Here is a 43,162-nt window from a genome sequence, read left to right on the forward strand (position 1 = left end):
CCTCGGCGGAGGCCCGGGCCCACACCCGCGTCGCCACCCGCGTCGCCACCCGCGTCGCCACCCGCGTCGCCACCCGCGTCGCCACCCGCGTCGCCACCGCGCGTCTCACTTGGCGTCCGAGTACCGCTCCACCGTCGCCGTCGTGAACGGGAACCGCACCGGCGTGTGCCCGAACGCGATCCGGCCCGCCTCGTCGCCCGCCGCCCGGATCGCCTCCGTCACCGCCCCGGCCTCCTCCGCCGGGCAGTGCACGATCACCTCGTCGTGCTGGAAGAAGACCAGCTCCGCCCGCATGCCGGCGGTGGCGCGGCGCAGCGCCGCCAGCATCAGCAGGGCCCAGTCGGCGGCGCTGCCCTGGACGACGAAGTTACGGGTGAAGCGGCCGCGGGCGCGGGCGTCGGTCGACGCGTACCCCGGCACGTACCCGTCGGTCCCTTCCGCCCCCTCGGGGCCGTCCCCCCGGCCCTGCGGCAGGCCCGCCTCCCCGTCCTCGTCCGCGCCCGCGGCCCGCGGGCTGGTGCGGCCGAGCCAGGTGCGGACGAGCCGGCCCTCCTCGCCGGCCCGGGCCGCGTCGTCCACATAGGCCACCGCGCGCGGGAAACGGCGGCGCAGGGCGGCCAGGTTCTTCAGGCCGTCGCCGCTGGTCTGCCCGTAGATCGCGCCGAGCAGCGCCAGCTTGGCGTGGTCGCGGTCGCCGGAGAAGGCGCGGTCGGACAGCCGGGTGTAGAGGTCGTCGGGGTGCCCGGCGACCTCCATCAGGCCCGGGTCGCGGGAGATCGCGGCCAGCACCCTCGGCTCCATCTGGTCGGCGTCCGCGACGACGAGCCGCCAGCCCTCGTCGGCGACCACGGCCTGCCGGATGACCTTGGGGATCTGCAGCGCCCCGCCGCCGTTGGTGGTCCAGCGGCCGCTGACCGTGCCGCCCGGCAGGTACTCGGGCCGGAAGCGCCCGTCCCGGACCCACTCGGCCAGCCAGGACCAGCCGTGCGCGGTCCAGATCCGGTACAGCTTCTTGTACGCGAGGAGCGGGGCGACCGCCGGATGGTCGACCTTCTCCATCTCCCAGCGCCGGGTGGACCGCACCCGGATCCCCGCCTGCGCGAAGGCCCGTACGACGTCGGCGGGCAGGTCCGGGCGGACCCGGCGGCCGAAGCCGGCCGACACCTCGTCCGCCAGCTCCGCGAGCCGGCGCGGCTCGCCGCCGCCCGCGTACCGCTCGCCGAGGAGGCCGTGCAGCACCTCCCGGTGCACGTCGGCCCGCCACGGCAGGCCGGCGCGGTACATCTCGGCGGCGACCAGCATGCCCGCCGACTCGGCGGCCGTGAGCAGCCGTATCCGGCCCGGGTGCGCGGTCCGGTCGTGGCGGCGCTGCTGCTCCGCGTACACCTCCAGGAGCGCCTCGAAGGGCAGCGGGGCGGCCGCCGCCGGCTCGAAGAGCGAGTCCTGCGCCGCGGGGCCGCCGGCGGGGCGCGGCGGCGGGTCGGGCGGCACCGGCGCGTTCCGCAGGCGGGCCCAGGCCGCGGCGGCCGAACGGGGCTCGCCGAGCCGCCCCTCGTGGCCGAGCAGCAGCTGCTCGGCGTCCTCGACGTCGTAACACCGCTCGACCCGCACGCCCGCGGCGAGCAGCCGCGGATACACCTCCCCCGTGCTCCGCCACACCCAGCGCCCGACCTGCGGCCGCGCCCGCACCGCCGCCACCAGGTCCGGCTCGCGCCGCACCGCCCCGGCGGGCAGCCCGTCGCCCCCGAGCGGCACGAGCAGCGCCCCGTCCCCCTCCGGCTCGGGCGCCACTGCCCACTTCTCGTTCACAGGTGCGAGTCTGGCACCCGCCACTGACAATCCGCCGGTGTGCCCCGCTCAGGGGCTTATGCCGCCTTGTGGAAGAGGGCGGCCGCCTCGCCGCGGGAGGCGACGCCCAGCTTGGTGAGGATCTTGGCCACGTGGAACTTCACCGTGGACTCGCTGATGTGCAGCTCCTGCGCGATCTGCCGGTTGCGGTGGCCGAGGGCCAGCTGGGTCAGGACCTGGACCTCGCGCTCACCGAGGTCGCGCAGCGGGTTCAGGGTGGTGGCGGCCGGGGCGTCCGGCAGGGCGAGCGGGACGGTGGCGGTGATCGTGGTGCCCCAGTTGGGGACCGCGTCGAGGTCCAGGCGGCCGCCGAGCACCTCCAGGCGGTCGGAGATGCTGCCCGCGCCGAGCGGGCAGACGTCGAGCAGCCCGGGGCCGTCGTCGCGGACCGTGGCCCGGATCTCGTGCTCGGTCAGCGTCCAGCCGACGTGGACCCGGCTGACCGCGTCCTGGTCCAGGACGACCAGGAGCAGCGCGCGGACCACGGCCCGCACGCCGTGCGCCACGTCGGCCGGGAGGCTGCGGGTGGCGTCCGGGCCCTCGGGCGGGCCGAGTTCGAGCCGTACCGGGGTGTGCCGGAGCATCGGACGCAGAGCGTCCGCGAGCCTCGCGAACGCCTCGAAGGCGGGCTCCTCGGCGATCGTCCGGTCCCGCCGCGCCTCGGCCCGCAGCTCGATCAGCGCCGACACCGCGAGGTCGGTCGCGGTCGCCCGGGCCGCCGCGTCGTCCAGGGCCCGGCTGCGCAGCACCCCGAGCACCCCGGACAGGGCCGCCGCGTGCGCGGTGGTCAGCTCGGCGATCACCCGCGCCCGGGTGTCGGCCGCCGCCCGCGAACGGGCCAGCGCGCCCGGCATCGCCTCGCTCGCGAACCGGTCGAAGTGGCTCGTCACCAGGTCCCACAGGTGCTGGGCCAGGGCGAGTTCGGCCTCGCCGGCCGGGGCGGCGCCCTCGTCCCGTACGAGCACCAGGACCGAGCCGCGGGGCGTGGCGTCGCTCCGCACCGCCACCACCTCCCGCTCCGCCCCGCCGACGCTCGCGCGCCCCTGCCACGGCCGGCCCGCGATGCCCGCGGCGAACAGCGGCGCCAACTCGGCCGCCGTGACCGGCACGTCGGGGTCGCCGGTGTGCTTGAACGGGGAGTGCGCGCAGTGTGTGGACAGTTCGGCCGCCGACCGGTGCGGGATCAGCGGGGCGAGCACCTCGGACAGCCGCGGCAGGATCGCGCCCAGCGGCTGCCGGATGACGTCGTGGGCGGCCAACAGGGCGCCTGTCGCGGTGAGTTCCATGAGAACAAGGGTAGGGGCGCGGGTTGGCGAACGGCTGTCCTTTCGGCCAGGTGCGACTGGCCGTTCGGATGGCGGGAACACGGGGGCGTCCGGCGGAAGCTGATCACATCGAAACGACGGACGAACGGACGAGGGGCCGACGAGGCCGACGCGTCCGATGCGTCCGGTGACTCTCTGGGGGAGCGGAATCATGGAAGCGATCGTGTACGAGGAGTTCGGCGGCGCCGACGTGCTGCGCCACGAGACCGGGGTGGCCGTGCCGGAGCCCGGTCCGGGCGAGGTGCGGGTGAAGGTGGCGGCCGTCGGCGTCAACCCGGTGGACTGGAAGCGGCGTTACGGCTGGGTGGAGCAGTTCTTCCCGACCACCTTCCCGGCCGTCCCGGGCCTGGAGTTCGCGGGCACCGTGGACGCGCTCGGCGAGGGCGTGACCGGACTCGCCGTCGGCGACGAGGTGTTCGGCTGGACGAAGACCGGCGCCTACGCCGAGTACGCCATCGCCGACAACGTCGTCCCCAAGCCCGCCGAGCTCTCCTGGGAGACGGCCGCGAGCATCCCGGTCGCCGGCGAGACCGCCCAGCGCGTCCTCGACCTGCTCGGCGTCCGGGCCGGCGAGACCCTGCTCCTGCACGGCGCCGCGGGCGCGGTCGGCGCGGTGGCGGCGCAGCTGGCGGTCGCGGCCGGGCTGACCGTGATCGGCACGGCCTCGGAGCGCAACCACGACTTCCTGCGCGACCTCGGCGTGACCCCGGTGACGTACGGCGACGGGCTCGCCGACCGGGTCCGCGCGGCCGCCCCGCAGGGCGTCGACGCGGTCTTCGACGCGGCCGGCCACGACACCCTGCCGGTCTCCATCGAGCTGCTCGGCGGCGAGAAGTCCCGCATCGTCACCATCGCCGCCCAGGACGCCGCCGAGCACGGCATCGTCTTCTCCGGCATGACCGCCGACCCGGCCGCCGTCCGCGGCTGGCTGACCGACCAGGCCCGCCTGGTCGTCGAGGGCCGGCTCCGCCTGGACGTCGCGGAGGTGTTCCCGCTGAAGGAGGCCGCGCGGGCCCAGGAGCTGAGCGAGACGGGTCACGTGCGGGGGAAGCTGCTCCTGGTGCCGTGAGGCACCCCGTGAAGGTGCGGCGGAGGAGGGTCCGGGTGCTGCCGGTACGGGGGTCCGGCGGGCCCGGCCGCCTTCGCGGTGTGGCGGGCGGCCCGCGGGGTTAGCCTCGCGGGGTGACCGAGAGCCCCGCCGTTCCCTCCGCTCCCTCCTCGTCGTCCGCCGACCGCATCAAGATCTGGTTCCGTTTCGTGCCCCGTGAGGGCTGGCTGCCACAGGACACCGAGGGGATGTGGGCCGAGCCGGTGGGCACGGACACCGCCCGGGTGGTCAACGTGCCGTTCCTGCAGGACGGGGTGGCCGAGGGGGACGTCGTGCGGTACCGGACGGACGAGGAGGGGCTGCACTGGGCCACCGGCCGGGTGGCCGCCTCCGGGAACGTCACGGTCCGCGTCCTGCCCGAGAGGTCCGGCCCGCTCGGCCCGAGCGCCCGCGCGGTGCACGAACGGCTGAGGCCGTTCGGGCTCGGCGGCGAGTCGTTCAGCAAGGAGTTCCCGCTGGTCGCCCTGACCGTGCCGGTCGACGCCCCGATGGCGGAGATCAAGGCGCTCCTCGAACGCGGCACGGCGGACGGCTGGTGGCACTGGGAGACCGGCTGCGGGTCGGACGCCTGGAACGCCGCCTGAGCCCGGCGGTTGCTCCTCGGGACTCCGGAACCGCTCCTCAGAACCAGCCCGCCTTCACCACGGTGTGGCCCGCGGCCGCGGCGCGCTCGTAGAAGCGGCGCAGGCTCTGGTGGTGGCTGCGGAAGATGTCGTGGACCTCGGCGAGATCCCAGCCGGGGCCGAAGGAGGCCCGGACGCGCTCGCCCTCGCGGGACCAGAAGTCGTCCCAGGCGAGGCCGGTGAGGAAGGCGGCCGCGCCGGCGACCTCGGACGGCGGCATCAGCATCAGCGGCGGGTGCGGGGCCACGTCGGTGGGCGTCGCGGCGGGCGGGCCGCCGCCGAAGACGGGCAGGAAGGCGTCGGGGTGGCCGGTCCGCTCGTACAGCTCGTGGAGCCTGCCGAAGTCCTTCTCGATCGCGTCGGCGACGCCGGCGGCGTACTCGGCCTCGATGGCCTCCCACGCCCGGCCCATGAAGTCGACGAGCCACGGATAGTCGTCCCGTATCTCCGTCTCCGCCGCCGCGCGGAAATGCAGGTGCATGCGAGAAGCCCCTCGTCCGGCGGCCCGCCGCTCGGGCCGTACGGGCACGCACGGTAGCGGCACCCTCGGACAACGGGCGGGACGGGACGTGAACCCGGCTCCGACCCCGGTCCACGTCCCGTCCCGATGTACCAGCCTCACCCCTGAACGGGCCGGCCGCACGCGGAGTGGGAGGCCCGGCCGCTGACCAGGTCGTTCACCAGGCGGCTCACGAGGTCGTTCCAGGAGGTCGCTCACCAGGTCGCTCACGAGTTCGGTATCCACAGGCTGTGGACGGCGGGCTGTGGAAAGCCGCGCGCCGGAGGCGCCGCGGACGGGCAGCACGGATTCCCCCTGGGTGGATGCGAGTGAGCGGCGAGGTGCCTGCGACCATCGTGTACGGCGGCACGTCCACCCGACGGCCCCGGCCCAGAGCACCTGACCGAGGAACCCGGCATGAGCGGCACGAGCACGATCGAGAACGCCTTCAAGGCGCTGTACGGGGACGACGAGCACGCCGTCGACACGGCCGCCTCGCTGCTCGCCGCCGACCGCGGCGCGGACGCCGAACTGGCCCGGCGCGGCGAGGAGTTCCTCCGCACCCTCTGGTCCCGGGGCTGGCAGCCGGCCGACGTCGTACGGATGGCCCGCCGCGAACTCGCCGACGAGCACGTACGGGTCCTCGTCGGCCTCGTGCGCGCCGAGACAGCCCGCTACGAGCGCCTGCCGCACCGCTGGCAGGCACAGCTCGACGCCCTCGACCCGCTCGACGACGCCCCCGCCCGGCCGGCGCCGGACCGCTTCTCGTACGCGACCGCCGTCCTCGAGCTGTACCGGCTGCTCGTCCGGCTGCCGCGCCTCGACGCCGTCGGGCCGGCGCCGGGGGAGGCGCTGCCGCCCGCCGTCGCCGGTGAGCCCAAGCTCCTGACCAGGATCAGGGCGCTGCTGGCGAAGGCGGAGGCGACGACGTACGCCGAGGAGGCCGAGGCGCTGACCGCGAAGGCGCAGGAGCTGATGGCCCGGCACAGCCTGGACGAGGCGACGCTGGCGGCGGGCGCGCCGTCGCCGGAGACGCCGGGGGCCGTACGGATCGGGGTGGACCCGCCGTACGAGCAGGCCAAGGCGATCCTCCTCGACGCGGTGGCGACGGCGAACCACTGCCGGGCCGTGTGGAACGAGTCCTTCGGCTTCTCGACCGTCGTCGGCTTCGAGGCCGACCTCGAACCGGTCGAGCTGCTCTACACCTCGCTCCTCGTCCAGGGCACCGCGGCGATGACCCGCGCCGAGGCCGAGCAGCGGGCGGGCGGCCGCAAGCGCACCAAGTCCTTCCGGCAGTCCTTCCTCCTCGCCTACGCCAACCGGCTCGGCGCCCGCCTCGCCGCCACGAGCCGCCGGGTCGCCGCCGAGGCCCCGACCCTCCTCCCGGCCCTCGCCTCCCGCGAGGTCGCGGTGACCGCCCGGACCGACGAGCTCTTCCCGGAGACCCGGACCAGCCGGGTGCGGGCCGCCTGGGACGAGGCGGGCTGGACACACGGCACGTCGGCGGCGGACCGGGCAGGGCTGCGGGCGCCGGGCAGCCAGGGCGAGATCCGCGGATAGATCCCGCCGAGATCCCACCCCAGGGCGGAATGCCGGTTTCGCCCCGCATCGCGGCTACGCTCACCCCCATGAGCTGGCTCCGGGCGTTGAAGGAGACCGCCCGCTCGGGGCTCCGGGTCGAGCGGCAGCGGCTGGAGCCCGCCGTCGCGGCGCGCGGCGCGCTCGGGCTCGCGCTCGTCGTCGGCGTCTCGCTCGCCCGGTTCGGGCCGGCGGTGGCCGTGTCGTCCGCGTTCGGGGCGTACCAGGCGGCGATCGCGACCTTCCAGCGGTCCTACCGGCCGCGCCCCACCCTCGCGACGGCGTCCGGCGCGAGCCTCGCGGTCTCCACCTTCCTGGGCTACCTGACCGGCGCCCACATCGTCGCCTTCCTGATCCTCCTGGGGCTGTGGACGTTCCTCGCGGGGCTCGCCTGGGCCGTGGGGCCGACCGTCGGCATCATCGCCTCGTCGAACGTGGCGATGATGCTGGTGACGGTCACGCTCCCGACCTCGGTCGCCGCGGCCGCCGGTCACGCCGCGATGATCGCGGTGGGCGGCCTCGTGCAGGCCGCGCTGATCGTCGCGCTGCCGATCCGCCGCTGGGGCGCCCAGCGGGACGCGCTCGCCGACGCGCTCGCGGCCGAGGCGGACTACGCACGGCGGCTGCGCCACGACCCGACCTGCGCCTTCGACCCCGTACCGCTGATGACGGCCCGCAGCGCCGCCGCCGTCACCGCCCGCCAGGCCCGCCGCCGCCCCGCCGAGCTGCACGGCGCGCGCGGGCTCGCCGAGCGGATCCGCCCGGTGCTCGCCTCGCTCGCCGACCCGGCCGTCGGCGCGCCCGCCGAGGGACCGGAACGGGACCGGGTCCGGGAGCTGCTCGCCGCGGCCGGAGAGATCCTGGACGCCACCGCGCACGCCATCCGGCACGGCGAACCGGTCGAGCTGCCGCCCGCCGCCCTCGCCGCGCTCCGCACGCCCGACACCGGCGCGATCCTGTCCGGCGCCCCGCGCCGGGCCGCCGTCCGGCTCGCCGCGCTGCTCGAAGACGTCGTGGAGACGGCGGAGCCGCGCACCGAGACGGAGCTGGCGAAGGACCCGGCCGTGGCCGCCGCCCGCCGCCGCCCCGGCCTGCTCCGGCTCGTCCCGGTGGCGCTCGGCAAGATGCGGGCCGAGCTGCGCCACGAGTCGCCGGTCCTGCGCCACGCGATCCGGGTCACGGCGGTGACGACCGCCGGCTACGTCCTCGGCACCGCCCTCCCGCTCGGCCACGGCTACTGGGCGCCGATGGCCTCCGTGATGGTGATGCGCCCCGACTTCACGCAGACGTACGCCCGCTCCGTCGCCCGCTTCGGCGGCACACTCGTCGGCGTGGCCCTCGCGACGGGCGTCGTCCAGGCCGCGCACCCGGGCACGTACCTCTCCGCCGCGCTCGCCGTCGGGTGCGCCTTCGCCATGTACCTCCTCATGCGTACGGGCTACGCCGCCGGCCAGGTCTTCGTCGCCGCGTACGTCGTCTTCCTGCTCGGCATGGAGGGCGCGGGCGTCACCCAGACCGTCCGCGAACGCGTCCTCCTCACCCTCCTCGGCGGACTCCTCGCCATGCTGGCGTACGCGGTGTACCCGGCCTGGGAGACCCCGCGGCTGCGCGGCCGGCTCGCCGACTGGCTGAAGGCGGACGGACGGTACGCGGCCGCCGTCGTCGCCCACTACGCCGAACCGGCCGGTCCCGCCTCCCCCGAGGTCCGCGAGGCGCTGCTCGCCACCCGTACCGCCCGGATCGCCTGGCAGGACGGCGTGGCCCGGGCCACCCACGAGCCGGTACGCCACCGGGGCCTGTCCCGCGCGGCGGCGGACGACGCCGAGCACGCCCTGGCCCAGTTCAGCCGCGTCGCCATGCTCCTGGAGGCCCACCTCCCCGAACGCGGCGCCGAGCCCGTCCCGGCCGCCGCGGCCCTCGCGGAGGCGCTGCGCCGCGCGACCGAACGCGGCGCGAAGGCCGTACGGGAACGCAGGGCGCCGCGCTGGGACGAGCTGCGCGCGACGGTCGCGGCCTGGGCTCGGGGGGAGGGGGCGCCGGACCACTTCCTGCTGCGGAAGGGGGCGGTGCTGTTGCTCGACGCGCTCGACGGGCTGACGGAGGCACTCGCTCGCTGACGCCCGCCGACATTTCCCCGGGAGGCGTGTCATCCGGCCGGGCGGTGCCGGGAGTTGGAGGAGATGAGGGGCCCTCACCGGATTCCAGACCCCAGGAGCACTCGCATGAAGAAGCAACTCATGGCCGCCGCCCTGCTCGCGGCCGCCACGCTGACCGCCGCGCCCGCGGTCGCGGCCACCGCCCACGCCGGCCGCGCCACCACCGCCGCCCCCGCGGTCGCGGCCGTCCACGCCGTCCCCGCGGCCCGGTCCGTGGCCGCGGCGCCCGCCCCCTCCGTACACGTCGTCCGGTCCGGCGAGCGCGTCGACGCCGGCGGCGGCTGGACGGTGTGGCTGACGCCCGACGGCAAGCACTGGGCCGGCCCGGACGGCTTCGAGAACTTCCGCAGCGTCGTCGACGGCAACATCGACCCGTCCCAGCCCGGCGTCAGCCACCAGTCCGAGGGCGACGCCACCCGCGCCTTCCACTCCGGCCTCTACTACGGAACCAGGAAGGCCGGGAAGGTCGTCCTGACCGGTGCGGACGGCCGCAAGACCGCCGCGACCCTCCTCGAACTGCCGGGCCGCCCCGGCTGGGGCGTCTGGTACGTCACCCTGCCCGCCCACCGGGACGGCACGTCCGACGGCGTCGGCGTCGCGCTGTACGACCGCGACGGGCGTCTGCTGGCCGAGCTTCCGCCGTTCTGACGCACATGCACGCGACTCCGGGCGTACGCACGGCCCGGCACGGACAGGCAGGGCCCGGCACGGGGCGGGCCCTGCCCCTGTCCACCGGAACGAGCACGAGGTCCGTCACCGTGGCGCACGCACCCGCCTCCCATGACGGCGACGACGGCTTCGCCGAGTTCGCCGTCGCCGCCTGGCCGCGCCTGGTGCGCACGGCGCAGCTCCTGACGGGCGACTTCCACGAGGCCGAGGACCTGGTGCAGACGACCCTCGCCAAGGTGTACGGCCGCTGGCGGCGCGTCCCGCGCGCGGAGATCGACCTGTACGTGAAGCGCGCGCTGGTGAACAACAACCTCAGCCGGTTACGCCGCAAGCGGGTCGCGCACCTGCTGACCCCGGTCCTCCCGGAGCCGCTGCGGCACGCGTACGCGGGGCACGCCGACGCGGTGGAGCAACGCACCGCGCTGATGGGCGCGCTGGCGGACCTGCCGGCGCGGCAGCGGGCGGTGATGGTGCTGCGCTACTGGGAGGACCTGAGCGAGCAGGAGATCGCGACGGTCCTCGACTGCTCGATCGGTACGGTCAAGACGCATGCCCGGCGCGGCCTCGCGGCCCTGCGGAACCACCCGGGCCTCACCACTTCCATGAACCCCACACACCCCACCGGAGCGCGACGATGAAGGACGACGAGCTCCGGGACCTGTTCGCGCACGCCGTGCGGGACATCACCCCGGGTCCGGTGCCGCTGGCGGCCGTCCGGCGCCGGGGGCGGGCGCTGCGGCGCCGCCGGACGGTCACCGTCGCGGCGCTCACGGTGCTCGCGGTGTCGGGCGTGGCGACCGTGACGGCCCTGTCCCTGCCGGGTCCCGACCGCCCCGCCGAGCGCCGGGCGGCGGCGGCCTCGCCCGCCCCCGCCCCGGTCGCGGCCACTCCGGCCGCCACGCCCGTCCGGGTCGTACGGTCCGGGGAGCGCGTGGCCGCGGGCCGGGGCTGGACGGTGTGGCTGACGTCCGAGGGCAAGTTCTGGAAGGGGCCCGACGGACTCGAGAACTCCCGCAGCGTCACGGACGGCAACCTGGACACGGCCCACCCGGGAGTCTCGTACCAGTCGGAGGGCAACGCCTCCGGCGCCTTCCACTCCGGTCTGTACTACGGCACCCGCGACGCCGGCCGGGTCGAACTCCGCGGCCCGGACGGCCGCACGGCCACCGCGGCCCTCCTCGAACTGCCGGGCCGCCCGGGCTGGGGCGTCTGGTACGTCTACAGCGCCGTCACCGACCCGACCGTGGTCCTCTACGACCGGAAGGGCGCCCGCCTCGCCGACCTCCCCGGAACACCGACCGGCCGGTAACACGTTGAGTCGCGTAGTCGCTACGCCACCCCTCGTGCACGTGCATCTGCTCGTGCGTCTGCTCATGCAGAGGCATATGAACACAGCTATGATCCGAGGAAGTTGACACATGCACCAATGAACTCGGGGAGCTACCAGTGCACCACGCGCACCACGCGTACAACGGCATGGCGGCCACGGAGCTTCGTGGTGTCGTGTGGCAGAAGAGCCGGGCCAGCAACTCCCAGGGCGCCTGCGTGGAGTTCGCGAAGCTGCCGGGCGGAAACGTCGCCGTGCGCAACTCGCGCCACCCCGACGGCCCCGCGCTCGTCTACACGCCCGCCGAGATAGAGGCGATGCTCGCGGGCGTGAAGGCCGGGGAGTTCGACCACCTGGTGTGAGGGAGAACGTACGAGAGGGCCCCGGCGGCGTTCGCCACCGGGGCCCTCTCCGTATGTCCGTACGCCTGTGTGTCCGTACGCCGGTACGCCCGGGAGTGTCCGGGTGCTACTCCGGGCCCAGCCGGAACAGCGCCCACACCACCTTGCCGTGCAGTGTGCCCGCGAGCGGGTGCCAGCCCCAGCTGTCGCTGAACGACTCGACCAGGAACAGGCCGCGGCCCGACTCGGCCGCGAAGTCCTCGCCGCCCTCGCGGGCCTCGGGGCTCTCCCGGCTGGGGTCGCGCACGGCGCACACCAGGCGCGACGCCCAGCGCATGAGGTGCAGCCGCACGGGCGGGTTCAGGCCGTCTTCGGGCGCCGGCTCGGGGCCGGCCGGCACGGCGTGCCGCAGCGCGTTCGTGACCAGCTCGGACACCACCAGCGCCACGTCGTCGAAACGCTCGTCGAGGTCCCAGTTGCGGAGCGTCTGGCTGGTGAACTTCCGGGCGCCGCGCACCGCTTCGTAACGGGGCGGAAGTGCGCAGGAGGCCGAGTTGGAGACGGTCGCGGGATCGATCGGCGGAAGCCCCTGCCGTAACGGCTCGAGCATGGTCGATGTGTTCGTCCCCATGCGAGGCACTCCCGGGAATCGCGACGTGTGGTGCGACAACTGGTGCGACAACGGTGCGGCAACACGAGCGAGTACGCGGCTGCGCGGGCACCATGGTTCCGAATGCGCGGAAGGGATGCAAGGGCAGATGCACGTGCACGCGCCGGACCTGTCCTGCCACGTGCCGATTCTGTGCATAAGTCGTCCACCCCTTCTGCTGAAGCTGCCCGGAACCGGTCCCCTATCCGTAATCGAATGTGTACGCGCTGAAGCGTTTAGTGGCAGAATCCGGGGCTCAGCGGGGACTCGGCGCGGACTCGGCGGGGACTCCACGGGGGCTCGGCAGCGAGAAGAGCATCAGGGCAGCACCGTGAAGGGGAGGCTGGAGCCGTGACGGCAGGCGAATCGAGCGGGGCGAGCGGGAGCGTGGTGCGCCGCATCCTGCTGGGCTCCCAGTTGAGGCGACTGCGCGAGTCGCGCGGCATCACCCGGGAAGCCGCCGGCTATTCGATCCGGGCGTCCGAATCCAAGATCAGCCGTATGGAGTTGGGAAGGGTGAGCTTCAAGGCCAGGGACGTCGAGGATCTGCTCACGCTCTACGGAGTCACCGAGGAAAGCGAGCGCGGCGCGCTGCTCGGGCTGGCCCGCGAGGCCAACCTGGCCGGCTGGTGGCACAGCTACGGAGACGTCCTGCCCGGCTGGTTCCAGACCTACATCGGCCTGGAAGGCGCCGCCTCCCTCATCCGCATCTACGAAGTCCAGTTCGTCCACGGCCTGTTGCAGACCGAGGCGTACGCCCACGCCGTCGTCACCCGCGGCATGCCCGACGCCCCGCACGCCGAGATCGAGCGCCGGGTCGCGCTCCGCCTGGAGCGCCAGAAGGTCCTCGTCTCCGAGAACGCCCCCCACGTCCACGCCGTCCTCGACGAGGCCGCGCTGCGCCGCCCCTACGGCGACCGGGCCGTGATGCAGGGCCAGTTGCGGCACCTCATCGAGATCTCCGAGCACCCCAACGTCACCCTCCAGGTCATGCCCTTCAGCTTCGGCGGCCACGCGGGCGAGAGCGGCGCCTTCACGATGCTCAGCTTCCCCGAGTCCGATCTGTCCGACGTCGTCTACCTGGAGCAGCTGACCGGCGCCCTCTACCTCGACAAGCGCGAGGAGGTGGCCCAGTACGGCCGGGTCCTGGAGCGGCTCTCCGAGGACAGCCCCGATCCCGCGGAAAGCCGTGATCTTCTCCGGGGACTCCTCCAACTCTCCTGATACGTCAGTACGATGACGGCACATCAGTGAGACGGCTGTGACTGTGGCTGCGTAAGGCTGCGTGCGCTGCGCACCGCGGCGGAGCCGTCTCTTGCCGATTTGCCGACGCCCGCCACCGCGGGCGGGTAAGGGGTCTCGTTCCATGACGACGCCGACGTCCTACTTCACCGAACTGGCGCACCAGTACATCGACGGCGAGTGGAAGCCGGGCAGCGGCTCGTGGGACATCATCGACTTCAACCCGTACACCGGGGAGAAGCTGGCCGCGATCACCGTCGCCACCGCCGACGAGGTCGACCGCGCCTACCGGGCCGCAGAGCGCGCCCAGGCCGAGTGGGCCGAGACCAACCCGTACACCCGCCGGCTCGTCTTCGAGCGGGCGCTGCGGATCGTCGAGGACCGCGAGCAGGAGCTCGCCGAGGTCATCGTCGCCGAGCTGGGCGGCACCCGGCTCAAGGCGGGCTTCGAGCTGCACCTCGCGAAGGAGTTCCTGCGCGAGGCGATCCAGCTGGCGCTGCGCCCCGAGGGCCGCATCCTGCCCTCGCCGGTCGACGGCAAGGAGAACCGCGTCTACCGCCTGCCGGTCGGCGTCGTCGGCGTCATCTCGCCGTTCAACTTCCCCTTCCTCCTCTCCATCAAGTCGGTCGCCCCGGCGCTCGCCCTCGGCAACGCCGTCGTCCTCAAGCCGCACCAGAACACCCCGGTCTGCGGCGGCACCCTCGTCGCCAAGGTCCTGGAGGAGGCCGGGCTGCCGGCCGGGCTGCTCAACGTCGTCGTCACCGACATCGCCGAGATCGGCGACGCGCTGCTCACCCACCCGGTCCCGAAGGTCATCTCCTTCACCGGCTCCGACCGCACCGGCCGCCACGTCGCCACGGTCTGCGCCCAGAATTTCAAGCACGCCGTGCTCGAACTCGGCGGCAACAGCGCCCTGATCGTCCTCGACGACGCCGACGTCGACTACGCCGTCGACGCGGCCGTCTTCAGCCGCTTCGTGCACCAGGGGCAGGTCTGCATGGCCGCCAACCGGGTCCTGGTGGACCGCAGCGTCGCGGCGGAGTTCACCGAGAAGTTCGTCGCCAAGGTGAAGACCCTGCGGGTCGGCGACCCGGCCGACCCGGCCACCCACATCGGCCCGCTCATCAACCACCAGCAGGCCGAGGCGGTCGCCGCGGTCGTCGAGCAGACCGTCGCCGGCGGCGCGACCGCGCTGCTGCGCGGCTCGGTCGAGGGCAGCTTGGTCTCCCCGACCGTGCTCACCGACATCGCCGCCGACGCGCCCGTGCTCAACCAGGAGATCTTCGGCCCGGTGGCCCTGGTCATCCCGTTCGACGGCGAGGACGAGGCCGTACGGATCGCCAACGACACCCCGTACGGGCTCAGCGGCGCCGTCCACACCGGCGACATCGAGCGCGGCGTCCGGGTCGCCAAGCGCATCCACACCGGCATGATCCACATCAACGACGGCACCGTGCACGACGAGCCGATCGTGCCGTTCGGCGGCGAGAAGCGGTCGGGCATCGGGCGGCTGAACGGCGAGGCGATGATCGAGGCGTTCACGACGCAGAAGTGGATCTCGATCCAGCACGGCCGCAGCCGGTTCCCGTTCTAGTCATCCTGAGCCAACCTGAGCCAACCTGAGCCATCCGGAGCCACTAGGACAGCATCTGACCTAGTGGCTCCGTAAGTTGGTCGGTGTCGGGGGAGACCGACACCGACCTACGGAGGGTGGACAACATGGTGGCTCTTGTTCCCGCGGAGCAGCCCGGCGACGAGCGCGGCGCGTTCCTCAACTTCCTGCGGGCCCAGCGCGAGGCGATCGTCCGCGCGTCCCTCGGGCTCACCGAGGAGCAGGCGGCGAGCCGCCCCAGCGCCAGCGAGCTCAGCCTCTCCGGCCTGATCAAGCACGTCGCCGAGGCCGAGCTCAACTGGCTGCGGATGGCGCAGCAGCAGCCGAACGAGCTGCGCCGGGACGAGTCGACCTGGCACGAGAGCTTCAAGCTCGTCGGCGACGAGACCGTCGCGGGCACGGTGGCCTTCATGGCGGGCGTGGCGAAGGAGACGGAGGAGTTCGTCCGGACCGTGCCCAGCCTCGACGACACCTTCCCGCTGCCCGAGGCGCCCTGGTTCCCGAAGGACGGGCGCGTCTCGGTCCGCTGGATGCTGCTGCACCTGATCCAGGAGACGGGCCGGCACGCCGGGCACGCGGACATCATCCGGGAGTCCCTGGACGGCAAGGGCTCCTTCGAGCTCATCGAGCTGGAGAAGAAGTCCTCCTAGGCTCCTTCCTACACTCGGGGCATGTCAGCGATCCGACTCCTCGTCCTCGGCGCGGTCAAGCAGCACGGCCGCGCCCACGGCTACCAGGTGCGCAACGACCTGGAGTACTGGGGTGCGCACGAGTGGTCCCACGCCAAACCCGGCTCGATCTACCACGCGCTCAAACAGATGGCGAAGCAGGGACTGCTGCGCGCCTTCGAGAGCGCGCCGAGCACGGCCGGCGGGCCGCCGCGCGTCGAGTACGAGATCACGGACGCCGGCCGCGAGGAGTACCTGCGGCTGCTGCGCGTGGCCCTGTCCTCGTACGAGCAGGGGCTGGACGTGCGCGCGGCGGGCATCGGCTTCATGGTCGACCTGCCGCGCGCGGAGGTCGTGGAGCTGCTGCGGGCCCGGCTGCGCGCCCTGGACGAGTGGCAGGCGCGGGTCACCGACTACTACACCCCGGAGGGCGGGCCCGAGCAGCTCGGTCACATCGGCGAGCTCATGCGCCTCTGGGTGTTCTCGGCGGACGCGGGCCGGGCCTGGGCGTCCGGTCTGATCGAGCGGCTTGAGGCGGGGGCGTACGCGTTCGCCGGGGAGGGCGGGGAGCCGTTCGTCGGCGTCCTCGCGGACGGCCAGGAGAACCCGTACGCCTGACGCGTGCGTCCCTCAGTGGTGGAACGAGGTCGCGGCCGCCTTGTCGTGGGTGGACGGGTGGGACTGGCTCCTCAGTTCGGGGAGGAGCTGGTTCAGGTCCTCGACGAGAAGGCTCGCGAGGTCCTCGGAGAAGCCGTTGCGGCAGACCACGCGCAGCACCGACAGGTCCTCCCGGTTCTTCGGGAAGGTGTACGCGGGGACGAGCCAGCCGCGCTCGCGCAGCCGGCGCGAGACGTCGAACACGTCGAAGGCGGTCACGTCGGGCGCGGTGGTGAAGGCGAAGACGGGCAGCTGGTCGCCCCGGGTGAGGAGGCTGAAGTCGCCCATCGCCTCGATCTGTCCGGCCAGGCCGGTGGCCACGTCCCGGCTGGTCTGCTGGACCGTCCGGTAGCCGTCCCGGCCGAGCCGGAGGAACGTGTAGTACTGGGCGACGACCTGGGCGCCGGGGCGGGAGAAGTTGAGGGCGAAGGTGGGCATGTCGCCGCCGAGGTAGTTGACCCGGAAGACGAGTTCCTCGGGCAGTTCCTCGGCCGAGCGCCACAGCGCCCAGCCGACGCCCGGGTAGACCAGGCCGTACTTGTGGCCGGAGGTGTTGATCGAGGAGACGCGGGGGAGCCGGAAGTCCCACGTCACGTCCTCGTCGAGGAACGGGGCGACCATGCCGCCGGAGGCGCCGTCGACGTGGACAGGGATGTCGAGGCCGGTGCGTTCCTGGAGGTCGTCGAGGGCGGCGCAGATGTCCGCGACGGGTTCGTAGGAGCCGTCGAACGTGGAGCCGAGGACGGCGACGACGCCGATGGTGTTCTCGTCGCAGAGCGCGGCGGCGGAGGCGGCGTCCATGTGGAAGCGGTCGCCGTCCATGGGGACGAGGCGGGGCTCGACCTCCCAGAAGTTGCAGAACTTCTCCCAGCAGACCTGGACGTTGACGCCCGTCACCAGGTTGGGACGGGCGCCGGGGTAGCGGCCGGCGTTGCGTTTGGCCCAGCGGCGCTTGAGGGCCATGCCGGCGAGCATGCAGGCCTCGCTGGAGCCGGTGGTGGAGCAGCCGACGGCGGCCGCCGGGTCGGGCGCGTTCCACAGGTCGGCGAGCATGGCGACGCAGCGGCGCTCCAGTTCGGCGGTGCGCGGGTACTCGTCCTTGTCGATCATGTTCTTGTCGCGGCACTCGGCCATCAGGACCCCGGCCTGCGGCTCCATCCACGTGGTGACGAAGGTGGCCAGGTTGAGGCGGGAGTTGCCGTCGAGCATCAGCTCGTCGTGGACGATCTGGTAGGCGCTCATCGGCGGCAGCGGGCCGTCCGGCAGGCGGTGGCGCGGCGGAGCCTCGGTCATGCCGCCGACCGGGTTGGCATCGCCGTAGAAGGGGTTGAAGGAGATACGGCGGAGGTGTTCGGTCTTCGGTTCCTCGGGACCCTTGTGCAGTGCCACGGGGACTCCTATCGCAGGCTCGGGATGCGGTGGTCTCAGTGCAGGGCGTTGCCCTGCTGGTCGAGTTCGAACTCGGGGCGGCCGGTGATGACCAGCCAGGCGGGCAGGGAGGCGAGGACGAGCAGGGCGATCATCGGGGCCGAGGAGGCGAGCACGGCGGCGACGAAGAGGCTGATCCAGCCCTGGCGGGTGTGGGCGAGCAGGATGCCGAGCACCGCCGAGGTGACGGCGACCGTGGGGTGGATCTCGGGGACGAGCGCCTGGGCGAGGAGTCCGAAGGCGGTTCCGATGAAGACGGCGGGGAAGACCCGGCCGCCGACGAAGCCGCACGAGGCGGCGACGAGCAGCGCTGCCGACTTCACCAGGGCCAGCTTGGCCAGTTCGCCCGAGTCGTAGGAACCGATCGACTGGATGAGCTCCCTGGTCTCCGTCAGTCCCTTGAAGAGGGTCAGCTGTCCGCCGAGCGCGCCGAGCAGGCCGAGCACGAGGCCGCCGAGCGGCAGCATCAGCATGGGGTGCCTGAGGCGTTTGAAGGCCCGGTGGACGTGGGGGAAGGCATAGCCGGACAGCAGCCCGAAGGCGGCGGCGAGGGTGGCGATGACGAGGGCGGCGAGGAGGTCCTCGTAGCCGGGGTCGTCCAGCGCGGGCAGTCCCATGTCGAAACTGGGGTGGTCGGCCAGCTGGGTGGTCATGGCCCCGGCCCCGGCGGCGAGCAGCGCGGCGAACAGGCGGTCCCACAGCGCGCCGCCGCCCGGCTGGGGCGGCTGGCCCGGCCGGGACGGCCGGGTGGCCAGCGCCTCGGAAAGGACGAGCGCGGCGGCCACCGGGGTGCCGAACAGGGCGCCGAAGGTGCCGGCGGTGGCCAGGGAGACCCAGAAGATGCCCGGAACGGCCGGCTTGAGCGTCTTGCCCGCCCAGAAGGTGAGGGCGATGGCGGCGGCGATGGTCGGGTACTCCGGGCCGAGGCTGACGCCGCCGGCGAGGCCGAGAGTGGCGGCGAGCAGCAGACCGGGAACCACACCCGGGGGCACCGGCGGCCCGCCCAGCCCGCCCTCGGCCGGGTCGGGGCCCGCGTGCCCGTAGACCTTCCAGATCACGAGGCCGACCGCGATGCCGGTCGCGGTGAGCATGACGATGATCCAGAGCGAGGAGTACCGGCCGATGCCGAGCGCGTCCGGAAGGGTGTTCCAGAGCACGTGCTCGAGCTGGTTGGCGATCCCGCTGATCGCGAGGAACAGCAGGGCCGAGGCCACCCCGATCACGAGCGCGGGCAGGATCTGCGGCAGCAGGACCTGCAGCGGCGACTTGGGGGCCGAAGTCTCGGTGGTCACGAGCCTCACCATAAGTGGGCAAATGCCGCATGACATCCCGAGATTCGGAGCGGCCGGACAGCTCGGTCCGGCCCGGACTTGCACCTCACGTCGCGTCAGGACCCAGGCCGGAGAAGGAAGAGAGGGGAAGCCGGATGGGCTACTCCGTGGGACAGGTCGCCGGGTTCGCCGGGGTCACGGTGCGCGCACTGCACCACTACGACGCGATCGGGCTGCTCTCGCCGAGCGGCCGCAACGCGGCGGGCCACCGCCGCTACGACGACGCCGACCTCGACCGGCTCCAGCAGATCCTGTTCTACCGGGAGCTGGGCTTCCCCCTCGAAGAGGTCGCCGTCCTCCTCGACGACCCGGGCGCCGACCCGCAGGAGCACCTGCGGCGCCAGCACCGGCTGCTCACGGCGCGGATCGGGGAACTGCAGCGGATGGCGGCGGCCGTCGAACACGCCATGGAGGCGAGACGCATGGGCATCAACCTCACGCCCGAGGAGAAGTTCGAGGTGTTCGGCGACAAGGACCCCGAGCGGTACGCGGAGGAGTCCGAACGCCGCTGGGGCGGCACCCACACCCACGCGGCCACCCAGGCCCGCGTCGCCGCCTACACCAAGGACGACTGGCAGCGCATGAAGGACGAGATCGACGCCTGGGGCGCCGCCTACGGCGCCCTCATGGACAGCGGAGCGGCCCCGGACTCCACGGCCGCCATGGACCTCGCCGAGGCCCACCGCGCCCACATCACCCACTGGTTCTTCGACTGCCACCCGAAGATCCACCAGGGCCTCGCCGACAGCTACGTCTCCGACGCGAACTACCGCGCCTTCTACGACTCGCTCCACGAGGGCCTCGCCGAGCACCTGCACGCGGCGATCCACGCGAACGCCCGCCGCCTGTCGCCGGCGCCGGCAGACTCGCAGACCTCGTAAACGCTGTCAGGCGCGCGGCGCGACGACCACGGCCGTGCCGTACGCGCACACCTCGGTGCCCACGTCGGCCGCCTCCGTGACGTCGAATCTGAACATCAGGACCGCGTTCGCGCCGCGCGCCCGCGCCTGCTCCACCAGCCGGTCCATCGCCTGGTTACGGGTCTCCACCAGGGTCTTCGTCAGACCCTTCAGCTCCCCGCCCACCAGCGACTTCAGCCCGGCGCCGATCTGGCTGCCGATGTGCCGCGAGCGGACGGTCAGGCCGAAGACCTCGCCGATCACCTGCTTCACCTCGAAGCCCGGTACGTCGTTGGTCGTGACCACCAGCACATCCGACTGCCCCGTCTGGCCGCCGCCGTAATCCTCGATGCCCATGCGCATCCACCTCCTGCTTCCTGATGATCAGCTTCGCGCCGGCGGCGGCGGCGCGCATCCGGGACGGACCCGGACGGGCCCCTGAGAAGCCCGTGCCCCGACCCGTAGGGGCCCCGGGGCCCCGGTGGGGGGCGCATGGAACCCGGGGTGTTCACTCCACGTTGATAGCTTGGGGCGGCCGTCCCGTACGACAATCCCCTTGCACGCCCCCTCACCCCCACCGACCGCAGGAGCCCGGAACCCCGTGAACACGCTTGCCCTCGGACCGAGCTGGCTGGACCCGGACTACCTGATCCAGACCTTCGGCCTGATCGGTGTCCTCGTCATCGTCTTCGCCGAGTCCGGCCTGCTCATCGGCTTCTTCCTGCCCGGTGACTCGCTGCTCTTCACCACCGGCCTCCTCGTCACCACCAACAAGCTGGACTACCCGCTGTGGGCGGTGTGCGGGCTCGTGGTCCTGGCGGCCGTGCTCGGCGACCAGGTGGGGTACCTCTTCGGCCGCAAGGTCGGCCCGTCCCTCTTCAAGCGCCCCGACTCCAAGCTGTTCAAGCAGGAGAACGTGGAGAAGGCGCACGCCTTCTTCGAGAAGCACGGCCCCAAGTCGCTGATCCTGGCCCGCTTCGTGCCGATCGTCCGCACCTTCACGCCGATCATCGCCGGCGTCAGCCGGATGAACTACCGCTCCTTCATCACCTTCAACGTCATCGGCGGCCTCCTGTGGGGCGCCGGCGTGACGCTGCTCGGCTCCGCGCTCGGCAAGATCGAGTTCGTCCACAAGCACATCGAGCTGATCCTCGTCGCGATCGTGCTCATCTCCGTGATCCCGGTCGCCATCGAGCTGCTGCGCGCCCGCGCCCAGTCGAAGAAGAACCCCGACGGGACCGGCCATGGCGACCACGACGCCCCCGGCGCCCCGAACCCGGCCCAGTCCCGCGGCCGCCACGCCAAGCGCTGATGCCGGGCCCAGGCGTTGATGCCGGGCCCAGGCGCTGTCGCCGGGCCCAGGCCCTGACGCCCGGCCCAGGCCCCGCTAGAAGCCGCGCGTGCGCTTGGCGGCCCGACGGGCCGCCGCCGCGCGCGGCGCCTGCATGAAGAGGCGGGCGAGCTCGCCACCGAGGTTCACACCGATCGCGATCGCCAGCGCCAGCGCCGCCGCCTTCGCCAGCGAGGCGAAGCCCTGGTCCAGGTTGTGCTGCGCGATCGCGAGCACACCGAAATACGTCGCCGAACCGGGCAGCAGCGGACCGATCGCCGCCGTCACGTACGGCAGCGACGACGTGTGGTGGTAGCGCGCCGCCAGCTGCCCGAAGAGGCCCACCAGACCGGCCGCCACCGCCGTCGCCATCACCGCGGACCCGCCCGCCGTCACCGCGATCGACGCGAAGACCACCCACGCCACCCCGCCGTTCAGCGTCGCGAACAGCACCGTCGCCCGCGACTGCTGCAACAGCACCGCGAACGTCGCACACAGCACCATCGACGCGGCGATCTGCACCACCGGCCGCTCCACCGGCCGCAGCGCCCCCTCCGGGTTCAGCTCCGCCCCGAACTGCACCGCCAGGTACAGCACCGACAGCACGCCCACCACGATCGCCACGAAGAAGTAGCCGACCTCCAGCAGCCGGGCCGAGGCCGTGATGTAGAAGCCGGTCAGACCGTCCTGCACCGCCGCCACCAGCGCCCGCCCCGGGATCAGCGCGAACAGGCCACCGGTGATCACCGCCGACGGCCGCAGCTCGGTGTGCGCGACCGACAGCGCCACACCCACCGCCGCCGGCGGCATCGCCGCCACCAGGAACTGGTAGAACTCCGGCAGCCCGCGCCCCGCGAACAGCCACGCCAGCCGGTCGCCCAGCATCGCGCCGAGCGCCGCCACGAAGAACACCGTCGGCCCGCCGCCGAGCAGCACCGAGGCCGCGCCCGCGAGCACGCCCGCCGCCAGCGTCAGCGCCCAGCCCGGGTACGGGTGCCGGTTGCGGCGGATCTCCGCGAGCCTCCGGTACGCCTCCTCCGGCGACACCTCGTGGTCCGGGTCGTTGATGTCCGCGACCAGCTGGTACACCGCGGCCAGCCGCGTGTAGTCGGTGCCCCGGCGCCGTACCGTACGGTTCGCGGTCACCGGATCGTCCACCAGCGACGGCTGGTACGTGACCGACAACAGCGTGAAGGTCACCGTCGGCTCGCAGCGGTCGAGCCCGTACGAACGGCAGATCGCGAACATCGCCGCCTCGACGTCCTCCGCGCCCTCCCCGCCCGCGAGCAGCAGCTCGCCGATACGCAGCGTCAGGTCGAGCACGCGCGGCACCGGCGGGCCGGTCTCGCCCGCCCTGCGCGGCGCCTCCGGCACCGGCCGCTCGGCCAGCGGCAGCCGCAGCATGGTCCGCATCCGGTCCTGCCAGGGCGCGTCGTCCGGCAGCATGACCTGCGGTATCCCGTACGCCGGCGTGAAGGCCGGCGGCGAACTCTTCGCCGAGTACGTGGACGGCGGCGCGAAGGCGGAACCTTCCTGCTCCGCCGCGGGCTCGGCCGCCAGGCCGTCCGGCAACGCGAACTCGGAGGTCGGATGCTCCTCCTCCGGCGGCTCGGGCGGCGCCACCCCGGCCGGCGGCACGAACGCGCTGCGCGCCTCGTCCGACTGCGGCTTCCGGTCCTCCGGGGCCTCCTCGGGCCCGTTCGGCTGCGCCACCACTGTCCTCGCCCCTCGTCCTCGCTCGTCCCGAACCGAACAATCAAGCCAAGTATGAATGCGCGAAGGGCGGTGCACCTCGGTAGGTGCACCGCCCTTCACAGGCATTCACAGGCTCAACAGAGCGGGGACTCAGTGAGCGCCCTGCTCCTTGAAGCGCTGGTACGACTTCTCGATCTCGGCCTCGGCCTCGGCGCGGCCGACCCAGTCCGCACCCTCGACCGACTTGCCCGGCTCCAGGTCCTTGTAGACCTCGAAGAAGTGCTGGATCTCCAGGCGGTCGAACTCGGCCACGTGGTGGATGTCGCGCAGGTGCTCCATGCGCGGGTCCGTCGCCGGGACGCACAGCAGCTTGTCGTCGCCGCCGGCCTCGTCCGTCATGCGGAACATGCCGATGGCGCGGCACTTGATGAGGCAGCCCGGGAAGGTCGGCTCGTCAAGGATGACCAGCGCGTCCAGCGGGTCGCCGTCCTCGCCCAGGGTGTTCTCGACGTAGCCGTAGTCCGTCGGGTAGGCGGTCGACGTGAAGAGACGGCGGTCCAGGCGGATCCGACCGGTCTCGTGGTCGACCTCGTACTTGTTCCGCGACCCCTTGGGGATCTCGATGAGAACGTCGAACTCCACGGGTGGATCTCCTCCTGAATCAACACATGTCAATGCTCGCGACGACGCGCGGTGGTTAAGTGTCTCTCACGCACGCTCTTGATCGCGAAAGGGGCTGGTCATCACATGCCGGAGCCGAGAACCTGGCAGGTCGTGGCGGGCTCCGCCGTGCTCGGTCTGGCCCTGGCCGCCGGAGCGGTGGCCGTGGCCGGCCCGTGGGACTCCGGTCAGCGTAAGGCCGAGCGGGCCCGCGCGGTCACCGCCGACGCCCGAGGTGGCGCACATCACGCGGGCGCCCCCGGCGCCGCCGCCCCGCACCGCCCGGCCCCCGCCCCCAGCGCCCCCGGCGTCCTGCGCGCCCTGAGCCCCGCGGACACGGCCAGGACGACCACCCGCACGGGCGACGACCTCGCCGCCGTCCTCGTACCCCTGCTCGCCGACCCCGGCCTCGGCCCGCTGCGCACCGCCTCCGTCGTCGACACCGAGACCGGCCGCCAGCTCTACGGAGAAGGCGCCGGCACCCCGATGACGCCCGCCTCCGTCGTCAAGATCGCCACGACCGCCGCCGCGCTCTCCGCCCTCGGCCCCGACCACCGCATCACGACCCGCACGGTCGCCACCCCGGACGGCCGCACCGTCACCCTCGCCGGCGGCGGCGACCCCACCCTCGACAAGGCCCGCCTGAAGGCCCTCGCCGACGCCACCGCCCGCGCCCTCAAGGCCCGCGGCACCGGCACCGCCACCACACCCGTACGGCTGGCCTACGACACGAGCCTCTACCAGGGCCCCGCCCGCCACCCCATCGGCCCCAACGAGAACATCGCCCCGCTCAGCGCCCTGATGACCGACGAGGGCCGCCTCGACCACAGCCACAGCGGGCCCGCGCCGCGCACCGCCGACCCCGCCGGCGACACCGCCGCCGCCTTCGCCCGCCTGCTGAAGCAGGCCGGCGTCACCCTCCAGGGCGACCCCAGGCCCGGCAAGGCCCCCGGCGGCCCCCAGGCCGCACCCCTCGCCCGTACCGACTCCGCACCCCTCGCCGACCTCGTCGAACGCACCCTCACCCACAGCGACAACGACCTCGCCGAGGCCCTCGCCCACCAGACCGCCCTCGCCCACAAGCAGCCCGCCAGCCTCGACGGCGGGGAGAAGGCCGTCCACGACGAACTCGCCCGGCTCGGCCTCCCGCTCGCCGGCACCCGGTTCGCCGACGGCAGCGGCCTCGACCGGCGCGACCGGGTCTCCGCCGCCCTGCTCACCGGCATCCTCACCCGCGCGGCCGACCCCGCCCACCCCGAACTGCGCCCCGTCCTCACCGGACTGCCCGTCGGCGGCTTCAGCGGCACCCTCGCCGGCCGCTTCGCCGACGGCCCCGCCGCCGTCGGCGCCGGCCTGATCCGCGCCAAGACCGGCACCCTCACCGGCGTCAACACCCTCGCCGGCACCGTCGTCACCGCCGACGGCCGCCTCCTCGCCTTCGCCTTCCTCGCCGGCCGTACGAACTCCCCGGACGCCGCCCAGTCCGCCCTCGACCGGCTCGGCGCCGCCCTGGCCCCGCCCCGCTGAGCCCCCTACCCGTTCCGCCCGGAACACGCCCCGTGGCCGCCCCGAACCGGCCCCGAATTCCGCCCCGAACCACCCCCGAACCCGTCCCTGACCCGGGCGAATACTCGCCCGAACCCTCACCGAACGGGCGCCGAGAACGTACGGTTGACGCATGACGAGCATCGGTGGTGCAGGGACATCGGGGATGGTCGACTGGAATCTCGCCGTCGCGACGGCGACCCGGCTGGTCCGCCCGGGCCCGGAGGTGAGCCGGGAGGAAGCACGCGACGTCGTCGCCGAGCTCCGCAGACACGCCAAGGCCGCCGAGGAACACGTCCGCGCATACACCCGGATGATCCCCGAAGGCCATCACTCCGACGACACGCCCGTCCTCGTCGTCGACCGCGTCGGCTGGATCAAGGCCAACGTCGCCGGCTTCCGCGAACTCCTCACCCCGCTCCTCGACAAGATGAAGGAACGCCGCTCCGGCACCACCGGCGGCTCCATGCTCAACGCCGTCGGCGGCAAGGTCACCGGCGTCGAGCTCGGCATGCTGCTGTCCTTCCTGGCCTCCCGCATCCTCGGCCAGTACGAGACCTTCGCCCCCGCCACCCGCGAACTCCCCGCAGGCACCGCCGGCGGCGGCCGCCTCCTGCTCGTCGCCCCCAACATCGTCCACGTCGAACGCGAACTGGACGTCGACCCCCACGACTTCCGGCTCTGGGTCTGCCTCCACGAGGAGACCCACCGCACCCAGTTCACCGCCGTCCCCTGGCTCCGCGACCACCTCCAGGGCGAGATCCAGTCCTTCCTCGCCGCCACCGACATCGACCCCTCCACCGTCGTCGAACGGCTCCGCGAAGCAGCCCAGGCCCTCGCCGGCGGCAACCGCCCCGAAGGCGAACAGGGCGAACCCGGACCCAGCATCGTCGAACTCGTCCAGACCCCCGAACAGCGCGAGATCCTCGGCCGCCTCACCGCCGTCATGTCCCTCCTCGAAGGCCACGCCGACCACGTCATGGACGGCGTCGGACCCGACGTCGTGCCCTCCGTCGCCGAGATCCGCGAGAAGTTCCAGCAGCGCCGCGCCCGCGGCGCCTCCCGCCTCGACCTCGCCCTGCGCAGACTCCTCGGCCTCGACGCCAAGCTCCGCCAGTACCGCGACGGCGAACGCTTCGTCCGCGCCGTCGTCGACCAGGTCGGCATGGACGGCTTCAACCGCGTCTGGACCTCCCCCAACACCCTCCCCACCAAGGCCGAGATCGCCAAGCCGGCCGACTGGGTGGCGAGGGTGCACCGTAAGGCAGACTCATGAGACGGAAGCGTCGGAAGACGGAAGAACACCCCACCAATCACCCGTCCGAGGGACCGTAGACGGCGGGTGGGGCGTGCAATGCTCGGGTAACGGCCAGGTTCTGTCACCATCGACGCACTCTGAGTGACCGAACCCCCACTTCCGACCGTTAAGACTCCGACCGAGGCACCCCACTCTCTCCACGAAGGGCACCGGACATGGGTCCCCATCCTGCGGTCGCGGCGATACGCCTGGCGGTCCGCCGCGTACTCCACGACGTCCTCACCGCGCACACCCCCGAGCACTCCTCCCAGCACCCCGCCGAGCACCCCGCCGAACGCTCCCCCCAGCGCCCCGGCACACCCGCCGGCACCCAGCCCCTGGTGCTCGTCGCCTGCTCCGGCGGCGCCGACTCCATGGCACTCGCCTCCGCGCTCGCCTTCGAAGCCCGCAAGCTCCCCCTGCGCGCCGGCGGCATCACCGTCGACCACGGCCTCCAGCACGGCTCCGACCAGCGCGCCCGCGAAGTCGCCGACCGCATGACCGCCCTCGGCCTCGACCCCGTCGAAGCCGTCGCCGTCACCGTCGGCCGCGACGGCGGCCCCGAAGCCGCCGCCCGCGACGCCCGCTACGCCGCCCTCGACGCCGCCGCCGAACGCCACGGCGCCACCGCCGTCCTGCTCGGCCACACCCGCGACGACCAGGCCGAAACCGTCCTCCTCGGCCTCGCCCGCGGCTCCGGCATCCGCAGCCTCTCCGGCATGGCCGCCGTCTCCGGCACCGCCGGCCGCTACCGCCGCCCCTTCCTGGAGCTCGACCGGCAGACCGTACGCAAGGCCTGCATCGCCCAGGAACTCGCCGTCTGGGACGACCCCCACAACGCGGACCCCGCCTACACCCGCAGCCGGCTCCGCCACGAAGGCCTCCCCGCCCTCGAGAAAGCCCTCGGCAAGGGAGTCGTCGAAGCCCTCGCCCGAACGGCCCAGCTCTCCCGCGACGACGCCGACGCCCTCGACGCCTGGGCCGCCGACGCCGAGACCGACGTACGCGACGAAGCCGGCCGCCTCGAATGCGCCAAGCTCTTCGGCCTGCCCCCCGCCGTACGCCGCCGCGTCCTGCGCCGCGCCGTCATCGCCGAGGGCGCCCCGGCCGGCTCCCTCTTCGCCCGGCACATCGAAGAAATCGACCGGCTCGTCACCGGCTGGCGCGGCCAGGGAGCCATCAACCTGCCCGGACGCGTCGAGGCACTGCGGCAGGGTGGCAGACTGGTCATTCGGCAAGGCTGACCGCAAAGTCGCAAGCTGCAACGAAAGTGACCCGGGTGAACGAGAAGGACATGGGCACCGACCTCCAGTCGGTGCTCATCACCAAGGAAGAGATCGACGCGAAGCTCGCCGAGCTGGCCGCGAAGATCGACGCGGAGTACGCGGGCAAGGACCTGCTCATCGTGGGCGTCCTCAAGGGCGCCGTGATGGTGATGGCGGACCTGGCACGCGCCCTGTCCAACCCCGTCACCATGGACTGGATGGCCGTCTCCTCCTACGGCGCCGGCACCCAGTCCTCCGGCGTGGTCCGCATCCTCAAGGACCTCGACACCGACATCAAGGGCCGGCACGTCCTGATCGTCGAGGACATCATCGACTCGGGCCTGACCCTGTCCTGGCTCCTGTCCAACCTCGGCTCCCGCGAGCCGGCCTCCCTCGAGGTCGTCACCCTCCTGCGCAAGCCGGAGGCCGCCAAGGTCGCCATCGACGTCAAGTGGATCGGCTTCGACATCCCCAACGAGTTCGTCGTGGGATACGGCCTGGACTACGCCGAGAAGTACCGCAACCTCCCCTTCGTCGGCACCCTCGCCCCGCACGTCTACGGCGGCTGAGGACCCAACTCCCCCAGGGGAACCCGCGCCGCCCTCCCTCCGTTGAACCAAGCAGAAGCGAGGGAGGACGGCCGCGGGCGCCAATGCTGGGGTACCGTCCGAAGAACAGCTTTTTCACACCGCAGCTACTCACAGCAGCACTCACCTACGGGCAGGAGGGACGGGGCGGCAAGTGCGCCCCGTATGGATGGACGTGAAGCGATACTTCCGTGGGCCGGTCATGTGGATCGTGCTGGCCGTCCTCGCCGTGGTCGTGCTGATGCAGGTCGTCGGCTCGTCCGAGGGCTACAAGACGGTGGACACCGGCAAGGTCGTCCAGGCGATCGACAAGAACCAGGTCAAATCCGCACAGCTCACCACCGGTGACGAGCAGGTCGTCAAGATCACGCTTGTCGACGGCCAGAAGATCGACAAGAGCGGCAAGGTCCAGGCCAGCTACATCGGCACCCAGGGCGCCGACCTGGCCGACAAGCTGCAGGAGAAGTTCGAGGCGGGACAGATCGAGGGCGGCTACACCGTCTCCCCGACGAAGCAGTCCCCCTTCATCTCGGTCCTGCTCTCCCTGCTGCCCTTCGTCCTCATCGTGGTCGTCTTCCTCTTCCTGATGAACCAGATGCAGGGCGGCGGCTCCCGCGTCATGAACTTCGGGAAGTCCAAGGCCAAGCTCATCACCAAGGACACCCCCAAGACGACCTTCGCCGACGTCGCGGGCTCGGACGAGGCGGTCGAGGAACTCCACGAGATCAAGGAGTTCCTCCAGGAACCGGCCAAGTTCCAGGCCGTCGGCGCCAAGATCCCCAAGGGCGTGCTGCTCTACGGCCCGCCCGGAACCGGCAAGACCCTCCTCGCCCGCGCCGTCGCCGGCGAGGCCGGAGTGCCGTTCTACTCGATCTCCGGCTCCGACTTCGTCGAGATGTTCGTCGGCGTCGGCGCCAGCCGCGTCCGCGACCTCTTCGAGCAGGCCAAGGCCAACGCCCCCGCCATCGTCTTCGTCGACGAGATCGACGCGGTCGGCCGCCACCGCGGCGCCGGCCTCGGCGGCGGACACGACGAGCGCGAGCAGACCCTCAACCAGCTGCTCGTCGAGATGGACGGCTTCGACGTGAAGGGCGGCGTCATCCTGATCGCCGCCACCAACCGGCCCGACATCCTCGACCCGGCCCTCCTGCGCCCGGGCCGCTTCGACCGGCAGATCGCCGTCGACCGCCCGGACATGCAGGGCCGCCTGGAGATCCTCAAGGTCCACCAGAAGGGCAAGCCGGTCGCCCCGGACGTCGACCTCGGCGCCGTCGCCCGCCGCACCCCCGGCTTCACCGGTGCCGACCTCTCCAACGTCCTCAACGAGGCGGCGCTCCTCACCGCCCGCTCGGACAAGAAGCTGATCGACAACAAGGCGCTCGACGAGGCCATCGACCGCGTCGTCGCCGGTCCGCAGAAGCGGACCCGGATCATGTCGGACAAGGAAAAGAAGATCACCGCGTACCACGAGGGCGGCCACGCCCTGGTCGCGGCGGCCTCCCCGAACTCCGACCCGGTCCACAAGATCACCATCCTGTCCCGCGGCCGGGCCCTGGGCTACACCATGGTCCTGCCCGACGAGGACAAGTACTCGACCACCCGCAACGAGATGCTCGACCAGCTCGCCTACATGCTGGGCGGGCGCGCCGCCGAGGAACTGGTCTTCCACGACCCGACCACCGGCGCCGCCAACGACATCGAGAAGGCCACCGCCACGGCCCGCGCGATGGTCACCCAGTACGGCATGACCGAGCGGCTCGGCGCCATCAAGTTCGGCGGCGACAACACCGAGCCCTTCCTCGGCCGTGAGATGGCGCACCAGCGCGACTACTCGGAAGAGGTCGCCGCGCTGGTCGACGAAGAGGTCAAGAAGCTCATCGAGACCGCGCACAACGAGGCGTGGGAGATCCTCGTCGAGAACCGTGACGTCCTCGACAACCTCGTCCTGGCGCTCCTCGAGAAGGAGACCCTGGGCAAGGAGGAGATCGCCGAGATCTTCGCCCCCATCGTCAAGCGCCCGGCCCGCCCGGCCTGGACCGGCTCGGCCCGCCGCACCCCGTCCACCCGCCCGCCGGTCCTCTCCCCGAAGGAGCTGGCCCTGACCAACAGCGCCAACGGCTCCTCGGCGGCGACCACCCCGGTCGACACCACCAAGTCGCTGGAGATCGCCCCGGAGGACACCCCGGAGCCGTAGGCTCCACGGCTCCCGGACGGGTCCCGGAATGGAAGCCGCGCCCCCACAGGTTCTAGCCTGTGGGGGCGCGGCTCTTTTCGCGCCTAGTCAGACAGACGGAACGAGGCACAGATGACCGACCCGGTGACGCTGGACGGCGAGGGCACGATCGGCGTTTTCGACGAGAAGCGCGCCGAGAACGCCGTACGGGAGCTCCTCATCGCGGTCGGTGAGGACCCGGACCGCGAGGGACTGAAGGAGACCCCGGCGCGGGTGGCGCGGGCGTACAAGGAGCTCTTCGCGGGGCTGTGGCAGAAGCCCGAGGACGTGCTGACGACGACGTTCGACCTGGGGCACGACGAGATGGTCCTCGTGAAGGACATCGAACTGACTTCGATGTGCGAACATCATTTGCTGGTATTTCATGGCGTAGCTCACATTGGTTACATTCCGGCAGAATCGGGCAAAATCACCGGCCTGTCGAAGCTGGCACGCTTGGTCGACGTCTATGCTCGCCGCCCGCAGGTGCAGGAACGGCTGACAACGCAGATCGCCGACTCGCTCATGGAGGTCCTCGACGCGCGCGGCGCGATTGTCGTGATCGAGGCCGAGCACATGTGCATGTCGCTGCGCGGCATTCGCAAGCCGGGCGCGAAGACGACGACCTCGGCGGTACGTGGCCAACTTCGTGACGCTACTACACGCGCTGAGGCTATGTCCCTGATATTGGCCCGTTAGTAGCGGAGTGTCCGCCCTGCTCCATACCGTCCTGATCAGTGGAGTGACCGCTGATCAAGGGGGATCGGTATGGGGTACGGGCTGTCCAGCAAGATGCTGGTGAACCTGGTGGACGGCTGCGTCCAGGCGAAGAACGTGGCTCCGGGCGCCGCGATGTGGACGCTGGACAGGGCCAGAGCGGCGCAGACCACGGTCACGGGGGTGACAGCGGTCAAGGGACGTGAGGCCGTCGATGTGGTCACGGACCGCATGACCTTCACCGCCAGCCCGGATCTGCTGCTGGCTACGCCGAACGGCTGGACGCACGCACGGGACGCGGCAGGGGCGGTGATCGCCTGGACACCAGCGCGGAAGCTGTGTCGGGAGCGGTTCACGATCAGGCCGGGCTACGAGTTCGGGTACTTCGTCGGCGCCACCTGCGCCGACGGGACGGTCGGCAAGAACTACGTGTCGCTGATCGTGAACGAGGAGGACTTCGCAACCCGGTATGCGGCCGCTCTCACGGCCTGCACAGGGCTTCCTGCACGGTTGGAAGCCATCACCAGGCCGTCCGGCTATCTGAAGCGGGACTTGCCAGGCTTCCGGGTCCGTGTGGTCTCCTCACTGCTCTCCGACGCGATGAGGCACTACGTCGGCGGGGATGCCCACCACATGCGACAGGGCTTTCCGCGGGTGGTGTTGCGGGACATCTGCACCTTTCAGGGGTTCCTGGACGGGTACATCGACGGCGACGGCTGTGAGCTCAAGCACGGTTGGGGTCGCGTGATCACGAGCGCCAACGTTCCGTTTCTGACCGAGCTGGCGCGGATCATCGGGGCGCGGTTCACGCCCTCCAAGCGCGGGCTGGTCTCTCGGCTCTACGTATCGAATCGCTGGGCCGGCCGCGGCACCTTCACCCCCGAGCACCACCCCACCGCCCCGCCCGAGTCCTCCTGGGTCCAGGTCCACGAGGTCCGCCCTCGCCCCGCGCTCGGCGCAAAGCCCTTCACCTTCTACAACTACAAGCTGTCCCCGCACCCCACGTTCCTGGTGAACGGGCATCTGGTGCGTGAGCCCTGGTAGGCGGGGCGGGTGGCGCTTAGGGCAGAGCCCTCAGGGCCCCCACGGCGAGGACCGGCACGTAGATCACTGCGGCCGCCACAAGCCCCGGCGCCATTCGAAGGTCCGAAAGCGGGGGACGGGGCCGAACGCCTTGCGGCGTACGGCTTTCGCGCGCATGCCGGTCACCCCTCTCCCCTGAGGAGCGTCGTGTCACCCGGGCGGGGCTGGTCGCCCCGGTTTTCAGGAGACCGGGGCGTGGCCCGTGCCGTTGTGGTGGTCGGTGTCTTCGGGGAGTTTGCAGACGCGCTCGAGGAAGAGGGCGGCGGCGATGACGGCGATGCCTGCGAGGACGGCGAAGCCGGCGTAGATGGCCTGGTCGCGGCGGGCGGGGATGTCGAGGGAGCCGAGGAGGAAGACGCCGGTGCCGCCGTACATGCCGGCGACGAGGGCGGCGACGAGGGCGCTGGCCTGGCCGAAGACGACGGCGCGGGCGGCCATGAGGGGTTCGACGCCCTTGGCACCGGGGCGGCGCTCGCGCTGGGCCTTGAGGCGGGCGCGCAGCGAGAGGGCCGTGGCGGCGAGGATGGCGGCGATGACCGCGAGCACGATGGGGGCGGCGAGCGGCACGCTGGGGAGCGTGCCGAGCGCGTCCCAGAGGCGGGCGGCGCCCCAGGAGAGGACGCCCGCGGCGAGGAACAGTCCGGCGAGCACCTTGAGCCGCAGTTGTTTCACCGGGTGTCCTTCGTCGCGTGTGGGTGGGCGGTCTCTGACGAGACTAACGACTACTCGGGCAGCCGGAGTTCCAGGTCGGCGCGTGCCGTGAGGCCGGCGCGGCCGAGGGTGGCGAGCAGGTCGGCGACGGTGCCGTGGCCGGGGAGGGCGGCTTCGGGGTCGATGTCCTGCCAGGGGGCGAGGACGAAGGCGCGCTGGTGGGCGCGGGGGTGGGGGAGGGTGAGGACGGGGTCGTCGGAGACGACGTCGGCGTACGTGATGATGTCGACGTCGATGGTGCGGGCGCCCCAGCGCTCCTCGCGGACGCGGAGGAAGGCCTCTTCGACGGCGTGGGCGCGCTCCAGGAGGGAGGAGGGCGGCAGGGTGGTCTTCACGAGGATGACGGCGTTGAGGTACGAGGGCTGGGTGCCGGGGTCGACGCCCCAGGGTTCGGTCTCGTAGACGGGGGAGACGGCCTTGACGCGGAGGCCGGGGGTGTCGCCGAGGGCGTCGATGGCGCCCTGGAGGTTCTCCAGGCGGTTGCCGAGGTTGGCGCCGAGGGCGAGGACGGCCCATTTGGGGTTGGAGAGGGTGACGTCGGCCGCGTCGACGGCCGCGGTGACGGCGGCGGGGACGGGCTGCACGGTGGGATCGCTGTGCTGGGGCTTCATGCGCGGCTCCGGGTGATGGTGATGGTGACGTCGTCGAAGGGGACGGTGATGGGTGCGTCCGGCTTGTGGACGACGACTTCGACCTCCTGGACGCCGGCGTGCTTGAGGCACTGCTGGGCGATGCGCTCGGCGAGCGTTTCGATGAGGTCGACGGGCTCGCCCTGGACGACGTCGACGACCTCTTCGGCGACGACGCCGTAGTGGACGGTCTTCGTCAGGTCGTCGGCGGCGGCTGCGGCGCGGGTGTCGAGGCCGAGGGTGAGGTCGACGATGAACGTCTGGCCTTCCTCGCGCTCCTTGGGGAAGACGCCGTGGTGCCCTCGGGCCTTGAGGCCGCGCAGCGCGACACGATCCACGCGAATCACTCCTGCTGTCGTAGTTCGGGTGGCCACGCAGCCGGGTGCGGACGGCCGGGTGTCCGTCATCGAATCTACCTGCGGGGTCCGACAGCCGGGTCGGCGCCCGGGGGGTGTGCCGGGGGCGGGTGGTTCAGTCGGTGTTCTCCTGGTCGTCGCCGCCGTCGTTCTCGGGGATGACGGGGGAGCCGTGGTGGGACCACACCTTCCACCCGTCCGACGTGCGGCGGAACACGTTCGTGGCGACGACGAGCTGGCCGACGAGGGGGCCGAGCTCGGCGCCGTCCTCGGCGGGTCCGCCGCTGAGGATGTTCTCGGTGCACGTGACGACCGCCACGTCGTCGGCGAGCGAGATCTCGACGTCGGTGAGGAAGAACTGGATGTAGTCGGTGTTCGCCATGATCAGGGCGTACGAGCGGAGGACGTCGCCGCGGCCGCTGAGGACGGGCCAGCCGGGGTGGACGCAGGAGACGGGGGTGGCGCCGTCGTCGAGCCAGAGTTCGGTGATGGTGTCGAAGTCGCCTTGTTCCATCGCTTCGTAGAAGGCGGTGTTGGCGGCTTCTACGGCGGCCCGGTCGGTGTCGCGGGGGTGGGGGCCGGGGTGGGAGGGGGTCACCTGGCTCCTTCGACGGCTCTGGCGACTCGTACGGCGTCGGCGGTGGCGCGGACCTCGTGGACGCGGACGGCCCAGGCGCCTTCGTGGGCGGCGAGGGCGGAGACGGCGGCGGTGGCGGCGTCGCGTTCGCGGGCGGGGGGCGGGGTGGCGCCGGGTTCGCGGGTGAGGACGTGGCCGAGGAAGCGTTTGCGGGAGGCGGCGACGAGGAGTGGCCGGCCGAGGGCGCGGAGCTCGGGGAGGTGGGCGACGAGTGCGAGGTCGTGGGGGGCGAGTTTGGCGAAGCCGAGGCCGGGGTCGATGACGAGGCGTTCGGGGGCGATGCCGCCGTCGATGACGGCTTCCATGCGGGTGCGGAGTTCGCGGACGACTTCGCCGACGACGTCGTCGTACACGGCGAGGCTGTTCATGTTGTCGCTGAAGCCGCGCCAGTGCATGACGACGAAGGGGACTTCGGCGGCGGCGACGGCGGGGACCATCTGGGGGTCGGCGAGGCCGCCGCTGACGTCGTTGACGAGGTGGGCGCCGGCGGCGACGGCCTGGGCGGCGACGGTGGCGCGCATGGTGTCGACGGAGACGGTGACGCCTTCGGCGGCGAGGCCGCGGACGACGGGGATGACGCGGCGGAGTTCTTCGTCCTCGTCGACGCGGCTGGCGCCGGGGCGGGTGGACTCGCCGCCGACGTCGACGAGGTCGGCGCCCTGGGCGACGAGGTCGAGGCCGTGTTTGACGGCGGCCGTGGTGTCGAACCAGCGGCCGCCGTCGGAGAAGGAGTCGGGGGTCACGTTGACCACGCCCATGACCGCGCAGCGGTCCCACTCCGGCAGGCCGAGCGCCGTGCCCCGGTCGATCGTCGTACTCATGTCTCCAGCGTAGGGCCCGGCGGGTGCGCCGGGCCCTGTGGGCTCGGCGGGCGGCTCAGGCGGCGTGGGCCTCGTGTTCCGTCTGGGCGGGGACGAGGTGGCCGCAGGGGCGGGGTTCGGCGGTGTGGCGGCGGCGGGTGAAGGGCCGGGGGAGGGAGAGGTTGACGAAGCCCTCGGCCTGCATGGCGGCGAAGCCGATGCGGGGCAGGTCGCCGCTCTTGCGGTAGACGACGAAGCGGGGCTCCCAGCGGGGCTGGAACTTGGCGTTGAACTTGTAGAGCGATTCGATCTGGAACCAGCGGGAGAGGAAGACGAGCAGTCCGCGCCACATCCGCAGGACGGGTCCGGCGCCGATCTTCTCGCCGCGGGCGAGGGCGGCGCGGAACATGGCGAAGTTGAGGGAGATGCGCTCGATGCCGAGGCGGGGGGCGTTCTGCAGGGCGGCGACGATGAGGAGCTCGTTCATGCCGGGGTCGGCGCTGCGGTCGCGGCGCATGAGTTCCAGGGACATGCCGTCGGTGCCCCACGGGACGAAGTGGATGATCGCCTTCAGGTCGCCGTAGGGGGACAGGGTGCCGGTGGGGTCGTCGGGGTCCTCTTTGTGGGCGGTCGCTATCACCGCTTCGCCGTCGCCGGGGCCGCCGATGCGGCCGAGGGCCATGGAGAAGCCGCGCTCGGTGTCGGTGCCGCGCCAGGCTTCGGCGGCGCGGCGGACCCGCTCCAGTTCGCCGTCGCTGAGGTCGCTGACGCGGCGGACCTTGGTGGTGTAGCCGTTGCGTTCGATGCGCTTGACCATCTGGCGGACGTTGCGCATGGCGCGGCCGGAGAGGGAGAAGTCGGCGACGTCGACGATGGCCTCGTCGCCGAGTTCGAGGGCGTCGAGTCCGGTCTCGCGGGTCCAGACCTGGCCGCCGGTCTCGGAGCAGCCCATGACGGCGGGGGTCCAGGAGTGGGCCTTGGCCTCGTCCATGAAGCGTTCGATGGCGCCGGGCCAGGCTTCGACGTCGCCGATGGGGTCGCCGCTGGCGAGCATGACGCCGGAGACGACGCGGTAGCAGACGGCGGCCTTGCCGCTGGGGGAGAAGACGACGCCCTTGTCGCGGCGGAGCGCGAAGTGGCCGAGGGAGTCGCGGGCGCCGTGCTTGGCGAGCAGGTCGCGGAGTCGGGCTTCGTCGTCCTCGGTGAGCCGGGCGGCCGGGTGTTCGGGCCGGAAGGCGAGGTAGATGGTGGTGAGGGCGGTCAGCATGCCGAGGGCGCCGAGCTGGTAGCCGACGGTCCAGCCGGTGTTGCCGGCGTAGTCGACGGGGCCTTCGGCGCCGAACAGGCCGTAGAGGACGTGTTCGAGGCGGTCGGTGAGGCTGGGGCTGCCGATGATGCGGCGCGGGTGGGCGCTGACGATGACGAGGCCGAGGGCGATGGAGCCGGCGCCCATGAGGACGAAGTTGGCGAGTGCGCGCCAGCGGCTGCGCGGGTCGGGCAGGGCGGCGAACTGGTCGCGGTGCACACCGAGCAGGGTGAGCAGCACGAGGGAGAGTGCGGCGCCGGTGACGGAGTGGCGCCAGGTGAGCTGGGCGGCGGCGCCGAGCGGCAGCAGGACGACGGCGGCGCGCCAGGCGCGGCGCTTGTTGCGCTTGAGGCCGTGGGCGAGGAGCAGCAGCAGGATGCCGGCGCTGAGGGAGAGTGCCGCGGAGAGCGGTCCGAGGGTGCCGGGGAGGACCTCGGCGGCGGCGTGCATCCTGCTGGCGCGGAACCGCGGGAGGACTCCCGCGGCGACGTCGACCAGGCCGATCACCGTGCAGGCCGTGCCGACGAGGGCCGGGACCCTCTCGGGTCGGGGTCCGCGCAGAATCCGGCGTACACGATCCGGAACCGATCCGGACTTGTCCCCATCTACCGTGACAGACATCGCTTCCCGTGCTTCCCGTGGTTCCGCGAGAGATCGTTGATCCGGTGGGCCGCGCGGCTGGTATCGGGCCGTACCGGAGGTTTGCGCCTTCTAGGACGGAGCAGCGATGGGGCGGGTTCACTGCCCGCAGGAGAAATCTCAGGGAAATATCAGGGAAGAAAGCTCGGGCGTCTCATGGGTCTCACCAGCAACTCTGTTCTCGCGGTGGCGGTCGTCGCGGCCGTGGCGCTGTTCGGCGCCACGATCTGGCTGTGGCCGCGGCTGGCGCGCGGCGGCTGGCGTTCCGTCCTGGGGCGCGTCGGTGCGCTGCTCGCCACCCAGTTGGCCCTGTTCGCCTCGGTCGGTCTGCTGGTGAACAGCACCTTCCAGTTCTACGGCTCCTGGGCCGACCTGTTCGGCCAGGAGCAGGACATGGGTGTGGTGCTCGATCACTCGGGCGGCTCCAAGGACGTGAAGGTGGTCGGCACCCAGGCGCTCGACGGCGTGCCGGGCGGCGGCCGGCCCACGATCGGCGGGCAGATACAGAAGGTGGTCATAGCCGGCGCGAAGTCGAAGATCGACTCGCCCGCGTACGTGTATCTGCCGCCGGAGTACTTCCAGCCCCGGTACGCGAAGGCCACGTTTCCGGCGGCCGTGGTGCTGACCGGTTACCCGGGTACGGCGGAGAACCTGCTGAAGGGCCTGCGGTATCCGAAGACGGCGTACCAGCAGGCCAGGGCGGGGAAGATGCAGCCGATGATCCTGGTGATGCTGCGTCCGACGGTGGCGCCGCCGCGGGACACCGAGTGCGTGGACATCCCGGGCGGCCCGCAGACCGAGACGTTCTTCGCGGAGGACCTGCCGAAGGCGATCTCGGGCACCTACCGGGTGGGCACGAAGGCGCGGAACTGGGGCTTCATGGGGAACTCGACGGGCGGCTACTGCGCCCTGAAGATCGTGATGCACCACCCGGAGCGTTTCTCGGCGGCCGCCGGTTTCTCCGCTTACTACAAGGCGGCTGACGACGTGACCACCGGCGACCTGTTCCGGGGCGACGACGCCGCGAAGAAGCGGGCGAACCTGCTGTGGAGCCTTGACCACCTGCCGCAGGGCGACGCGTCGTTCCTGGTGACGACGTCCAAGCACGGCGAGGGGAACCTGAAGGGGACGATGGCCTTCATCAAGAAGGTGAAGGCTCCGGCGCAGGTCTCCTCGATCATCCTGGACAGCGGCGGCCACAACTTCAACACCTGGAACCGGGAGATCCCGCCGGGCCTGGTGTGGATGAGCGGAAAGCTCAGCGCGAGCTGAGGTCCGCCGGGCCGAGCTCCTCGGGGCCGGGTTCCCGCGAGCTCTTCCGCAGGGCCCGGTGGACGCCGTCGGCGGTGAGCGAGCCGAGCAGCCGGGCCGGGTCGCCGGGTGCGTGCACCGCGATCCGGCCGGCGTCGTCCTGGAGGAGGACGGCGAGCGCGTCGTGGAGGGACGAGTCCAGGGGGAGCGTTCTGGGGGGTACGGGCTCCGGTACGGGGTCGAGGTCGGCCTCGGTCAGCGCGGTGACCGCGAGCCGGCGCAGGGCGCGGTCCGCGCCGACGAAGCCGGCCACGTACGGGGTGGCGGGGGCGCCGAGCACGCGGGCGGGGGTGTCGAACTGCTCGATGCGGCCCTGCCCGTAGACGGCGATGCGGTCGCCGAGCCGGACGGCTTCGGCCAGGTCGTGGGTGACGAGCAGCACCGTCTTGCGGACGGTGGCCTGGAGGTTCAGGAACTCGCTCTGGAGCCGTTCGCGCACCACGGGGTCGACGGCGCCGAAGGGTTCGTCCATGAGGAGGACGGGCGGGTCGGCGGCGAGCGCGCGGGCCACGCCGACGCGCTGGCGCTGGCCGCCGGAGAGCTGCTCGGGGTAGCGGTGGCCGTGGACGCCGGGGTCGAGGCCGACCAGGTCGAGGAGTTCGGCGGCGCGCTCGCGGGCCTTCGCCTTCTTCCAGCCGAGCAGGGCGGGCACTGTGGCCGTGTTGTCGAGGACGGTGCGGTGCGGGAAGAGGCCGACCTGCTGGATGACGTAGCCGATGGTGCGGCGCAGCCGGACCGGGTCGACGGCGGCGACGTCCTCGCCGCCGAGCAGGACGCGGCCCGAGGTGGGTTCGACGAGCCGGTTGACCATCTTCATCGTGGTGGTCTTGCCGCAGCCTGACGGGCCGACCAGGGTGACCAGCTCTCCCTCGGCGACCTCGAAGGAGAGGTCGTCGACGGCCGTGGTGCCGTCCGCGTACCGCTTGGTCACGTGCTCGAACCGGATCATGGTTCCCCATTCTTACCGTTTGCGGCCCGCAATGTGTGAAGGAAGTATTTCCACACGGTGGCACTTCGGCCGGGATGGCCGGTGATTGTCAGTGGCGGAGGTTAGGGTCGCAGACGGATGTTCGACGAGCGCGCGGCGACGGGGGTGCATGCGCATGGCCGGGGCGAACTGCCTGGTGACGAACGACTGGATCTGCGGGGAGTATCTGCGCACCCGCGCCCAGGAGTTGACCGACGCCACGATCCAGCATGTGGGAATCACCGTCGCGTCGGTGCTCCTCGGGATCGTCGTCGCCTTCCCGCTCGCGCTGCTCGTGCGGGCCCGGCCGCGGCTCGCCGGTCCCGTCCTCGGGCTCACCACCCTGCTCTACACGATCCCTTCGCTCGCGATGTTCTCGCTGCTCCTGCCCTTCCTCGGGCTGTCGTCGGCGCTGGTCGTCACCGGACTGGTGCTGTACTCGCTGACGATCCTGGTGCGCGGCGTCCTGGCCGGGCTCGCGGCCGTGCCCGCCGAGACCCGGGAGGCGGCCCGCGGCATGGGGTACGGGCCGGGGCGGCTGCTCTGGGAGGTCGAACTGCCGCTCGCGCTGCCCGCCTTGATGGCCGGCGTGCGGACGGCGACGGTCTCCACGATCGCGCTGACGACCGTCGGCTCGCTCGTCGGCCGCGGCGGCCTCGGCAATCTCATCGAGGACGCGCTGCCCTCGTTCTTCAAGGCGCAGGTGCTCACCGCCGCGGTGCTGTGCGTGCTGCTCGCCGTCACCGCCGACCTGCTGCTCCTCGGCCTCCAGCGGCTCCTCACGCCCTGGACCCGGACGCGGGCGGCGGGCGGCCGGGCGCCGGCGGGCGGGGGTGCGTGAGATGGGCGTCTTCGCGGACACCTGGACGTGGCTGACCACCGGCTCCCACTGGTCGGGCGAGAGCGGTGTGTGGCACCGGCTCGCCGAGCACCTGTACGTGAGCGGGGCGGCGCTGCTGCTCGCCTGTGCCGTCGCGCTGCCGCTCGGCCTGTGGCTCGGGCACCTCGGCAAGGGCGGCGCGCTCGCGGTCAACGTCTCCAACGCCGGGCGTGCCGTGCCCGTCTTCGCGGTGCTCGCCCTGTTCATGGTGTCGCCGCTGCGCAACGCCGGTGACATACCGACGGTGATCGCGCTCGTCCTGTTCGCGATACCGCCGCTGCTCACCCACGCCTACGTGGGCGTACGGGAGGTGGACCGCGCGGTCGTCGAGGCCGCCCGCGGCATGGGCATGAGCGGCGGTCAGCTCTTCCGCGGGGTCGAACTGCCCCTCGCCCGGCCGATGCTGATGACCGGTCTGCGCTCGGCCGCCGTGCAGGTGGTCGCCACCGCGACCATCGCCGCGATGGCCGGCCAGGGCGGCCTCGGCCGGATCATCACGGCCGGCTTCAGCACGTACAACACGCCGCAGGTGGTCGCCGGAGCCCTGCTCGTGGCCCTGCTCGCGCTCCTCGTGGAGGCGCTGCTGGTGGCCGCCGACCGGCTCCTCGGCCACCGGGCCCCGCGGTGACCCCGGTCGCCGGAACGACGTCGAACAACGAAATGGGTGATCTTGTGAGCAGGAACTCGCGCATCGCGGGTGCGGTACTGGGCCTCGCGGCCCTGACGGTGTCCCTGACCGCCTGCGGCGGCGACAGCCTGGAGAAGTCGAAGGACGGCGGCTCGGCCGCGGCCGGCGACGGCGGCGGCGGCAGCAAGGGCGCGGTCGTCGTCGGCGCCGCGGCCTTCACCGAGTCGAAGGTCCTCGCCGAGCTGTACGCCCAGGTCCTCGACGACGCCGGATACGACGCGAGCGTCACCACGGTGAAGAATCGCGAGCTCTACGAACCGTCCCTGGAGAAGGGCGAGATCGACGTCGTACCGGAATACGCGGCGACGCTCGCGGAATTCCTCAACGCGAAGGTGAACGGGCCGAAGGCGCCCGAGGGGAAGCCGGTCGCCTCCGGAGACCCGGCCGCCACCACCGAAGCCCTGAAGAAGCTCGCCGAGCCGCGCGGACTGAAGGTGCTCGCGGTCGGCGGGGCCGTCGACCAGAACGCCTTCGCCGTGAGCCGGGAATTCGCGGAGAAGAACAAGCTGAGCACGCTTTCCGATCTCGGCCGCGCCAAGCTGAAGGTGAAGATCGCGGCCGGCGACGAATGCGAGATACGGCCCTTCTGCGCCCCGGGCCTGAAGAAGACCTACGGCATCGACGTCTCCGGCGTCGACCCCAAGGGAGTCGGCACCCCGCAGGCCAAGCAGGCCGTCAAGGACGGGGTCGACCAGCTCGTCCTCACCACCACCACGGACGCCACCGTCGACTCCTTCGGACTCGTCTTCCTCACCGACGACAAGAAGCTCCAGAACGCCGACAACGTGCTGCCCGTCGTCAATGCCAAGGACGCCGGATCGCCGCAGATAGCGGCCGCACTCGACAAGATCACCAAGGTGTTGACGACGGCGGATCTCGCCGAACTGAACCGCAAGGTGGACGCGGAGCGCGCGAAGCCCGAGGACGTCGCCAAGAGCTATCTGGAGTCGAAGGGGCTGCTCAAGAAGTAGGCGCCGGACAAGGCGAGTCGGCCGGGCCCGGCCGGGAATGGGGACGGCCCGGGCCGGCTACGGCGAGAACTCGCCAACTGATTGCCGGGGTGGCCCCCCATACGGCGCCTACGCACGGTAAATTTCAGGCCATGCCACGTGGACGTCACCGCCATTCCCCACCCCTGCACAAGCTCCTGCCGCCCTCCGCGGTCGCCGGGGCTTCGGTCGTCTGTGCCGCGGGCGCCTGGCTGATCGGTGATGCCCTGGTGCTGCGGCTGCTCGTCGCCGCCGCGGCGGCCGCCGCCGTCACCGGTGCCGTCCTCATGCGCAGTTGGGACCAGAGCGCCGGCCGCCAGGTCGCCGAGCTGACCCGGGCCCGCACCGCCGACCAGTGGAAGCACGACGAGCGGATCGCCGAGCTCGAGGCCGACCTGGAGGAGTCGCGCGAGCTGCGCACCCGCCTCGACGCCAAGCTCCGCGCCAAGCGGGTCGAGCTGGCCGGCCTGCGCAGCGAGCACGCCGACCTGCTGCGCCGCTACGCCACCGCCGAGACCGAGCGCGCCAGCGCCCTGGAAGGCCGCCGCGTCCTCGCCCTGGAGAGCAGCTCGGCCACCGCCTCCCAGGCCAAGGCCCTGCCCCCGGCCGGCTCCACGCCGACCCCGGAGGCGTACCGCAAGGCCGCGGAGGCGCTGCGCAACCTGCAGGCCCGCGCGGAGCGGCGGCACGCGGAGACCGGCACGGAGACGGAGACCGAGCCCGAGGGCAAGGCCGAGCCCGAGGCCGAGAGCAAGGGCGAGCCCGAGGCCGTCGAGCCGAAGGCCGCCCTGACCCCGGCCGAGCCTGGTAGATTAATTTAGGGCAGGCTAACCTAACCAAGTCGGGGAGCGCGGGGAGCGCAGTGAGCATCGAGGTCTTCCGGGACGCCTTCGGCGTC

41 protein-coding genes and 1 pseudogene are annotated in these 43,162 nt (G+C 72.3%); 26 read left to right on the forward strand and 16 right to left on the reverse strand.

All coding sequences use genetic code 11. The annotated features are described in order from the left end of the window. Positions 1 to 105: 105 nt before the first annotated feature. On the reverse strand, positions 106 to 1,809 hold the full coding sequence (locus tag ACWEV0_RS26135; RefSeq protein ID WP_453151915.1) for a bifunctional 3'-5' exonuclease/DNA polymerase: 1,704 nt from the start codon (positions 1,807 to 1,809) through the stop codon (positions 106 to 108). 56 nt (positions 1,810 to 1,865) lie between these two features. Next, complete coding sequence (locus ACWEV0_RS26140) at positions 1,866 to 3,134, reverse strand: LuxR C-terminal-related transcriptional regulator (RefSeq protein WP_453151916.1); 1,269 nt, start codon at positions 3,132 to 3,134, stop codon at positions 1,866 to 1,868. Positions 3,135 to 3,324: 190 nt separating this feature from the next. Here ACWEV0_RS26140 and ACWEV0_RS26145 point away from each other — a divergent pair, with 190 nt between their 5' ends. Together ACWEV0_RS26145 and ACWEV0_RS26150 are read left to right on the forward strand one after the other, a co-directional pair. Continuing rightward, positions 3,325 to 4,242: an NADP-dependent oxidoreductase gene (locus tag ACWEV0_RS26145; protein WP_453151917.1), complete on the forward strand. Its 918-nt coding sequence runs from the start codon at positions 3,325 to 3,327 to the stop codon at positions 4,240 to 4,242. Positions 4,243 to 4,355: 113 nt separating this feature from the next. Beyond that, entirely contained in the window at positions 4,356 to 4,865 is a 510-nt protein-coding gene (locus tag ACWEV0_RS26150; RefSeq protein ID WP_453151918.1) for a DUF4265 domain-containing protein, read from the forward strand. 37 nt (positions 4,866 to 4,902) lie between these two features. On the opposite strand, the gene ACWEV0_RS26155 is transcribed toward ACWEV0_RS26150, so the two are convergent. Further along, entirely contained in the window at positions 4,903 to 5,385 is a 483-nt protein-coding gene (locus ACWEV0_RS26155) for a DUF1877 family protein (protein WP_453151919.1), read from the reverse strand. 435 nt (positions 5,386 to 5,820) lie between these two features. Here ACWEV0_RS26155 and ACWEV0_RS26160 point away from each other — a divergent pair, with 435 nt between their 5' ends. The 6 genes from ACWEV0_RS26160 (at position 5,821) to ACWEV0_RS26185 (ending at position 11,495) form a co-directional block, all read left to right on the forward strand. Then, on the forward strand, positions 5,821 to 6,963 hold the full coding sequence (locus tag ACWEV0_RS26160) for a DUF2786 domain-containing protein (RefSeq protein ID WP_453151920.1): 1,143 nt from the start codon (positions 5,821 to 5,823) through the stop codon (positions 6,961 to 6,963). 68 nt (positions 6,964 to 7,031) lie between these two features. Then, positions 7,032 to 9,098 (forward strand): FUSC family protein, encoded by a 2,067-nt coding sequence (locus ACWEV0_RS26165; RefSeq protein WP_453151921.1) that lies wholly within the window; start codon positions 7,032 to 7,034, stop codon positions 9,096 to 9,098. A gap of 105 nt (positions 9,099 to 9,203) precedes the next feature. Then, a complete protein-coding gene (locus ACWEV0_RS26170) occupies positions 9,204 to 9,785 on the forward strand; it encodes a hypothetical protein (protein ID WP_453151922.1) in 582 nt (193 codons plus the stop codon). A 110-nt stretch (positions 9,786 to 9,895) separates the two neighbouring features. Beyond that, positions 9,896 to 10,444 (forward strand): SigE family RNA polymerase sigma factor, encoded by a 549-nt coding sequence (locus tag ACWEV0_RS26175; RefSeq protein WP_453151924.1) that lies wholly within the window; start codon positions 9,896 to 9,898, stop codon positions 10,442 to 10,444. Then, the gene (locus ACWEV0_RS26180) at positions 10,441 to 11,115 is read left to right on the forward strand and encodes a hypothetical protein (RefSeq protein ID WP_453151925.1); all 675 of its coding nucleotides are present in this window, start codon (positions 10,441 to 10,443) and stop codon (positions 11,113 to 11,115) included. Before ACWEV0_RS26175 ends, ACWEV0_RS26180 begins: the two co-directional genes overlap by 4 nt. A gap of 167 nt (positions 11,116 to 11,282) precedes the next feature. After that, the gene (locus ACWEV0_RS26185; protein ID WP_403794872.1) at positions 11,283 to 11,495 is read left to right on the forward strand and encodes a DUF397 domain-containing protein; all 213 of its coding nucleotides are present in this window, start codon (positions 11,283 to 11,285) and stop codon (positions 11,493 to 11,495) included. A 106-nt stretch (positions 11,496 to 11,601) separates the two neighbouring features. Here the strand turns inward: ACWEV0_RS26185 and ACWEV0_RS26190 are convergent, their stop codons facing one another. Beyond that, positions 11,602 to 12,105, reverse strand: a complete 504-nt coding sequence (locus tag ACWEV0_RS26190; protein ID WP_453151926.1) for an ATP-binding protein — start codon at positions 12,103 to 12,105, stop codon at positions 11,602 to 11,604. Between the two features lie 369 nt (positions 12,106 to 12,474). Between ACWEV0_RS26190 and ACWEV0_RS26195 the strand changes: the two genes are divergently transcribed. From ACWEV0_RS26195 to ACWEV0_RS26210, 4 genes are all read left to right on the forward strand, one after another. After that, positions 12,475 to 13,347 (forward strand): helix-turn-helix domain-containing protein, encoded by an 873-nt coding sequence (locus ACWEV0_RS26195; protein WP_453151927.1) that lies wholly within the window; start codon positions 12,475 to 12,477, stop codon positions 13,345 to 13,347. Positions 13,348 to 13,489: 142 nt separating this feature from the next. Next, positions 13,490 to 14,959 (forward strand): aldehyde dehydrogenase family protein, encoded by a 1,470-nt coding sequence (locus ACWEV0_RS26200; RefSeq protein ID WP_453151928.1) that lies wholly within the window; start codon positions 13,490 to 13,492, stop codon positions 14,957 to 14,959. A 125-nt stretch (positions 14,960 to 15,084) separates the two neighbouring features. Then, positions 15,085 to 15,627: a DinB family protein gene (locus ACWEV0_RS26205; protein WP_453151929.1), complete on the forward strand. Its 543-nt coding sequence runs from the start codon at positions 15,085 to 15,087 to the stop codon at positions 15,625 to 15,627. A 21-nt stretch (positions 15,628 to 15,648) separates the two neighbouring features. Next, on the forward strand, positions 15,649 to 16,263 hold the full coding sequence (locus tag ACWEV0_RS26210) for a PadR family transcriptional regulator (RefSeq protein WP_453151930.1): 615 nt from the start codon (positions 15,649 to 15,651) through the stop codon (positions 16,261 to 16,263). Positions 16,264 to 16,275: 12 nt separating this feature from the next. On the opposite strand, the gene ACWEV0_RS26215 is transcribed toward ACWEV0_RS26210, so the two are convergent. Together ACWEV0_RS26215 and ACWEV0_RS26220 are read right to left on the reverse strand one after the other, a co-directional pair. Continuing rightward, the gene (locus ACWEV0_RS26215) at positions 16,276 to 17,691 is read right to left on the reverse strand and encodes a glutamate decarboxylase (RefSeq protein ID WP_453151932.1); all 1,416 of its coding nucleotides are present in this window, start codon (positions 17,689 to 17,691) and stop codon (positions 16,276 to 16,278) included. 35 nt (positions 17,692 to 17,726) lie between these two features. Then, positions 17,727 to 19,034 (reverse strand): ion channel protein, encoded by a 1,308-nt coding sequence (locus ACWEV0_RS26220; protein ID WP_453151933.1) that lies wholly within the window; start codon positions 19,032 to 19,034, stop codon positions 17,727 to 17,729. Positions 19,035 to 19,156: 122 nt separating this feature from the next. Between ACWEV0_RS26220 and ACWEV0_RS26225 the strand changes: the two genes are divergently transcribed. Further along, positions 19,157 to 19,942 (forward strand): MerR family transcriptional regulator, encoded by a 786-nt coding sequence (locus ACWEV0_RS26225; RefSeq protein ID WP_453151934.1) that lies wholly within the window; start codon positions 19,157 to 19,159, stop codon positions 19,940 to 19,942. Between the two features lie 6 nt (positions 19,943 to 19,948). Here ACWEV0_RS26225 and ACWEV0_RS26230 read toward each other — a convergent pair whose 3' ends face one another. Then, complete coding sequence (locus ACWEV0_RS26230; RefSeq protein WP_453151935.1) at positions 19,949 to 20,317, reverse strand: YbjQ family protein; 369 nt, start codon at positions 20,315 to 20,317, stop codon at positions 19,949 to 19,951. A gap of 244 nt (positions 20,318 to 20,561) precedes the next feature. Here ACWEV0_RS26230 and ACWEV0_RS26235 point away from each other — a divergent pair, with 244 nt between their 5' ends. Beyond that, positions 20,562 to 21,272: a DedA family protein gene (locus tag ACWEV0_RS26235; RefSeq protein WP_453151936.1), complete on the forward strand. Its 711-nt coding sequence runs from the start codon at positions 20,562 to 20,564 to the stop codon at positions 21,270 to 21,272. Between the two features lie 75 nt (positions 21,273 to 21,347). Here the strand turns inward: ACWEV0_RS26235 and ACWEV0_RS26240 are convergent, their stop codons facing one another. Both ACWEV0_RS26240 and ACWEV0_RS26245 read right to left on the reverse strand, forming a co-directional pair. Next, positions 21,348 to 23,006, reverse strand: a complete 1,659-nt coding sequence (locus ACWEV0_RS26240) for a threonine/serine ThrE exporter family protein (protein WP_453151937.1) — start codon at positions 23,004 to 23,006, stop codon at positions 21,348 to 21,350. 129 nt (positions 23,007 to 23,135) lie between these two features. Beyond that, positions 23,136 to 23,627, reverse strand: coding sequence for an inorganic diphosphatase (locus ACWEV0_RS26245; protein ID WP_403793759.1), 492 nt, complete (start codon positions 23,625 to 23,627; stop codon positions 23,136 to 23,138). Positions 23,628 to 23,732: 105 nt separating this feature from the next. On the opposite strand from ACWEV0_RS26245, the gene dacB reads away from it, so the two are divergent. The 7 genes from dacB (at position 23,733) to ACWEV0_RS26280 (ending at position 32,312) form a co-directional block, all read left to right on the forward strand. After that, a complete protein-coding gene (gene dacB, locus ACWEV0_RS26250; protein ID WP_453151939.1) occupies positions 23,733 to 25,172 on the forward strand; it encodes a D-alanyl-D-alanine carboxypeptidase/D-alanyl-D-alanine endopeptidase in 1,440 nt (479 codons plus the stop codon). 151 nt (positions 25,173 to 25,323) lie between these two features. Then, positions 25,324 to 26,466 carry a zinc-dependent metalloprotease gene (locus ACWEV0_RS26255; protein WP_453151940.1) on the forward strand — a complete coding sequence of 381 codons (1,143 nt, stop codon included), beginning with the start codon at positions 25,324 to 25,326 and terminating at the stop codon, positions 26,464 to 26,466. Between the two features lie 197 nt (positions 26,467 to 26,663). Then, the gene (gene tilS / locus ACWEV0_RS26260) at positions 26,664 to 27,731 is read left to right on the forward strand and encodes a tRNA lysidine(34) synthetase TilS (protein WP_453151941.1); all 1,068 of its coding nucleotides are present in this window, start codon (positions 26,664 to 26,666) and stop codon (positions 27,729 to 27,731) included. A gap of 50 nt (positions 27,732 to 27,781) precedes the next feature. Beyond that, positions 27,782 to 28,321, forward strand: a complete 540-nt coding sequence (gene hpt, locus ACWEV0_RS26265; protein WP_403794870.1) for a hypoxanthine phosphoribosyltransferase — start codon at positions 27,782 to 27,784, stop codon at positions 28,319 to 28,321. A gap of 187 nt (positions 28,322 to 28,508) precedes the next feature. Then, the gene (gene ftsH / locus ACWEV0_RS26270; protein WP_403793751.1) at positions 28,509 to 30,533 is read left to right on the forward strand and encodes an ATP-dependent zinc metalloprotease FtsH; all 2,025 of its coding nucleotides are present in this window, start codon (positions 28,509 to 28,511) and stop codon (positions 30,531 to 30,533) included. Between the two features lie 111 nt (positions 30,534 to 30,644). Continuing rightward, entirely contained in the window at positions 30,645 to 31,250 is a 606-nt protein-coding gene (gene folE / locus ACWEV0_RS26275; RefSeq protein WP_453151942.1) for a GTP cyclohydrolase I FolE, read from the forward strand. 69 nt (positions 31,251 to 31,319) lie between these two features. Beyond that, the gene (locus ACWEV0_RS26280; protein ID WP_453151943.1) at positions 31,320 to 32,312 is read left to right on the forward strand and encodes a hypothetical protein; all 993 of its coding nucleotides are present in this window, start codon (positions 31,320 to 31,322) and stop codon (positions 32,310 to 32,312) included. 219 nt (positions 32,313 to 32,531) lie between these two features. Here ACWEV0_RS26280 and ACWEV0_RS26285 read toward each other — a convergent pair whose 3' ends face one another. From ACWEV0_RS26285 to ACWEV0_RS26310, 6 genes are all read right to left on the reverse strand, one after another. Further along, positions 32,532 to 33,023: a DUF3180 domain-containing protein gene (locus tag ACWEV0_RS26285; RefSeq protein WP_453151944.1), complete on the reverse strand. Its 492-nt coding sequence runs from the start codon at positions 33,021 to 33,023 to the stop codon at positions 32,532 to 32,534. A 50-nt stretch (positions 33,024 to 33,073) separates the two neighbouring features. Continuing rightward, the gene (gene folK / locus ACWEV0_RS26290) at positions 33,074 to 33,673 is read right to left on the reverse strand and encodes a 2-amino-4-hydroxy-6-hydroxymethyldihydropteridine diphosphokinase (protein WP_453151945.1); all 600 of its coding nucleotides are present in this window, start codon (positions 33,671 to 33,673) and stop codon (positions 33,074 to 33,076) included. After that, positions 33,670 to 34,029: a dihydroneopterin aldolase gene (gene folB / locus ACWEV0_RS26295; RefSeq protein ID WP_365345939.1), complete on the reverse strand. Its 360-nt coding sequence runs from the start codon at positions 34,027 to 34,029 to the stop codon at positions 33,670 to 33,672. The genes folK and folB overlap by 4 nt, the downstream gene beginning before the upstream one ends. A 133-nt stretch (positions 34,030 to 34,162) precedes the next feature. Further along, positions 34,163 to 34,645: a nuclear transport factor 2 family protein gene (locus ACWEV0_RS26300; protein WP_453151946.1), complete on the reverse strand. Its 483-nt coding sequence runs from the start codon at positions 34,643 to 34,645 to the stop codon at positions 34,163 to 34,165. Further along, positions 34,642 to 35,505, reverse strand: coding sequence for a dihydropteroate synthase (folP, locus tag ACWEV0_RS26305; protein ID WP_453151947.1), 864 nt, complete (start codon positions 35,503 to 35,505; stop codon positions 34,642 to 34,644). The genes ACWEV0_RS26300 and folP overlap by 4 nt, the downstream gene beginning before the upstream one ends. A gap of 55 nt (positions 35,506 to 35,560) precedes the next feature. Then, the gene (locus tag ACWEV0_RS26310; RefSeq protein WP_453151948.1) at positions 35,561 to 37,411 is read right to left on the reverse strand and encodes a phosphatidylglycerol lysyltransferase domain-containing protein; all 1,851 of its coding nucleotides are present in this window, start codon (positions 37,409 to 37,411) and stop codon (positions 35,561 to 35,563) included. A 174-nt stretch (positions 37,412 to 37,585) separates the two neighbouring features. Between ACWEV0_RS26310 and ACWEV0_RS26315 the strand changes: the two genes are divergently transcribed. Further along, positions 37,586 to 38,701: an alpha/beta hydrolase gene (locus tag ACWEV0_RS26315; RefSeq protein ID WP_453151949.1), complete on the forward strand. Its 1,116-nt coding sequence runs from the start codon at positions 37,586 to 37,588 to the stop codon at positions 38,699 to 38,701. On the opposite strand, the gene ACWEV0_RS26320 is transcribed toward ACWEV0_RS26315, so the two are convergent. Further along, on the reverse strand, positions 38,688 to 39,689 hold the full coding sequence (locus tag ACWEV0_RS26320; protein ID WP_453151950.1) for an ABC transporter ATP-binding protein: 1,002 nt from the start codon (positions 39,687 to 39,689) through the stop codon (positions 38,688 to 38,690). The two genes, ACWEV0_RS26315 and ACWEV0_RS26320, sit on opposite strands and share 14 nt — an antisense overlap. A 154-nt stretch (positions 39,690 to 39,843) precedes the next feature. Between ACWEV0_RS26320 and ACWEV0_RS26325 the strand changes: the two genes are divergently transcribed. The 4 genes and pseudogenes from ACWEV0_RS26325 to ACWEV0_RS26340 all read left to right on the forward strand — a co-directional run. Continuing rightward, positions 39,844 to 40,548, forward strand: a complete 705-nt coding sequence (locus ACWEV0_RS26325) for an ABC transporter permease (RefSeq protein ID WP_453151951.1) — start codon at positions 39,844 to 39,846, stop codon at positions 40,546 to 40,548. Between the two features lies 1 nt (position 40,549). After that, a complete protein-coding gene (locus ACWEV0_RS26330; protein WP_453151952.1) occupies positions 40,550 to 41,215 on the forward strand; it encodes an ABC transporter permease in 666 nt (221 codons plus the stop codon). Positions 41,216 to 41,247: 32 nt separating this feature from the next. After that, positions 41,248 to 42,246, forward strand: coding sequence for an ABC transporter substrate-binding protein (locus tag ACWEV0_RS26335; protein ID WP_453151953.1), 999 nt, complete (start codon positions 41,248 to 41,250; stop codon positions 42,244 to 42,246). Between the two features lie 131 nt (positions 42,247 to 42,377). Then, positions 42,378 to 43,055, forward strand: a pseudogene (locus tag ACWEV0_RS26340) (hypothetical protein); the annotation flags it as partial. Between the last annotated feature and the right edge of the window lie 107 nt (positions 43,056 to 43,162).

The sequence above is a fragment of the Streptomyces sp. NPDC003943 genome (assembly GCF_053605265.1).

Coding starts and splice junctions, on each gene's coding strand:
- ACWEV0_RS26335 (WP_453151953.1), top strand. CDS start 41,248: ATGGGTGATCTTGTGAGCAGGAACTCGCGCATCGCGGGTGCGGTACTG.
- ACWEV0_RS26200 (WP_453151928.1), top strand. CDS start 13,490: ATGACGACGCCGACGTCCTACTTCACCGAACTGGCGCACCAGTACATC.
- ACWEV0_RS26140 (WP_453151916.1), bottom strand. CDS start 3,134: ATGGAACTCACCGCGACAGGCGCCCTGTTGGCCGCCCACGACGTCATC.
- ACWEV0_RS26325 (WP_453151951.1), top strand. CDS start 39,844: ATGGCCGGGGCGAACTGCCTGGTGACGAACGACTGGATCTGCGGGGAG.
- dacB (WP_453151939.1), top strand. CDS start 23,733: ATGCCGGAGCCGAGAACCTGGCAGGTCGTGGCGGGCTCCGCCGTGCTC.
- ACWEV0_RS26315 (WP_453151949.1), top strand. CDS start 37,586: ATGGGTCTCACCAGCAACTCTGTTCTCGCGGTGGCGGTCGTCGCGGCC.
- ACWEV0_RS26155 (WP_453151919.1), bottom strand. CDS start 5,385: ATGCACCTGCATTTCCGCGCGGCGGCGGAGACGGAGATACGGGACGAC.
- ACWEV0_RS26255 (WP_453151940.1), top strand. CDS start 25,324: ATGACGAGCATCGGTGGTGCAGGGACATCGGGGATGGTCGACTGGAAT.
- ACWEV0_RS26225 (WP_453151934.1), top strand. CDS start 19,157: ATGGGCTACTCCGTGGGACAGGTCGCCGGGTTCGCCGGGGTCACGGTG.
- ACWEV0_RS26180 (WP_453151925.1), top strand. CDS start 10,441: ATGAAGGACGACGAGCTCCGGGACCTGTTCGCGCACGCCGTGCGGGAC.
- hpt (WP_403794870.1), top strand. CDS start 27,782: ATGGGCACCGACCTCCAGTCGGTGCTCATCACCAAGGAAGAGATCGAC.
- folE (WP_453151942.1), top strand. CDS start 30,645: ATGACCGACCCGGTGACGCTGGACGGCGAGGGCACGATCGGCGTTTTC.
- ACWEV0_RS26205 (WP_453151929.1), top strand. CDS start 15,085: ATGGTGGCTCTTGTTCCCGCGGAGCAGCCCGGCGACGAGCGCGGCGCG.
- ACWEV0_RS26230 (WP_453151935.1), bottom strand. CDS start 20,317: ATGGGCATCGAGGATTACGGCGGCGGCCAGACGGGGCAGTCGGATGTG.
- ACWEV0_RS26280 (WP_453151943.1), top strand. CDS start 31,320: ATGGGGTACGGGCTGTCCAGCAAGATGCTGGTGAACCTGGTGGACGGC.
- folP (WP_453151947.1), bottom strand. CDS start 35,505: ATGAGTACGACGATCGACCGGGGCACGGCGCTCGGCCTGCCGGAGTGG.
- ACWEV0_RS26165 (WP_453151921.1), top strand. CDS start 7,032: ATGAGCTGGCTCCGGGCGTTGAAGGAGACCGCCCGCTCGGGGCTCCGG.
- ACWEV0_RS26220 (WP_453151933.1), bottom strand. CDS start 19,034: ATGGTGAGGCTCGTGACCACCGAGACTTCGGCCCCCAAGTCGCCGCTG.
- ACWEV0_RS26310 (WP_453151948.1), bottom strand. CDS start 37,411: ATGTCTGTCACGGTAGATGGGGACAAGTCCGGATCGGTTCCGGATCGT.
- ftsH (WP_403793751.1), top strand. CDS start 28,509: ATGGACGTGAAGCGATACTTCCGTGGGCCGGTCATGTGGATCGTGCTG.
- ACWEV0_RS26185 (WP_403794872.1), top strand. CDS start 11,283: ATGGCGGCCACGGAGCTTCGTGGTGTCGTGTGGCAGAAGAGCCGGGCC.
- folK (WP_453151945.1), bottom strand. CDS start 33,673: ATGAAGCCCCAGCACAGCGATCCCACCGTGCAGCCCGTCCCCGCCGCC.
- ACWEV0_RS26160 (WP_453151920.1), top strand. CDS start 5,821: ATGAGCGGCACGAGCACGATCGAGAACGCCTTCAAGGCGCTGTACGGG.
- ACWEV0_RS26330 (WP_453151952.1), top strand. CDS start 40,550: ATGGGCGTCTTCGCGGACACCTGGACGTGGCTGACCACCGGCTCCCAC.
- ACWEV0_RS26320 (WP_453151950.1), bottom strand. CDS start 39,689: ATGATCCGGTTCGAGCACGTGACCAAGCGGTACGCGGACGGCACCACG.
- ACWEV0_RS26210 (WP_453151930.1), top strand. CDS start 15,649: ATGTCAGCGATCCGACTCCTCGTCCTCGGCGCGGTCAAGCAGCACGGC.
- ACWEV0_RS26170 (WP_453151922.1), top strand. CDS start 9,204: ATGAAGAAGCAACTCATGGCCGCCGCCCTGCTCGCGGCCGCCACGCTG.
- tilS (WP_453151941.1), top strand. CDS start 26,664: ATGGGTCCCCATCCTGCGGTCGCGGCGATACGCCTGGCGGTCCGCCGC.
- ACWEV0_RS26145 (WP_453151917.1), top strand. CDS start 3,325: ATGGAAGCGATCGTGTACGAGGAGTTCGGCGGCGCCGACGTGCTGCGC.
- ACWEV0_RS26190 (WP_453151926.1), bottom strand. CDS start 12,105: ATGGGGACGAACACATCGACCATGCTCGAGCCGTTACGGCAGGGGCTT.